Source organism: Aeromonas sp. R7-1 (genome assembly GCF_040908115.1).
In the GTDB taxonomy this organism is placed as follows: Bacteria; Pseudomonadota; Gammaproteobacteria; order Enterobacterales; family Aeromonadaceae; genus Aeromonas; species Aeromonas caviae.
The window spans coordinates 1-55,032 of the sequence record NZ_JBFODD010000063.1 but is presented as its reverse complement, the minus strand read 5'-3'; the positions used below and the strand labels follow the sequence as shown (position 1 = coordinate 55,032).

The 55,032-nt window shown below is 63.2% G+C and carries 51 protein-coding genes and 3 pseudogenes; 21 read left to right on the top strand and 33 right to left on the bottom strand.

Annotated features, from left to right (window positions below):
• Positions 1-36: 36 nt before the first annotated feature.
• From AB5Y51_RS18710 to rpmE, 3 genes are all read right to left on the bottom strand, one after another.
• Positions 37-1,293, bottom strand: coding sequence for a malic enzyme-like NAD(P)-binding protein (locus tag AB5Y51_RS18710; protein ID WP_045522880.1), 1,257 nt, complete (start codon positions 1,291-1,293; stop codon positions 37-39).
• Positions 1,294-1,472: 179 nt separating this feature from the next.
• On the bottom strand, positions 1,473-2,906 hold the full coding sequence (locus AB5Y51_RS18705; protein ID WP_368178955.1) for a DUF2867 domain-containing protein: 1,434 nt from the start codon (positions 2,904-2,906) through the stop codon (positions 1,473-1,475).
• Between the two features lie 116 nt (positions 2,907-3,022).
• Positions 3,023-3,238, bottom strand: coding sequence for a 50S ribosomal protein L31 (gene rpmE, locus AB5Y51_RS18700; protein WP_010676078.1), 216 nt, complete (start codon positions 3,236-3,238; stop codon positions 3,023-3,025).
• A gap of 147 nt (positions 3,239-3,385) precedes the next feature.
• Here rpmE and priA point away from each other — a divergent pair, with 147 nt between their 5' ends.
• A complete protein-coding gene (gene priA / locus AB5Y51_RS18695; RefSeq protein WP_368178953.1) occupies positions 3,386-5,593 on the top strand; it encodes a primosomal protein N' in 2,208 nt (735 codons plus the stop codon).
• Here the strand turns inward: priA and AB5Y51_RS18690 are convergent.
• On the bottom strand, positions 5,590-6,129 hold the full coding sequence (locus AB5Y51_RS18690) for a TetR/AcrR family transcriptional regulator (RefSeq protein ID WP_042016434.1): 540 nt from the start codon (positions 6,127-6,129) through the stop codon (positions 5,590-5,592). The two genes, priA and AB5Y51_RS18690, sit on opposite strands and share 4 nt — an antisense overlap.
• 150 nt (positions 6,130-6,279) lie before the next feature.
• Here AB5Y51_RS18690 and AB5Y51_RS18685 point away from each other — a divergent pair, with 150 nt between their 5' ends.
• On the top strand, positions 6,280-6,675 hold the full coding sequence (locus AB5Y51_RS18685) for an HPP family protein (protein ID WP_176698571.1): 396 nt from the start codon (positions 6,280-6,282) through the stop codon (positions 6,673-6,675).
• 52 nt (positions 6,676-6,727) lie between these two features.
• Here the strand turns inward: AB5Y51_RS18685 and ompA are convergent, their stop codons facing one another.
• The 6 genes from ompA to ilvG form a co-directional block, all read right to left on the bottom strand.
• Positions 6,728-7,858 (bottom strand): porin OmpA, encoded by a 1,131-nt coding sequence (gene ompA / locus AB5Y51_RS18680; protein WP_048209598.1) that lies wholly within the window; start codon positions 7,856-7,858, stop codon positions 6,728-6,730.
• Between the two features lie 240 nt (positions 7,859-8,098).
• Positions 8,099-9,631: a threonine ammonia-lyase, biosynthetic gene (gene ilvA / locus AB5Y51_RS18675; RefSeq protein ID WP_010676083.1), complete on the bottom strand. Its 1,533-nt coding sequence runs from the start codon at positions 9,629-9,631 to the stop codon at positions 8,099-8,101.
• Positions 9,632-9,695: 64 nt separating this feature from the next.
• Positions 9,696-11,537, bottom strand: a complete 1,842-nt coding sequence (gene ilvD / locus AB5Y51_RS18670) for a dihydroxy-acid dehydratase (RefSeq protein ID WP_043153414.1) — start codon at positions 11,535-11,537, stop codon at positions 9,696-9,698.
• Between the two features lie 146 nt (positions 11,538-11,683).
• The gene (locus tag AB5Y51_RS18665) at positions 11,684-12,616 is read right to left on the bottom strand and encodes a branched-chain amino acid transaminase (protein WP_368178952.1); all 933 of its coding nucleotides are present in this window, start codon (positions 12,614-12,616) and stop codon (positions 11,684-11,686) included.
• A 12-nt stretch (positions 12,617-12,628) separates the two neighbouring features.
• A complete protein-coding gene (ilvM, locus tag AB5Y51_RS18660) occupies positions 12,629-12,886 on the bottom strand; it encodes an acetolactate synthase 2 small subunit (protein ID WP_010676086.1) in 258 nt (85 codons plus the stop codon).
• Positions 12,883-14,529, bottom strand: a complete 1,647-nt coding sequence (gene ilvG, locus AB5Y51_RS18655; RefSeq protein ID WP_368178951.1) for an acetolactate synthase 2 catalytic subunit — start codon at positions 14,527-14,529, stop codon at positions 12,883-12,885. The genes ilvM and ilvG overlap by 4 nt, the downstream gene beginning before the upstream one ends.
• A 384-nt stretch (positions 14,530-14,913) precedes the next feature.
• Between ilvG and AB5Y51_RS18650 the strand changes: the two genes are divergently transcribed.
• The 3 genes from AB5Y51_RS18650 (at position 14,914) to AB5Y51_RS18640 (ending at position 18,427) form a co-directional block, all read left to right on the top strand.
• Complete coding sequence (locus AB5Y51_RS18650) at positions 14,914-16,431, top strand: YifB family Mg chelatase-like AAA ATPase (protein WP_052815775.1); 1,518 nt, start codon at positions 14,914-14,916, stop codon at positions 16,429-16,431.
• 132 nt (positions 16,432-16,563) lie between these two features.
• On the top strand, positions 16,564-17,463 hold the full coding sequence (locus AB5Y51_RS18645; RefSeq protein WP_039039683.1) for an acyltransferase: 900 nt from the start codon (positions 16,564-16,566) through the stop codon (positions 17,461-17,463).
• 7 nt (positions 17,464-17,470) lie between these two features.
• A complete protein-coding gene (locus tag AB5Y51_RS18640; protein WP_221366026.1) occupies positions 17,471-18,427 on the top strand; it encodes an acyltransferase in 957 nt (318 codons plus the stop codon).
• Here the strand turns inward: AB5Y51_RS18640 and AB5Y51_RS18635 are convergent.
• The gene (locus AB5Y51_RS18635) at positions 18,373-18,858 is read right to left on the bottom strand and encodes a DUF523 domain-containing protein (RefSeq protein WP_029314879.1); all 486 of its coding nucleotides are present in this window, start codon (positions 18,856-18,858) and stop codon (positions 18,373-18,375) included. The genes AB5Y51_RS18640 and AB5Y51_RS18635 overlap by 55 nt on opposite strands.
• A 76-nt stretch (positions 18,859-18,934) precedes the next feature.
• Positions 18,935-19,585, bottom strand: coding sequence for a DNA mismatch repair protein MutT (locus tag AB5Y51_RS18630; RefSeq protein ID WP_029314880.1), 651 nt, complete (start codon positions 19,583-19,585; stop codon positions 18,935-18,937).
• Positions 19,586-19,659: 74 nt separating this feature from the next.
• Between AB5Y51_RS18630 and AB5Y51_RS18625 the strand changes: the two genes are divergently transcribed.
• Both AB5Y51_RS18625 and pncB read left to right on the top strand, forming a co-directional pair.
• On the top strand, positions 19,660-20,295 hold the full coding sequence (locus AB5Y51_RS18625; protein ID WP_368178949.1) for a nicotinamidase: 636 nt from the start codon (positions 19,660-19,662) through the stop codon (positions 20,293-20,295).
• A gap of 101 nt (positions 20,296-20,396) precedes the next feature.
• Positions 20,397-21,575 carry a nicotinate phosphoribosyltransferase gene (gene pncB, locus AB5Y51_RS18620; protein WP_010676094.1) on the top strand — a complete coding sequence of 393 codons (1,179 nt, stop codon included), beginning with the start codon at positions 20,397-20,399 and terminating at the stop codon, positions 21,573-21,575.
• Between the two features lie 73 nt (positions 21,576-21,648).
• On the opposite strand, the gene AB5Y51_RS18615 is transcribed toward pncB, so the two are convergent.
• The 9 genes from AB5Y51_RS18615 to rph all read right to left on the bottom strand — a co-directional run bounded on the left by AB5Y51_RS18615 (position 21,649) and on the right by rph (position 31,219).
• The gene (locus AB5Y51_RS18615) at positions 21,649-22,257 is read right to left on the bottom strand and encodes a thiol:disulfide interchange protein DsbA/DsbL (RefSeq protein WP_010676095.1); all 609 of its coding nucleotides are present in this window, start codon (positions 22,255-22,257) and stop codon (positions 21,649-21,651) included.
• A 209-nt stretch (positions 22,258-22,466) separates the two neighbouring features.
• The gene (locus tag AB5Y51_RS18610; protein ID WP_039039688.1) at positions 22,467-23,456 is read right to left on the bottom strand and encodes a serine/threonine protein kinase; all 990 of its coding nucleotides are present in this window, start codon (positions 23,454-23,456) and stop codon (positions 22,467-22,469) included.
• A gap of 74 nt (positions 23,457-23,530) precedes the next feature.
• Positions 23,531-24,979: a cytochrome c oxidase accessory protein CcoG gene (gene ccoG, locus AB5Y51_RS18605; protein WP_010676097.1), complete on the bottom strand. Its 1,449-nt coding sequence runs from the start codon at positions 24,977-24,979 to the stop codon at positions 23,531-23,533.
• A gap of 197 nt (positions 24,980-25,176) precedes the next feature.
• Complete coding sequence (locus AB5Y51_RS18600; protein ID WP_010676098.1) at positions 25,177-25,440, bottom strand: YihD family protein; 264 nt, start codon at positions 25,438-25,440, stop codon at positions 25,177-25,179.
• Positions 25,441-25,470: 30 nt separating this feature from the next.
• Entirely contained in the window at positions 25,471-26,625 is a 1,155-nt protein-coding gene (locus AB5Y51_RS18595) for a diguanylate cyclase (RefSeq protein WP_039039690.1), read from the bottom strand.
• Between the two features lie 153 nt (positions 26,626-26,778).
• On the bottom strand, positions 26,779-27,168 hold the full coding sequence (cueR, locus tag AB5Y51_RS18590; protein ID WP_010676100.1) for a Cu(I)-responsive transcriptional regulator: 390 nt from the start codon (positions 27,166-27,168) through the stop codon (positions 26,779-26,781).
• Positions 27,165-29,594: a heavy metal translocating P-type ATPase gene (locus tag AB5Y51_RS18585; protein ID WP_368178947.1), complete on the bottom strand. Its 2,430-nt coding sequence runs from the start codon at positions 29,592-29,594 to the stop codon at positions 27,165-27,167. Before AB5Y51_RS18585 ends, cueR begins: the two co-directional genes overlap by 4 nt.
• A 179-nt stretch (positions 29,595-29,773) precedes the next feature.
• Positions 29,774-30,427: an orotate phosphoribosyltransferase gene (gene pyrE, locus AB5Y51_RS18580; RefSeq protein ID WP_368178945.1), complete on the bottom strand. Its 654-nt coding sequence runs from the start codon at positions 30,425-30,427 to the stop codon at positions 29,774-29,776.
• 75 nt (positions 30,428-30,502) lie between these two features.
• A complete protein-coding gene (rph, locus tag AB5Y51_RS18575) occupies positions 30,503-31,219 on the bottom strand; it encodes a ribonuclease PH (RefSeq protein ID WP_010676103.1) in 717 nt (238 codons plus the stop codon).
• 146 nt (positions 31,220-31,365) lie between these two features.
• On the opposite strand from rph, the gene AB5Y51_RS18570 reads away from it, so the two are divergent.
• Entirely contained in the window at positions 31,366-32,229 is an 864-nt protein-coding gene (locus tag AB5Y51_RS18570; RefSeq protein WP_368178943.1) for a YicC/YloC family endoribonuclease, read from the top strand.
• Between the two features lie 183 nt (positions 32,230-32,412).
• On the opposite strand, the gene AB5Y51_RS18565 is transcribed toward AB5Y51_RS18570, so the two are convergent.
• The 3 genes from AB5Y51_RS18565 to waaF all read right to left on the bottom strand — a co-directional run bounded on the left by AB5Y51_RS18565 (position 32,413) and on the right by waaF (position 35,770).
• The gene (locus AB5Y51_RS18565; protein WP_049636086.1) at positions 32,413-33,291 is read right to left on the bottom strand and encodes a DMT family transporter; all 879 of its coding nucleotides are present in this window, start codon (positions 33,289-33,291) and stop codon (positions 32,413-32,415) included.
• Positions 33,292-33,402: 111 nt separating this feature from the next.
• A complete protein-coding gene (gene waaA, locus AB5Y51_RS18560; RefSeq protein ID WP_368178942.1) occupies positions 33,403-34,671 on the bottom strand; it encodes a lipid IV(A) 3-deoxy-D-manno-octulosonic acid transferase in 1,269 nt (422 codons plus the stop codon).
• Between the two features lies 1 nt (position 34,672).
• Positions 34,673-35,770, bottom strand: a complete 1,098-nt coding sequence (gene waaF, locus AB5Y51_RS18555) for a lipopolysaccharide heptosyltransferase II (protein WP_010676107.1) — start codon at positions 35,768-35,770, stop codon at positions 34,673-34,675.
• A 339-nt stretch (positions 35,771-36,109) separates the two neighbouring features.
• Here waaF and AB5Y51_RS18550 point away from each other — a divergent pair, with 339 nt between their 5' ends.
• The gene (locus AB5Y51_RS18550; RefSeq protein ID WP_223955976.1) at positions 36,110-36,886 is read left to right on the top strand and encodes a glycosyltransferase family 2 protein; all 777 of its coding nucleotides are present in this window, start codon (positions 36,110-36,112) and stop codon (positions 36,884-36,886) included.
• A 339-nt stretch (positions 36,887-37,225) separates the two neighbouring features.
• On the opposite strand, the gene AB5Y51_RS18545 is transcribed toward AB5Y51_RS18550, so the two are convergent.
• Positions 37,226-38,269: a glycosyltransferase family 9 protein gene (locus tag AB5Y51_RS18545; RefSeq protein WP_041214218.1), complete on the bottom strand. Its 1,044-nt coding sequence runs from the start codon at positions 38,267-38,269 to the stop codon at positions 37,226-37,228.
• A gap of 221 nt (positions 38,270-38,490) precedes the next feature.
• Between AB5Y51_RS18545 and coaD the strand changes: the two genes are divergently transcribed.
• Complete coding sequence (gene coaD, locus AB5Y51_RS18540; protein WP_010676110.1) at positions 38,491-38,973, top strand: pantetheine-phosphate adenylyltransferase; 483 nt, start codon at positions 38,491-38,493, stop codon at positions 38,971-38,973.
• Positions 38,974-39,047: 74 nt separating this feature from the next.
• On the opposite strand, the gene AB5Y51_RS18535 is transcribed toward coaD, so the two are convergent.
• The 6 genes from AB5Y51_RS18535 to radC form a co-directional block, all read right to left on the bottom strand.
• Positions 39,048-39,920: a VirK/YbjX family protein gene (locus AB5Y51_RS18535; RefSeq protein ID WP_368178957.1), complete on the bottom strand. Its 873-nt coding sequence runs from the start codon at positions 39,918-39,920 to the stop codon at positions 39,048-39,050.
• Between the two features lie 176 nt (positions 39,921-40,096).
• Positions 40,097-40,909, bottom strand: a complete 813-nt coding sequence (gene mutM, locus AB5Y51_RS18530) for a bifunctional DNA-formamidopyrimidine glycosylase/DNA-(apurinic or apyrimidinic site) lyase (protein ID WP_010676112.1) — start codon at positions 40,907-40,909, stop codon at positions 40,097-40,099.
• A 20-nt stretch (positions 40,910-40,929) separates the two neighbouring features.
• Positions 40,930-41,385: a hypothetical protein gene (locus AB5Y51_RS18525; RefSeq protein WP_042016396.1), complete on the bottom strand. Its 456-nt coding sequence runs from the start codon at positions 41,383-41,385 to the stop codon at positions 40,930-40,932.
• 90 nt (positions 41,386-41,475) lie between these two features.
• On the bottom strand, positions 41,476-41,643 hold the full coding sequence (rpmG, locus tag AB5Y51_RS18520) for a 50S ribosomal protein L33 (protein ID WP_005323752.1): 168 nt from the start codon (positions 41,641-41,643) through the stop codon (positions 41,476-41,478).
• A gap of 11 nt (positions 41,644-41,654) precedes the next feature.
• Positions 41,655-41,891 (bottom strand): 50S ribosomal protein L28, encoded by a 237-nt coding sequence (rpmB, locus tag AB5Y51_RS18515; RefSeq protein WP_005307492.1) that lies wholly within the window; start codon positions 41,889-41,891, stop codon positions 41,655-41,657.
• Between the two features lie 136 nt (positions 41,892-42,027).
• Positions 42,028-42,702 carry a DNA repair protein RadC gene (gene radC / locus AB5Y51_RS18510; protein ID WP_039040991.1) on the bottom strand — a complete coding sequence of 225 codons (675 nt, stop codon included), beginning with the start codon at positions 42,700-42,702 and terminating at the stop codon, positions 42,028-42,030.
• Positions 42,703-42,849: 147 nt separating this feature from the next.
• Between radC and coaBC the strand changes: the two genes are divergently transcribed.
• The 7 genes and pseudogenes from coaBC (at position 42,850) to AB5Y51_RS18475 (ending at position 46,820) form a co-directional block, all read left to right on the top strand.
• Positions 42,850-44,052, top strand: a complete 1,203-nt coding sequence (gene coaBC, locus AB5Y51_RS18505) for a bifunctional phosphopantothenoylcysteine decarboxylase/phosphopantothenate--cysteine ligase CoaBC (protein WP_368178940.1) — start codon at positions 42,850-42,852, stop codon at positions 44,050-44,052.
• Between the two features lie 76 nt (positions 44,053-44,128).
• A complete protein-coding gene (dut, locus tag AB5Y51_RS18500; RefSeq protein ID WP_010676116.1) occupies positions 44,129-44,587 on the top strand; it encodes a dUTP diphosphatase in 459 nt (152 codons plus the stop codon).
• 70 nt (positions 44,588-44,657) lie between these two features.
• Entirely contained in the window at positions 44,658-45,254 is a 597-nt protein-coding gene (gene slmA, locus AB5Y51_RS18495) for a nucleoid occlusion factor SlmA (RefSeq protein ID WP_010676117.1), read from the top strand.
• A 10-nt stretch (positions 45,255-45,264) separates the two neighbouring features.
• Positions 45,265-45,366: pseudogene (locus tag AB5Y51_RS18490) on the top strand (nucleoid occlusion factor SlmA); the annotation flags it as partial.
• A 138-nt stretch (positions 45,367-45,504) separates the two neighbouring features.
• Positions 45,505-45,588, top strand: a pseudogene (locus AB5Y51_RS18485) (nucleoid occlusion factor SlmA); the annotation flags it as partial.
• Positions 45,589-45,726: 138 nt separating this feature from the next.
• A pseudogene (locus tag AB5Y51_RS18480) lies at positions 45,727-45,810 on the top strand (nucleoid occlusion factor SlmA); the annotation flags it as partial.
• A gap of 173 nt (positions 45,811-45,983) precedes the next feature.
• Entirely contained in the window at positions 45,984-46,820 is an 837-nt protein-coding gene (locus AB5Y51_RS18475; RefSeq protein WP_039040993.1) for a mechanosensitive ion channel domain-containing protein, read from the top strand.
• A 117-nt stretch (positions 46,821-46,937) separates the two neighbouring features.
• Here AB5Y51_RS18475 and AB5Y51_RS18470 read toward each other — a convergent pair whose 3' ends face one another.
• Positions 46,938-47,126 (bottom strand): hypothetical protein, encoded by a 189-nt coding sequence (locus AB5Y51_RS18470; protein WP_029314882.1) that lies wholly within the window; start codon positions 47,124-47,126, stop codon positions 46,938-46,940.
• A 421-nt stretch (positions 47,127-47,547) separates the two neighbouring features.
• Between AB5Y51_RS18470 and pgi the strand changes: the two genes are divergently transcribed.
• Positions 47,548-49,197, top strand: a complete 1,650-nt coding sequence (gene pgi / locus AB5Y51_RS18465; RefSeq protein WP_039040994.1) for a glucose-6-phosphate isomerase — start codon at positions 47,548-47,550, stop codon at positions 49,195-49,197.
• 163 nt (positions 49,198-49,360) lie between these two features.
• Here the strand turns inward: pgi and ilvC are convergent, their stop codons facing one another.
• Positions 49,361-50,842, bottom strand: a complete 1,482-nt coding sequence (gene ilvC, locus AB5Y51_RS18460) for a ketol-acid reductoisomerase (protein ID WP_041214215.1) — start codon at positions 50,840-50,842, stop codon at positions 49,361-49,363.
• Between the two features lie 193 nt (positions 50,843-51,035).
• Here ilvC and ilvY point away from each other — a divergent pair, with 193 nt between their 5' ends.
• The 3 genes from ilvY (at position 51,036) to AB5Y51_RS18445 (ending at position 54,892) form a co-directional block, all read left to right on the top strand.
• A complete protein-coding gene (gene ilvY / locus AB5Y51_RS18455; RefSeq protein WP_368178938.1) occupies positions 51,036-51,929 on the top strand; it encodes an HTH-type transcriptional activator IlvY in 894 nt (297 codons plus the stop codon).
• Positions 51,930-52,036: 107 nt separating this feature from the next.
• A complete protein-coding gene (locus tag AB5Y51_RS18450) occupies positions 52,037-52,228 on the top strand; it encodes a hypothetical protein (RefSeq protein WP_010676124.1) in 192 nt (63 codons plus the stop codon).
• A 90-nt stretch (positions 52,229-52,318) separates the two neighbouring features.
• A complete protein-coding gene (locus AB5Y51_RS18445; protein WP_368178936.1) occupies positions 52,319-54,892 on the top strand; it encodes a GNAT family N-acetyltransferase in 2,574 nt (857 codons plus the stop codon).
• Positions 54,893-55,032 lie beyond the last annotated feature (140 nt).

The following is a 55,032-nucleotide window of genomic DNA, read 5'->3' as shown; positions in this document are numbered from 1 at the left end:
GGGGGCCCCTTCTGTTTTTTACGCGCTTGCCGTGACTCAACCCAGCATGTAATCCCCTGGCAGTTCGATGCGGGCCACCCCGGAGGCAACCGCCGCCAGTGCCACGGCACGGGCAACCCGCGGCAGCAGGCGGGCGTCCATGGGCTTGGGAATGACGTAATCCTTGCCGAAGGCGAGTTCACTCACGCCAGCGGCGGTCAGCACCTCGGCGGGCACCGGCTCCTTGGCCAGAGCCCGGATAGCCTCCACTGCCGCGATCTTCATGGCATCGTTGATGCGGCTGGCACGGGCGTCGAGGGCGCCGCGGAAGATGAAGGGGAAGCAGAGCACGTTGTTGATCTGGTTCGGGTAGTCCGAGCGGCCGGTTCCCATGATGAGATCCCCGCGCACTCCGTGAGCCAGGGCAGGCTTGATCTCGGGGTCCGGGTTGGAACAGGCGAAGATCACCGGGTTGGGGGCCATCAGGGCCACCGCCTCGGCGGGCAGTACGTCCGGGCCGGAGACGCCGACGAAGACGTCAGCCCCGTCGATGACATCCATCAGGGTACGCAGGGGGGTGTCGTTGGCGAAACGCTGCTTGTACTGGTTGAGATCGGTGCGGCCACTGTGGATCACACCCTGGCGGTCCAGCATGAAGATGTTGTGCGGCGCAGCCCCGCACTTGATCAGCAGATCCATGCAGGCGGTGGCGGCGGCACCGGCGCCCATGCAGACGATGCGGCTGGTGCCAATCTCCTTGCCCTGTACTTCCAGCGCGTTGAGCAGCCCGGCGGCGGTGACGATGGCGGTACCGTGCTGGTCATCGTGGAACACCGGGATGTCGCAGCGGGCGATCAGCGCCTCTTCAATCTCGAAGCACTCGGGGGCCTTGATGTCTTCCAGGTTGATGCCGCCAAAGGTGTCGGCGATGGCGGCCACCGTATCGATGAACTGGGCGCTGGTCTCGTGCTTCACCTCGATGTCGATGGCGTCGATGCCGGCAAAGCGCTTGAACAGCAGGGCCTTGCCCTCCATCACCGGCTTGGAGGCCAGCGGGCCCAGATTGCCCAGCCCCAGGATGGCGGTGCCGTTGGAGATGACGGCCACCAGGTTGCCCTTGCCGGTGTAACGGTAGGCATCGGCCGGATTGGCGGCGATCTCGCGTACCGGTTCGGCTACGCCCGGGCTGTAGGCCAGCGCCAGATCGCGAGCGGTCTCGGCGGGCTTGGTGAGGGCGATGGCGATTTTGCCCGGAACGGGTTGGGCGTGGTAGTCGAGTGCCTGTTGGCGGAGATCGTGCTGCTGATCGGACATGGGGGACCCCGATACGGAAATGAATGAGTGATGCGTTGGCTCGCCAGCGGGCGAGGGCTGAGGATCATAAAGAAATCCCCCGCCCTTTCACAGCATAAAATATCGCTGGATAGCAATGACACGCTAGTCAGTAGCATGTCATGCCACCCATAATTACCCAATTAGTTATAGATTCGATTTCAATCCATGACTGGAATGCCGGCTTTTGCCTCTGCCTGCCGGGCGATGGCCTCCGTCATCCCCTGGAAGATGAAGAGGTGAAACGGCAGCATGGCAAGCCAGTAGGCCAGCCCCCAGGCCCCCTGCGGATGCCAGTGGGCCGTCACCCGCAGCCGGGTCAGGCCGGACTCCAGGGGCTGGATGTTGAACTCCAGCCGACCGACGCCGGGGGCCTTCATGTTGAACAACAGATCCAGCCTGCGTCCTTCATCCACCCCGAGGATCTGCCAGGAGTCCAGCATGTCCCCCTTCACGAAGCGATCCGGGTTGGTGCGTCCCCGGGTCCGGGCCGGGCCGCCGATCAGATGATCCATCCACTCGCGCACCACCCACAGCTCGTTCATGTAGAAGTAGCGCTGCTCACCCCCCAGCTGCTGCAACACCTGCCACACCACCTCGGGGGCGGCGAGGCAATCCGCCTCCCCGCTGGCGGTGCGGTCGTAGAAGCCATATTCGGGATGGCGCCAGCGCAGACCAAGGGGCGTCTCCTCCCCGTGCTGCTCGGCACCGAGCCTCTGCTCCAGCGCCAGGCTCTCCGCCAGCGCCTCATCGAAGCTGAGCAGATGCTGGGGCAGCAGGGCGCGCAAGGGGCCGTCATCCGCCGGGATGTCGTGCTTGAGCCCCCCCACCAGCGCCTTGGCGATGGGCTGGGGAACCGAGGTGGCGAACTGCAGCCACCAGGCGGAGAGCCGGGGGCTCAAAAAGGGGATCGGAATGATGGGGCAGCGTTTGCCGATGTGGGCGGCGAACGTCTGGAGCTGCTGCTGGTAGCTGAGCAGCTCGGGGCCGGCCGCATTGAAGATCTGGCCATCCACCCCGTCGGCTTCCACCAGCCCGCCCAGATAGTGCAAGAGGTTGGAGAGGGCGATGGGGGGCGTGCGGGAGCGCACCCACTTGGGCGTCACCATCATGGGCAGGTTGTACACCAGATCCCGCATCACCTCGAACGCCGCCGAGCCGGGGCCTATGATGATGCCGGCACGCAGCTCTACCGTGGGCACCCCTGCGCTGCGAAACAGCTCGCCACAGTAGCGCCGGGAGTTGAGGTGGCGACTGTTGCAGGGCTCGGGCTGGATGGCCCCGAGATAGACGATGCGGCGCACCCCGGCGGCACGGGCGGCAGCGGCGAAGTTCTTCACTCCCTGCTGCTCCAGCCGGTGAAAACCGGCCCCCGCCCCCATGGCGTGTACCAGATAGAAGACGGTGTCGACCCCCGCCAGCGCAGGGGGCAGGGTGGCAGGCTTGAGGCTGTCGGCGAGGCGAAACGCCACCCCCTCCGGCAGACGGCAGGGACGACGGGCCCCGGCGATGACCCTGTACCCCAGACCCTGCAGATGGGGCACCAGGTAGGATCCTATGTACCCGGCAGCTCCCATCACCAGACATGTACGCATCGGCTCTTCTCCCTTGGTTGAGCCAACACCATAGGGCAAAGCGGGGAATTACAGAATGGCGGCCAATAAAAAAGGCACCCGATGGGCGCCTTTTTCAGAATTCTTCAGAAGCAAGATTACTTCTTGGAGGTCAAGCCACCGAAACGCTTGTTGAACTTGTCTACGCGGCCGCCGCTAGAAACTTCTTTCTGCTTGCCGGTGTAGAACGGGTGGCACTCGGAGCACACGTCCAGGTTCAGATCTTTACCGATGGTAGAGAAGGTGTTGATGACGTTACCGCAAGAGCACTTGGCGGTGATGGCTACGTAGTCAGGATGGATACCAGCTTTCATGGACAACCTCAATTATCAGGCCGTGTCGCCATCCGATCTCTTGTCGGACACCACACGATTGTTGAACACAGTTTCAAAGGCTGCGAATAATATAGGAAACGCCTGAGATCAGGCAAGTGGCTTCGCAGAAAAAATAGGCAACCCCTGGTGAATTCTTCCCAAACGCTGGATCTGGTTCGTGTGGCTGTGCCGGTGCCGTTACGCCGTCATTTCGACTATCTCTCTCCCCTGCCCTTGCCTGCCCCCGGTTGCCGGGTCGAGATCCCGTTCGGCCCGCAGACCCTGGTCGGTCTGGTGGTGGATCACCCGACCGAGAGCCAGGTCCCCCGCAACAAATTAAAGCCCTTGAAGAGGGTGCTCGACAGCGCCCCCGTGCTGGGGCCCGACATCCTGGCGCTGATGGCCTGGAGCGCTGGTTACTACCAGCACCCGCTGGGGGAGGTGCTGCCCCACGCCCTGCCTGTGCTGGTGCGCAAGGGGGAGCCCGCCGCCTATCGGGAGCTGGAGTTCTGGTTTGCCACCGATGCGGGCATGGCCATCGACCTCAACGAGCTCAAGCGGGCGGCCAAGCAGCAACAGGCCCTCGCCTTGCTGCGCAAGGGGCCGCAGACCCCCTCCGCCCTCAAACAGGAGGAGATCCAGAGCACGGCCCTCACCGCGCTGGAGAAGAAGGGACTGCTGGAGAAGCGCTCGCTGGAGCCGAGCCATGATGGCGACTGGGCCACCCGCTTCGAGCCGGGTGAGGGGCTGCGCCTCAACGGCGAGCAGGCACTGGCGGTGGCCGCCGTCACCAGCCAGAGCAACAAGTTCGGTGCCTTCCTGCTGGACGGCATCACGGGCTCCGGCAAGACCGAGGTTTACCTCAGCATCCTCGAGCCCCTGCTCAAGGCGGGCAAGCAGGCGCTGGTGATGGTGCCGGAAATCGGCCTCACCCCCCAGACCATCAACCGCTTCCGGCGCCGCTTCAACGTGCCCGTGGTGGCGATGAACTCCGCCATGAACGACAGGGAGCGGCTCGATGCCTGGCTCGCCTGCCGCGACGGCGGTGCCGCCATTCTGATCGGCACCCGATCCGCGGTGTTCACGCCGTTCAAGGACCTCGGCATCATCATCATCGACGAGGAGCACGACGGCTCCTTCAAGCAACAGGACGGCTTTCGCTACCACGCCCGGGATCTGGCGGTGATGCGGGCCCATCGCGCCGGCATTCCTATCCTGCTTGGATCTGCCACCCCGTCGCTGGAGACGCTGCACAACGCCCGCAGCGGCAAGTATCACCACCTCAGCCTGACCCGGCGCGCCGGCAACGCCCAGACCGCTCGCCAGGTGATCCTCGACATCAAGAACGTGCGGCTGCAGGCCGGGCTCTCCCCCCAGCTGGAGCAGCTGATGGCCGAGCATCTGGCAGCGGGCAACCAGGTGATGCTGTTTCTCAACCGCCGGGGCTATGCGCCGGCACTCATCTGCCACCAGTGCGGCTGGAGTGCCGCCTGCGAGCGCTGTGACGCCTGGTACACCTGGCACCAGGCCGGTCGGCGGCTGCACTGCCACCACTGCGACAGCGTGCGCCCGCTGCCCCACCACTGCCCAGAGTGCGGCAGCAGCGAGCTCATCGGCTCCGGGGTCGGCACAGAGCAGCTGGAGCAGCTGCTTGGCACCGTTTTTCCCCAATATCCGGTGGTGCGCATCGACCGAGACAACACCCGCCGCAAGGGGGAGCTCGAAACCCACCTCGGCGACATCAAGGCGGGCAAGTACAAGATCCTGATCGGTACCCAGATGCTGGCCAAGGGCCACCACTTCCCGGATGTGACGTTGGTGGGGCTGCTGGATGTGGATGGCGCCCTGTTCAGCGCCGATTTTCGCGCCGCCGAGAAGCTGGCCCAGCTCTACACCCAGGTGGCGGGCCGGGCTGGTCGTGCCAGCAAACCCGGGCTGGTGGTGCTGCAGAGCCACCATCCCGAACACGCCCTGCTGCAGGATCTGACCCAGAACGGCTATGGCCACTTCGCCGACACGGCGCTGAAAGAGCGCCGCCTGCTGGGGCTGCCACCGTTCAGCTATCAGGGGCTGTTCCGGGCCGAGGCCAACGGCCGCGACGAGGTACAGCTGTTCCTCAGTCGTCTCGCCGATACCCTGCGCAGCGCCCGCTATCCCCAGGTGCAGGTGCTGGGGCCCATCAGCGGCTTCATGGAGCGCAAGGCGGGCAAGTTTCGCATGCAGCTGCTGGTGCAGGGGCCCAACCGAGCACCGCTGGCCCAGTTGCTCGACTGGGCGGTGAAGGAGCTGGAGGGGTGGCCCGAGAGCAAGCGGGTGCGCTGGAGTCTGGATATCGACCCCACGGAACTGAACTAGCGCGGCTCTGCCAGCACGGCCTCCGCCAACACCCTGGCCTGTTCCAGAGCCAGAGGCTGCTGATAGCTGTGGGCCATCACCACGGCCCCTTCCAGCAGCAGGCATAACCCGGTGGCCTGCACCTCGGTGCATTCGAGGGCCTCCCTGACCCAGTTCAGCAACGCACGCTTGTGGGCCACCACCAGCTTGCGCACCGGGTGGCGAGGATCGGAGAACTCGGCGCTCGCGTTGATGAAGTTGCAGCCGTAGAAGTCGCTGCGGCCAAACCAGTCCGCAAAGCCATCGAGCAGCGCCAGCAACCTGGCCTCCCGCCCCGACACCCCATCCATCCTGGCATCGAGCAGGGTAAAGAACTCCGCATCCCGTGCCATCAGCACCGCTTCGATCAAGGCATCCTTGGTGGGGAAGTGGCGATAGAGGGTACGTTTGGTACTGCCCGCCTCGGCCCAGATGCGATCGATGCCGGTGGCGTGAAAGCCGTGACGATTGAACAGCCGATAGGCTGTCGTCATCAGCTGTTGCCGTTTGTCGCTCATGATGACTTTCCTCTTGAAGTACACCGATCTGTCTACCTAATGTCGCAGGCTGGATCAAGTGATCCGGCACAGACAAGGAGACAGGAGATGGAAACAAGACGATGGCGAAGTGCCTGGCTGGCAGGGCTCGGTGCCTGCCTGGCCATAATGTTGCTCGGCTGGCTGGACATGAGCTGGCAGTCGACCCTGTTGATGGCACCGTTCGGGGCAAGCTGTGTGTTGCTCTTCTCCCTGCCGGACAGTCCGCTGGCCCGTCCGCAGAACGTGCTGGGAGGCCACCTGTTATCGGCCACCGTGGGGTTGGTGGTGCAATTGCTACCGCTACCGATGGAACTCAAGCTGGCGCTGGGTGTGGGCCTGTCCATTGCACTCATGCAGGGACTGGGGCTGATCCACCCCCCTGCCGGAGCCAATCCACTGTTGATCCTGCTCACCACCCAGTCCTGGCCTTTCCTCTGGCAAACCGTGCTGCCCGGCACCTTGCTGCTGATCATGGTGAGTCATTGCGCCAGGCGGCTGCAAACGTCACGACTCACACCCACATAAACAACGAGGGGGCCAAGGCCCCCTCGTTGTTTAATAGCAAGGCAAAGATGGCTTATTCGGCGACCTGGGAGACCCCGGTCAGGCGTACCTCGACCCGGCGATCCGGGGCCAGACAGGCGATCATCTGCGCCTTGGCGCCATCCGGGCAGCTGCCCCCGGTCACGGGCGAAGACTCTCCCCGCCCTTCGGCACGCACCTTGTCGGCAAACAATCCCTTGGCGATGAGATAATCCGCCACCGTGCGGGCACGCTGTTCGGAAAGGGACTGGTTGTAGGCCTCCGAGCCGATGCGGTCGGTATGACCGATCACCGTCGCCACCCCGTCTTTCGGATTGGCTGCCAGGATCTGGGCAAACAGGTTGTCGAGGGCCTGACTGGCGGCTGGCTTCAGGGTCGCCTTGTTGAACTCGAACAGCACATCGGAATCCAGGCTGAACTGCTTCTCCACCAGCACGGGGGCCGGGGCGGGCGCAGGTTCGGGCGCAGGCGTTGGTGCCACCGGCTCGTCGCCGATCTGGCCGAAGCGATAGAGCATGCCGACCGACAGCAGGCCGTTGTCCATCTCGATGCCTGACTCGTCGAGGGAAGTCTTCCCAAGGGGGGTGGTGTACTGGTATTCGAGGCGGGCGGCCCAATCCTTGTCGATGGCGTATTCGACCCCCAGCGCCCCGACAAAGGCGGCACCATGATATTTGTTGCCCTCATGGGATTCGGAGAGGCTGCTGGTGCCATCGCTGGCCCTGACGTTGAGTGAGCTCTCGGTCCAGGCATAGGCCCCCCCGAGACGGCCGTAGATATCCAGTGCCGAGGTTGCAGGCAGGATAATCTTCATGGTGGCCTGCACCATCTGGGCCTTGGCCTCGCCATCGAGTGCGAAATCAACCCCGTTGCCCGAGTAGTGCTTGTCCACCTGATACTTGCCGAGCCAGTCATAGCCGAGCTCAACCGCCACGTTTCTGTTCACCTGATAACCGGCAAACAGCCCCAGACCGAGATCATCGCTGTTCTCGTTCACCTTGGTCGCATCGAACAGCTCTTCGACCTGAGCGTTGTAATCCACCCCGTAATAATTTGACCAGCCGGCCTTGCCGCCGACATACCAGGTGTTGTCCTGGGCGGCAGCCTGCACCGTCCCTGTTGCCATCAAAGCGCCGATCAGGACGGCGAGCATAGATCTGTTCATGGATGAGCCCCTGCAATGAATTGTTATGACGCGGCTGCGTCTCTCTTCCCTGACGGGGCCCTGAACCCAAGCCCCGCATTCAGATTATCCCATCTGCAACCAGCCTCAAACGACCAGGGTCTCAGGAGTGTGATATTGGCGACATTATCAGCCACCGTGCCCCCATCATGGGGGCCGACGCGTTGCCCATAAAAAAACGAAGAGCCGGGCTCTTCGTTTTTCATCTGGCAAGGGGATGGCTCACTGGCTGCCCTGGCTCGCCAGGAACAGTCGGTAGGCGGGATCCTCGCTCACCTCTTTCCAGCCGTAGCCAATCTCGTGCAGGTAGTCGTGGAAAGCCGCCACGTCCTCGTCCGGCAGCTCGAAGGCGCAGAGCACCCGTCCGTAGTCGGCGCCGTGGTTGCGGTAGTGGAACAGGCTGATGTTCCAGCGACAGCCCAGGGTCTCGAGGAAGCGCATCAGGGCCCCCGGCTGCTCCGGGAACTTGAAGCTGTAGAGACGCTCACCGAGGGGCCGGGCCGGGCGGCCGCCAATCATGTAGCGCACGTGGTTCTTGGCCAGCTCGCTCTCGGTCATGTTGACCACCGGATAACCGTTGCCGCCGAGTTGATCGATGATCTGGCCCAGCTCCTCGTCACCGCCGGTGAGGCGCACCGAGACGAACAGCGACGCCTGCTCGGCATCGGCGTAGCGGTAGTTGAACTCGGTCACCATGCGCGGCCCCAGCTGACGGCAGAAGTCGAGGAAGGCCCCCTTGCGCTCGGGGATGGTCACCGCCAGCATGCCCTCGCGCTTCTCGCCGATCTCGCAACGCTCGGAGACGTAGCGCAGGCTGTGGAAGTTGACGTTAGCACCGGACAGAATGGCCGCCATCCGGCCCCCCTTGACCTGCTCCCGCTCGCTGTAGGCCTTGAGGCCGGCCAGCGACAAGGCCCCCGATGGCTCGGCGATGGCGCGGCAGTCGTCGAAGATGTCTTTGAGCGCGGCGCAGATCTGGTCATTGGAGACGGTCACCACCTCGTCCAGATACTGGTTGCACAGGCGGAAGGTCTCCTCGCCGATGCGCTTGACCGCCACCCCGTCCGCAAACAGGGAGACCCGGTCCAGATTGACCGGCTCGCCGGCCGCCAGCGCCGCCTTGAGGCAGGCGGACCCCTCCGCCTCCACCCCGATCACCTTCACATCCGGCAGCAGCTGCTTGATGTAGACCGCCACCCCGGCGGCCAGGCCGCCGCCGCCCACCGGCACGAAGACGTGGGTGAGGTGGGTATCCTGCTCCAGCAGCTCCTTGCCGATGGTGCCCTGGCCGGCGATCACCTCAACGTCGTCGAACGGCGGGATCAGGGTGTAGCCCTCCAACTCGGCGAGTCGGCGGCTCTCGCCGTAGGCCTCATCAAAGCTGTTGCCAAACAGCATGACGTTGCCGCCCTGACGGCGCACCGCGTCGATCTTGATGTCCGGCGTGGTCTTGGGCATCACGATGATCGCCTTGATGCCGAGCTTGGCGGCCGACAGGGCGACCCCCTGGGCGTGGTTGCCGGCGGAGGCGGCGATGACGCCGCGCTCTTTCTGCTCCTGGGTCAGGGTGGCGATCTTGTGGTAGGCGCCGCGCAGCTTGAAGGAGTGAACCGGTTGCAGATCCTCCCGCTTCAGGCTGACGTGATTGCCAAGCCGCTCGGAGAGTTTCTTCAGGGTTTGCAAAGGGGTGACCCTCGCCGCCTCGTAGACGGGGGAGAGCAGTACCTTGCGTAGATAATCCGCCGCAGAGACCATGGTTTATACCCCCGTCTCGTGGCGAAGGGCGCGCAATGCGCCCATATCATGACAGTTCATCCTCTCACTCCCCCAGCAGGGTGCGATCGCGCACCGCGCCCTTGTCGGCGCTGGTGGCGAACATGGCGTAGGCACGCAGGGCAAAGGAGACCTCGCGCTGACGATCGACCGGCTTCCAGCCACGGGCAGAGACGGCGGCGCGACGAGCAGCCAGCACGCTGTCGGCCACCTCCAGCACCATGCTGCGGGCCGGGATGTCGATGTTGATGATGTCGCCATCCTCCACCAGACCGATAGTGCCGCCAGAGGCCGCCTCCGGGGAGACATGACCGATGGAGAGACCCGAGGTACCGCCGGAGAAGCGACCGTCGGTGATGAGGGCACACGCCTTGCCCAATCCCATGGATTTCAGATAGGTGGTGGGGTAGAGCATCTCCTGCATGCCGGGGCCCCCTTTCGGGCCCTCGTAGCGGATCACCACCACTTCACCGGCTTTCACCGTTCCGTCCAGAATGCCGCTCACCGCGCTCTCCTGGCTCTCGAATACCCGGGCCGGGCCGCGGAAGGTGAGGTTCTCCTCGTCCACCCCGGCAGTCTTGACGATGGCCCCGTTGAGGGCGAGGTTGCCAGCGAGGACCGCCAGGCCACCTTCCTGGCTGTAGGCGTGATCGAAGGAGCGGATGCACCCCTCGGCGCGGTCCAGATCCAGCTCGGGCCAGCGGCAATCCTGACTGAACGCCTTGGTGGTACGGATGCCGGCAGGACCTGCACGGTAGAAGTCGTGAACCCCCTTGTCATTGCTGCGACTGACGTCATATTCGGCCAGCAGCTCCACCAGAGAAGTACCCAGCACGTTGCGGGTATCCCCGTGTACCAGGCCCGCTTTTTCCAGCTGACCCAGGATGGCGACCACGCCGCCGGCGCGGTGCACGTCTTCCATGTGGTACTTCTGGGTGGAGGGCGCCACCTTGCAAAGCTGGGGCACCTTGCGGGACATGCGGTCGATGTCGGCCATGGTGAAGTCGACGCCCGCCTCCTGGGCTGCCGCCAGCAGGTGCAGCACGGTATTGGTGGAGCCGCCCATGGCGATGTCGAGCGCCATGGCGTTCTCGAACGCCGCCTTGGTGGCGATGTTGCGCGGCAGTGCCGAGGCATCGTCCTGCTCATACCAGCGCTTGGCCAGAGTGACGATGCGCTGGCCCGCCAGCTTGAACAGCTGCTCGCGATCGGCGTGGGTCGCCAGCAGGGAGCCGTTGCCCGGCTGGGAGAGACCCAGTGCCTCGGTCAGGCAGTTCATGGAGTTGGCGGTGAACATGCCGGAGCAGGAGCCGCAGGTGGGGCAGGCGCTGCGCTCGATCTGATCGCTCTGGGCGTCGGAGACCTTGGGGTCGGCGCCCTGGATCATGGCGTCCACCAGATCCAGCTTGATGATCTGGTCGGAGAGCTTGGTCTTGCCCGCTTCCATGGGACCGCCGGAGACAAAAATGACCGGGATATTGATGCGCAGGGCAGCCATCAGCATCCCCGGGGTGATCTTGTCGCAGTTGGAGATGCAGACCATGGCGTCGGCACAGTGGGCGTTGACCATGTACTCCACCGAGTCGGCGATGAGTTCGCGGGACGGCAGGGAATAGAGCATGCCACCGTGGCCCATGGCGATGCCGTCATCCACGGCGATGGTGTTGAACTCCTTCGCGACCCCGCCAGCCGCCTCGATTTCGCGGGCGACCAGCTGGCCCAGATCCTTGAGGTGGACGTGGCCCGGCACGAACTGGGTGAAAGAGTTGACCACGGCGATGATGGGCTTGCCGAAATCCTGATCGGTCATGCCGGTGGCACGCCAGAGGGCGCGGGCCCCGGCCATGTTACGTCCGTGGGTGGTGGTGGCGGATCTCAACTTCGGCATTGTCTCTACTCCCTGAATGCCCCTGGGGCGCATTGTCTTTCAACATGAATGTGTGATTCGCGGATCGGGAATCGATCCTGGTGAAGGCACCTCGGGGAGCCTTCACCGGAAGCGACTCGGGGAGGCGTGACGCCTCCCCGCTCTCATCAGTCGTTGACCGGCGTCAGCCAGCCCCACTTCTCCTCGGTCTTGCCGTTGAACAGGCCGAAGAAGGCGTTCTGCAACTGCTCGGTCACCGGGCCACGGCAACCGGCGCCCACCTTCATCCGATCCACCGAGCGCACCGGGGTCACCTCGGCGGCGGTGCCGGTCATGAAGATTTCGTCTGCGACGTACAGCGCTTCACGGGGCAGCGCCTGCTCGCGTACCTCGTAACCCAAGTCGCGCGCCAGCGTCATGATGGTGTCGCGGGTGATGCCGGGTAGGATGGCGGCGGTGGCGGGCGGTGTGAACAGCACGCCGTTCTTCACCAGGAACAGGTTCTCCCCCGCCCCTTCGCTCAGATAGCCGTTCACATCCAGCGCCAGCCCCTCGGCGAAGCCGTTGCGCTTGGCCTCGCGGCTGATGAGCTGGGACGACAGATAGTTGCCACCGGCCTTGGCGCCGGTGGGGATAGTGTTCGGCGCGAGCCGGTTCCAGGAGGTGACGCACACATCCACCCCGTTCTTCAGCCCCTCTTCCCCCAGATAGGCGCCCCAGGGAACGGCGGCGATCATCAGATCGGCCTTGGCATCCAGCGGCGGATGCAGCCCCAGCCCCACGTTGCCGACAAAGGCCAGCGGGCGCAGGTAGCCGCTCTTCAGGCCGTTCTCGCGCACCACGGTGCGGCAGGCTTCATTCACTTCGGACTCGCTGTAGGGGACGTCCATCCAGTAGATCTTGGCGGAGTCGAACAGGCGGCGGGTGTGCTCCTGCAGGCGGAAGATGCAGGTCCCCTTGGGAGTGTCATAGGCCCGCACCCCCTCGAACACCGAGGATCCGTAGTGCAGGGCATGGCTCATGACGTGGACCTGGGCATCCTGCCAGGGCACCATCTTGCCGTTGAACCAGATGTATTGAGGGTGAGAAGGCTGTGACATTGGCTTGGCTCCTTAAGCTCTGATCCGGGGTTGCTGTTCCAGTGCATCGACCCGGGAGACATCCACCAGCTTCACCAGCTGGCTCCACAACTGCTGGATGGGACGTACCGATTCGACAGTAACCGTGATCCGCAGCTGTTGGCAATCCTGCTCCATGTTGAGGGCGCAGAGATTGAAACCGCGGTGACGGACCACCCGCAGCACCCGTTCCATCACTTCGGGTCTGGGTTGGGCATGGATTTCCAGGGTGCTGGTATTGAGCTGGTTCATGGGCGTTGCTCCATCATCTTGTGGTTGGCGACTCCTGGCGGAACCAGGGGCCAGACATTTTCTTCCTCTGAAATAGCCACATGCAGCAGATAGGCACTCTCGCTCGCCAGCAGGCGATCCAGTGCCGGACCTATCTCTTCTTTACATGTGATGGTCTCGCCGGGGATGCCGAAGGCGGCAGCCAGGGCGACGAAATCGGGGTTATCGGACAGATTGGTCTCGCTGTAGCGACCGTCGAAGAACAGCTCCTGCCATTGGCGCACCATGCCGAGGCGCTGGTTGTCCAGCAGCACCATCTTCACCTTGAGCCGGGCGCGGCGGATGGTGCCGAACTCCTGCACGTTCATCATGAAGGAGCCGTCACCGCTCACCAGCACCACCTCGTCATCGGGGCGCGACATCTTGGCGCCGATGGCGGCGGGCAGGCCGAAGCCCATGGTGCCGAGACCGGCACTGGACAGGTGGTTGCGCGGGCTGGTGAAACGCATGTGCTGGGCCACCCACATCTGGTGCTGACCCACGTCGCAGGCCACCACGCTGGTGTCAGGCAGCTGGCTTGAAAGCTCTTTGAGCAGGGCCGGGGCGTAGATGGCCTGACCCGGATGGTCGTAGCGGAAGGCGTATTCCCGAGCCATGGTGGCGCAGTGCTCGCGCCAGGGGTCGAGGGTCAGCGTCATCGCCAGGGCGGGCAGCACACGCTTGAGATCCGTGGTGATGCCCACATCGGCGGCGCGGCGCTTGCCGAACTCGGCGGCGTCCACATCCAGGTGGATCACCTTCGCCTCGGGGGCAAACTCTTCCAGCTTGCCGGTCACCCGATCATCGAAACGGGCGCCTACCACCACCAGCAGATCGCACTGCTGCACCGCCAGGTTGGCGGCCTTGGTACCGTGCATGCCGAGCATGCCCAGATAAACGGGGCTGTCGGGGTCGAGGGCACCTATCCCCTTGAGGGTGGTGACCGCCGGCATCCCCGTGGTGGCGGCAAAGTCGCGCAGCTGCTGCTCGGCATTGGCCATGCCCGCCCCGCCGCCAACGTAGAGTACCGGACGCTCGGCAGCGGCCAGCAGCGTGCGGGCGACCGTCAGTTCGGCCGGATTCAGGGGGTCGGGTTCCTCCACTGCAAACAGCGGGCTTTGAGAGGGAACGGCGGCCAGTTGCACATCCTTGGGCAGGTCGATGAGCACGGGGCCCGGACGCCCTTCGGTGGCGATGGCGAAGGCTTCGGCAATGACCCGTCCCAGATCCGCCGGGTCCGTCACCATGAAGGAGTGCTTGGTGCAGGAAAGGGACATGCCGAGCACGTCCACTTCCTGAAAGGCATCGGTACCGACGGCGGCGCAGGGCACCTGGCCGCTGATGGCCACCAGCGGTACCGAATCGAGCAGTGCCTCCGCGAGGCCGGTGACCAGGTTGGTGGCGCCGGGGCCAGAGGTGGCGATGCAGACCCCCACCTGACCGGAAGCGCGGGCATAACCCACCGCAGCCATGGCGGCACCCTGCTCGTGGCGGCAGAGCTGATGGGCCAGGCCACCGTCATACAGGGCGTCATAGACCGGCATGATGGCCCCGCCCGGGTAACCAAACACCTGGGTCACACCCTGTTTTTTGAGAGCCTGTACCAAAAACTGCGCGCCGTTCATGTGGAAAATCCTGTCCTTTGGTCGAAAAAAAACCCCCGGGCCGTGAGGCTCGGGGGTCGCTTGTTTCGTTCTGTCCGGTGGTGGGTCTATCCCTTGTTCCGTGCAGCCAAACGAGCCCCGAGCGGTGAGATAATAATCACCACTAGGACCACAATAATGCTGACGAAACGGGAGGCCATGTTCATAGTTACAACCGGAAATCCTGTGAAATGGGAGCGGAGCTTGCCGCGAATGGCTATTAGAACTAGCACGGTGATTTTTATTGGGCAAGCACTTTTTACCTGACAAGACTCTGATTTTAACTGCTCTGAAACCTGACGACTGGAACAAAAAACTAATAAAAAACGGTTAACCAGCATATACATCAAACCAAGGACGGTATTTATGTCATTAGCTGTTGTTTATAGCCGTGCCAGCTTGGGGATAGCGGCGCCGCAAGTCACGGTGGAGGTGCACCTCTCCAACGGCCTGCCCGCCTTCAACATGGTGGGGTTGCCGGAAACCTCGGTGAAAGAGTCGCGGGATCGGGTGCGCAGCGCCCTGCTCAACGGCAATTTCGAATTTCCGGCCAAGCACATCACGGTCAACTTGGCCCCTGCGGATCTGCCCAAAGAGGGGGGCCGCTTCGACCTGGCCATCGCTATCGGCATTCTCGCCGCATCCAAGCAGATACCGGCAAAATACCTGCTAGATCACGAATTTTTAGGGGAATTGGCCCTGACGGGCGAGATCCGCCCCGTGCTTGGGGTGCTCCCCTCGGTGCTCGCCTGCCGCGACGCGGGGCGCACCCTGCTGGTCCCACGGGAGAACGGTCCGGAGGCTTCCCTCATACAGGATGCCGAGGTGCGCACCGCCCACCAGCTGCTGGCGGTCACCGCCTGGCTGGCGGGCCAGTACGAACTGCCGCTGCCGGAACCCCAGAGCGCGGAGACCCTGCCCGACGTGCCGGATCTGCAGGATGTGATCGGTCAGTCCCAGGCGAAGCGGGCGCTGGAGATCGCCGCAGCTGGCAGCCACAACCTGCTGTTCATCGGCCCCCCCGGCACCGGCAAGAGCATGTTGGCCAGCCGTCTGCCCGGCATTCTGCCACCGCTGAGCGAACAGGAGGCGCAGCAGACCGCAGCCATCCACTCCATCGGCGGCCTCACCCCCCGCGCCGGCCACTGGCACCACAGGCCGTATCGTACGCCCCATCACAGCGCCTCGGCAGTGGCGCTGGTGGGCGGGGGTACCCATCCCAGGCCTGGCGAAATTTCCCTCGCCCACAACGGGGTCCTGTTTCTGGATGAACTGCCGGAGTTCGAGCGCAAGGTGCTCGACTCCCTTCGCGAGCCGCTGGAGACCGGGCACATCACCATCAGTCGTGCCGCCCGCCAGGTGGATTTTCCCGCCCGCTTCCAGCTGGTGGGTGCCATGAATCCCAGCCCCTGCGGCCATTATGGCGACGGCCAGACCCGCTCCAGCCCGGATCAGATCCTGCGCTATCTGGGCAAGCTCTCCGGCCCCTTTCTCGATCGGTTCGATCTGACGGTAGAGGTCCCGCTCTTGCCCAGGGGGAGCCTGACCGGCAAGGCGGAGCGGGGGGAATCAAGCCAGCAGATACGCGAACGGGTGCTGGGGGCGCGAGAGCGCATGCTGAGTCGCAGCGGAAAACTCAATAACCTGCTGGATAGTCGTGAAATCGAAGATGTTTGCAGATTATCGCCACAGGATGCCGAGTTTCTGGAAGGTGCCATCCAGAAGCTGGGGCTCAGCATCCGGGCCTGGCACCGCATCCTGCGGGTATCGCGCACCATCGCCGATCTGGCGGGGCACGCCACCATCGAGAGAGCGCATCTGATCGAAGCCCTGGGCTATCGTGCCATGGACAGGCTGTTGTCGCGGCTGCGCGGGGGCCAGTGAGCGGGGGAACGACAGCAGCCACCACCCGACCCGGAAAGGGCGCCACCATGGTCTAGTCGTGGGCCGGCTGATATTATGGCAACAGATCTGACCACTTGGTTGCCATCCACCGATACGAAGACGGATTCCACCATGCCCAACAAGCTGATAGAGCGACTGCGCGGCAGCCTCTCGACCCTGCTCTATTTCATCAACACCCTGTTCTGGTTTGTCCCCGTCCTGCTGCTTGGCCTCATCAAGCTGCTGCTGCCCTTCAAGGGGGCGCGACGTCTCTGCAACACCCTCCTGGACGGCTGCGCCACCCACTGGATAGGTTTTAACAATCTGATCCAGAAAACCATCATCAACACCCCTTTCGATGTGGTCGGAGTGGACAAAGGGCGCCGGAATGAGTGGTATATGGTGATTGCCAACCACCAATCCTGGGTCGACATACTGGTATTGCAGCGGATTTTTAATCAAAAAATCCCCTTCCTGAAGTTTTTCCTCAAGAAAGAACTGATTTGGGTACCTTTTCTCGGTCTGGCCTGGTGGGCGCTGGATTTCCCATTCATGCGGCGTTATTCCCGAAAATTTCTGGAAAAGCACCCGCATCTGAGGGGAAAAGACATAGAAACCACGCGCAAGGCGTGCGCCCGTTTCCGCCATATGCCGGTGAGTGTGATGAACTTCGTGGAAGGGACCCGCTTCACCGTCGGCAAGCACGACAGGCAAGGGGCACCCTATCGTCATCTGCTGCACCCGAGAGCAGGGGGCATCGCCTTCACCCTGGCGGCCATGGGGGATCAACTGCACAAGCTGGTGGATGTGACCATCGCCTATCCCGGCGGCGTCCCCAGCTACTGGGACTTCATGTGCGGTCGGGTCAAGGAGATCAAGGTTCGGGTCCGCTTTCTGCCGATCGAACGCAATCTGGTGGGGGATTACTTCAATGACCCCGAGTTCCAACAAGAGTTTCAACAGTGGTTGAACGGGATCTGGCACGAGAAGGACCAGACCCTGGATAAGCTGCTGGCGGACAAGACGCAGTAAGACACTCATGCCAAACCTGCTCCCGGGCCCCCTGGTGCTGTTCATCAGCGCCGGCCTGACCATACTGTTTACCGCCCTGTGTGCCAGCCTGATCCTGCTGGTTTCTCTGGCCAAACTGCTGCTGCCCGTGCCGGCCTTTGGTCGCGCCTGCAGCCGGCTCAACAATCGCTTCATGGGCCTGTGGCTCGGTTGCAACGCCCTGGTGATCCGCCTCACTACCCGCATAGACTGGCAGATTGAGGACAATACCCGGCTGCGCAAGGATGGCTGGTATCTCATTATCAGCAACCACATGAGCTGGACCGATATCGTGGTGCTCGGCCACCTGTTTCGCAATCGTCTGCCGGTGCCCAAGTTCTTCATGAAGCACGAGCTCATTTACATCCCGCTGCTGGGGCTCGCGTGCTGGGGGCTGGACATGCCCTTTATGCGCCGCTATTCGAGAGAGTTTCTGTTAAGAAATCCGCATCTGCGAGGCAAGGATATCGAGACCACCCGCAGCGCCTGCGAGAAGTTTCGCCACATTCCCACCACCGTCATCAACTTCGTGGAGGGGACCCGTTTCACCGATCAGAAGCGCGAGGCCGCCCGCTCCCGCTATCGCCATCTCATGCCCCCCAAGGCGGCAGGACTCGCCTTTACCCTGGCAGCCATGGGCGATCAGTTCGACAGCCTGATCAACGTCACCATCAGCTACCCGGACAACCCCGACACCCCCTTCAAGGATTTCCTGATGGGGAAGATGAAGCGCATCCGGGTGCGGATCGAGGAGCTGCCGGTGGACGAGCAACTGGTGGGGGACTACTTCAACGACAAGCAGTTCAAACGCGGTTTCCAGGAGTGGCTGAACACACGCTGGAAGGAAAAAGACGACGTGCTGGCGCAGTGGCAGGCGGCCGATGCGGCGGCTCAGACCGATCCGCAGGCAGCCAAGGCGAGCGCCGAGGCCAGTTCGGGCAGCTGATCCTCGCTGAACACCGCGATGCCATGGCGGCGCAGCAAAGCCGTGGTCTTGCCCTCTCCCGCCAGTGAAACCCCTTCGAAGCGGCCATTGTAGATGCGGCCGCTGCCGCAGGAGGGGCTCCCCTCCTTCAGAAGGGCGAAGCGAATGTCCTGCTGCTGACAGAGGGCCAGCGCAAGGGCGGCGCCCCGGTCGAACTCGGCAGTCACATCCAGCCCGCTTTCGGTGACCACCCGCTCCCCCTGGCGCTCGGCAGGGGGGCGTGGCGTCGGCAGGCCACCCGCCACTTCGGGGCAGAAGGCCAGTGCCCGCCCCTCGGCTCCCAGCGCCTGCAGCCAGTCGCTGACAATCCCCTTGCTCTGGCCGTCGTAACGCACCGGCTGACCCAGCAGGCAGGCGCTCACCAGCACCTTGTGCATTCCCGTCTCTCCCATGTTTGCACTTCCTGTGTGAGGTGCCAGTGCACCAGACCCGCTATGGGGCGACAATCCGGCTTTCGCAGACATCGGTTTATGCTTCCGCACCGTGCATCACCTGATCGAACATGACGCAACAGGGGGTCTCCAGCCGATAGAGGATGGCGGGACGTTGCTTGCCGGTGCGCTTGCGCCCTGTATCCACCAGGATGTCGGCACGGTGGAGCCGTTTGCGAAATGCGGCCGTGTTCATGGGGGTCTGCAGGACGATCTCGAACGCCCGCTGCACCTCGGAGAGGGTGAATTCCGCCCCCAGCAGATGCAGCGGCAGAGTGCTGTAACGGCTCTTGATCCGCAGCCTCTCCAGCCCCATGGCGACCAACTTGCCGTGATCGAAGGCGAGTTGCAGGCCGGGCAGATCGTCCAGAGGATGCCAGCGACCGCGCACCGCCCCCCCATCGGGATCCGCCAGACAGAGATAGACGAGGGTGGTGGACCAACCGCGGGGATCCCGCTCCAGGTTGCCGAGGGTACAGACCTGCTCGCTGTAGCAGTGCTCCAGCCCCCATTCTGCCAGAAGGCGATGGCGAGCCGCGTCCAGATCCCGATCCCGGGTCTCGTCGATGCGCAGGGCCGGCAACTGCCAGCAGTGGGCAAAGGGGGGGCGATCCCGGGTCTCGAGAAGCAGCTCGAGCCGCTCCTCGCGCAACCGCAGCACCACCATATCCAGACTCATTCTCGGCATCCTGGTCGACCTGCTCGCCTTCTAATAATGTTTGGTAGATAATATCACAAGAATATTATGTGAAGGAGCCATCCATGGGAATCATCGCCAGCCTGGATATTGATGCGCAGAAGGGATTCACCCCCCTCTGCCCGAACGAGCTGCCCGTCGCTGGCGGGGATACCATAGTGGCGGCGCTCAATGCCCAGGCTGCCCTCGCCACCCTGCGAACCGGCAGCAAGGATGCCCACCCCGCGAACGCCCCCTGGGTGGTGACCGAACCCGGCGCCATGTTGCAACCCCTTGCTCTGGCGAATGCCGATCTCACCTGGCCGGCCCACTGCGTGCCCGGCACACCTGGGTTCGAGCTGCTCGACGGCCTGCCCGCCCCCATCGACTACGACTTCTTCGTCTGGAAGGGGGTCGAGCCGGACCTGCATCCCTATGGCGTCTGCTATCACGACCTGGCGGAGCGCCGCAGCACCGGGCTTATCGAGTTTCTGCACGCCCGCGGCGTCACTACCGTGCTGGTCGGCGGCCTCGCCACCGACTACTGCGTCAAGACCAGCGTGCTGCAACTGCGTCGCGCCGGTTTCCGGGTCATCGTCCACCTCGACGCCTGCCGCGGCATCGCCCCCGAGACAATCGACCAGGCCCGCACCCGGATGATCGAGGCCGGCGCCGAGCTGGCCCAGACCCTGGCCGACATTCAACGCCTGCTGGATGCCTGACATGCCTTCCATTTTCCACTGCCCACCCGACACCGGCGCCCACCCGTCACAGATGCAGCCAGAGTGCGTTGCCCGCGCAGCACTCATCACAGGAGCCTGATATGCCTCCCATCCTCCACAGCCTGCTCGACACCGATGCCTACAAGCTGCACATGCAGCAGGCGGTGTTCCATCGCTATCCGGATGCCGACGTCGTCGCCGAGTTCCACAGCCGCAACGAAGAAGACCTGCTGCCCATGATGGGCCAGATCGAGGAACAACTGCGCCTCGCCGGCTCCCTGCGCCTGACCCGGTCCGAACTCGACTTTCTGGCCGAACGCCCCTTCTTCACGCCTGACTACCTGGACCACCTGCGCCGCAAGCCGCTGGACGCCTCCCTGCTCAAGGTGTTCGAGCAGGATGGCCGCATCAATGTGCGGGTCGAAGGCCCCTGGCAGGACGTGATCCTGTGGGAGATCCCGGTGCTCGCCATCATCAGCGAGATGCGCAACCGCTTCCGCTATCCCCAGTTCGGCGTCAGCCAGGCACTGGAGCGGCTCGATCAGAAGATCGACAAGCTGGAACGGGAGCTGAGCCGGGAGGAGATGAGCGAGTTCAACCTCATCGACTTCGGCACCCGTCGCCGCTTCTCCCTCGCGGTACAAGACGCCGTGGTGGGTCGCCTCAAAGAGCGGCTGCCAGCGTTTCGCGGCACCAGCAACTACCTGCTGGCCCAGAAGTACCGGTTGCCCGCGGTGGGTACCCAGGCCCACGAGTGGTTCCAGGCCCACCAGCAGCTCGGCTTCCCGCTGGAGCTCAGCCAGCGCGCCGCCCTCACCAGCTGGCTGGACGAATTCACCAACCACCTCGGTATCGCGCTCACCGACTGCATCACCATGGATGCTTTCCTGCGTGACTTCGACTTCGAGCTGGCGAGCCGCTACCAGGGGCTGCGCCACGACTCCGGCGATCCCGTGGTATGGGGAGAGAAGGCCATCAGCCACTATCAGCGGCTCGGCATCGACCCTGCCGAGAAGACGCTGGTCTTCTCCGACGGGCTCAACCTCGACAAGGCCGTCGAGCTGCTGCGCCACTTCCGTGGCCGCATCAACACCAGCTTCGGCATCGGCACCAAGCTCACCTGCGATCTGCCCGGCGTCAGCCCGATGAACATCGTGTTCAAGCTGATGGAGTGCAACGGCGGCCCGGTCGCCAAGATCTCCGACAGCCCGGGCAAGACCCTCTGCCGGGATGCGGACTTCATTCGCAACCTCAAGCAGGCCTTCCACGTCGGGGTCTGAGTCAGGCCCGCGAGACGCCAAACAAAAAGCCCGCCGGTTTGCACCGGCGGGCTTTTTATCGACTCAGGAATGATCAGTCCTTCTTGGCCAGCAGGAATTTCACCAGCTGGTTGAACTGCTCCTGGGAAGTGATGGATTCAATCTTCACCATGTACTTGCCGTTGACCAGGAAGGCCGGCACACCGCGCACATTGTAGCTCTCGGTGTTGCGATCGAACTGGGAGACCATGCCGGAGACGGCGAAGCTGTCGACGGCACCGTCGAACTCCTCGGCCGGCACGCCATTGTCCACGAAGACCTGCTTCACGTCGGCGCGGCTCTGGGGGATCTGGCGCTGGGTGTGGATCTTGTCGAAGATGGCCGGGGTCAGCTTGCCTTCCACGTTCAGCAGATTGGCGACGGCGTAGGCACGCTGCATCTCGGGGCCCATTTCACGGCCCAGGAAGGCCACCGGGTTCTTCTTCATCGGCACGCCTTCCGGCAGGCTCTTCTTCAGATCCTCGGCAATCGGCTCGAACTTGGCGCAGTGCGGGCAGAAATAGGAGAAGAACTCCATCACTTCCGGCTGGGCGCTGCCGGTCTGGCTGACCACGTCATAGTTGACACCTTCCTTGAATTGCGGGGCGGCGTGAACCATGGGGATCATCAGCATGGCAGCGAGGAAAAATAGTACTTTTTTCATGACGTTTCCTGTTAAGGGATCACTGTGAGGCACGCCCGGCGAACCGAAGCAGTCCAAGCCTATTGCCTCACCCTCGTGCCGTCAATGGCAAAGGCAGACAGGCGGGACCGCCATCCCGCCTCCCACGGGCACCTTGCCGCTGTGGCAATGGTGCGGGCGACACCACCAGCGGACGCCCCGTGGCGTGGCGATCTGCCGGGTTCACGCCCCTACCACTGCGGCATCAGGCTGAGCGGCGGGGCCTTCAATGCCTCGAGCTGATCATGCAGGGTCGCAATCTGCTGGCGCCAGTAGTGTTCGGTGTTGAACCAGGAGAAGTGGCGGGGGAAGGCGGGATCTTCCCAGCGTCTTGCCAGCCAGGCCATGTAGTGGACGATGCGCATGGCGCGCAGCGGCTCGATGAGCGCCAGCTCCCGCGGGTCGAACTCCATGAACTCCTCATACCCCGCCAACAGGGTATCGAGCTGGATCTGCTGCTCATGACGCTCCCCGTTCAGCATCATCCAGAGATCCTGGATGGCGGGGCCGGTGCGGCAATCGTCGAGGTCGACAAACAGGGGGCCGTCACGCCACAGAATGTTGCCCGGGTGGCAGTCCCCATGCAGGGAGATGCGCGCCACATCCAGGGTCATGGCGTCGCATACGTGCCGGATCAGCTCATCCAGCACCCCGAAGAAGGACTTGGCCAGCCCGCTCGGCAACCACTCGCCTGCCGCCAGCAACTGACGCGGCTCGTGCAGCATGCTCTCCACATCCAGCGGAACCCGGTGATGAAAGGCGTGGCTGGCACCGACGCTGTGGATGCGACCGAGGTAACGCCCCACCCACTCCAGCTGGTCCAGGTTGTCCACCTCGAACTGACGCCCCCCAACGCTCTGCCAGATGGCAAACGGGTAGCCCTGATGCTCCAGCAGGGTCTCGCCGGCAAAGGCAATGGGAGCGGCGACCGGGATCTCAGCTTCACAGAGGCGAGCGGCAAACGCGTGCTCTTCCAGGATCTGGGCCCGGCTCCAGCGACCGGGGCGGTAGAACTTCACCACGTAGCGACGGCGATCCTCATCCTGGAACTGATAGACGCGGTTCTCGTAACTGTTGAGCTCGATAAGGCCGGAGTCGATGCGCAAGCCGCTGAGATCGATGGCATCCATGATGAGATCGGGATTGAGGTCGGAATAGTTGAAACGCATGTCATCCACCATAGAAAAGGGGCGCTGTTGCGCCCCATTCTATCACCACTGTCTGCCGTTGCCGTGCATGGCGGTGCGCCTTGCCGTCACAACCTGCTGATAAACTTGCTCGGTTGGCGCAAGGTCCCCTTGCTGTCGTCCGGCGCCGCGCCTTCCCGCTTGAGCACGAACTGGACGTCCAGAGTGGGGCGCTTCAGATTGAAGGGATCCACCGCCAGGCTCACCGGCAGGGTATAGATCTCGCCCGCCTTCAGGGTCACCTCGCGGGGTCCGAACCACTGGTACTCCGGCAGCCCTTCCACGTCCAGCCGGTAGGTCTGGGAGTTCAGGGTCTTGTTGAGGATCTTCAGGGTATAGGTGTTCTCGATGAGCCCTTCACTGTTTTCCCGGAACAGCTGGTTGCGATCCCGCAGGATGTCGAGCCCCATGGGCATGATGGACATGGCGTTATAGACGAAGACCCCCAGCATGACGACCATCACCAGGCCATAGCCAATCAGCTTGGGCCGCGCCACCTGGGTTTCACTGTGGGCCAGCTTGTGCTCGGTGGTGTAACTGATGAGCCCTTTCGGATACCCCATCCGCTCCATGGTCTGGTCGCAGGCGTCGACACAGGCGCCGCAGTTGATGCACTCGTACTGCAGACCGTCACGGATGTCGATACCGGTCGGGCAGACCTGCACGCAGAGGTCGCAGTCGATGCAGTCCCCCAGCCCCAGGGCCTTGGGATCGGCCTTGCGACCACGGGCGCCGCGGGTCTCGCCACGCTGGCTGTCATAGCCGACGATGTAGGTGTCCTTGTCGAACATGGCGGACTGGAAGCGGGCATAGGGGCACATGTGGATACACATGATGGCGCGCATCCAGCCGGCGTTGCCATAGGTGCAGGCGGCAAAGAACAGCACCCAGAAGATGACCCAGCCTCCCGCCTGCAGGGTGAAGAAATCGGGCACCAGGTGGAAGACATCCTGGAAGTAGGCGACGAAGGTCAGCCCCGTGCCCAGCGACAGCAGGATCCAGGCCAGGTGCTTGGCGCCCTTCCGGGCCAGCTTCTCGCCGCTCCAGGGCGCCGCATCCAGCTTGCGGCGCTTGTTGGCGGCCCCTTCCAGTTTCTCCTCGAACCAGATGAACAGGAAGGTCCACACCGTCTGGGGACAGAGATAGCCGCACCAGACCCGGCCCAGGAAGGTGGTCACGAAGAAGAGGGCGAAGGCCGCGATCATGAAGACCCAGGCCAGCAGGGTGAGATCCTGCGGCCAGATGGTGGCACCGAAGATGTGGAACTGCTGGTGCTCCAGATCGAACAGCACCGCCTGACGGCCGTCATAACGCAGCCAGGGCAGGAGGACAAAGAGCGCGACGAAGAACCAGCCCATGGCCTTGCGCACCCGCTGCCAGTAGCCGGTCTGGGAGCGGACATAGATGCGGTTGCCGGGGTTGAACCTGTCATCTCCCGCCTTGAAGGTGTTGGGATTGAAGGTCCCGGTGACGTCACCGGTCACATCCTTGATGTCGATCTTGTCCTTGTCGGCCATTGCAACACATCGCTCCACTCATACTGTTATGAAAGCGATTATATCTTAAACAACCTGCTAATTGTGTGGGTTAAATGTATCTATAGTTCGAGTCCCGTCGCAATTTCAGGCAACAAAAAAGGCCCATAGCCAGTTGACTATGCGCCTTTTCACAGATTCTCTTGAAGCCTTTCTCTGATGGCGATGTGACGGCCGGATTACTTGATGCCGCGTGCCTTGAGCAGGGCTTCCTTGAAGTCGGGCACGTGATCCTTGGCCAGCCCCGGGATCATCGCCTGCTTGTCGGATTCCCGCATCTTGAGGTGGTAGATCAGCATGTCGTCGGTCAGTGCGGACAGGGGACCGTCAAATCCCGCCTCCTCGGCCAGTTTGGCAACAAACTGCACCAGGCTGAGATCCTGCTCCTTGATCCAGGCAGGCTGCAGCAGTTCCAGCAGCTCTTCGATACGATGACATTGCATAGACGACCTCTTTAATCTGTCTTGTGAAACTCAGGCAACCTTACCCATCAAGGCTACTTCGATACGATCCCGGCCATTATGCTTGGCCTGATAGAGCGCCGCATCCGCTTTCTGGATAAGCTCGGCAATGGAGTGATGCTGATCCGGCACCAGGGTCGCCACCCCGAAGCTGCAACTGACCCGCCCCGAGACCCGGGATTTGTGGTGGGGAATGCCAAGGGCTCGCAACGAGGTACGCACCTGCTCGGCGATCTGCATGGCCCCCTGCAAGGTGGTGCAGGGCAGCAGCAGGGCGAACTCCTCTCCGCCGTAACGGGCAGCGAGATCGTCTTCCCGCCGCAGCACTTCGGCCAGCAGGCTCGCCACCTGTTGTAGGCACTGGTCCCCCACCTGATGACCATAGTGATCATTGAACTGCTTGAAGTAGTCCACATCCACCAGCACCAGAGAAAGAGGCGCCCTGGCACGGTGGCAGCGACGCCAGGCGCGCGCCAGGGAGTCGTCGAGATGGGCCCGGTTGGCGATGCCGGTCAGACCGTCGAGGCGGGACGTGAGCTTGAGGTGCTCGGAGACCGCCTTCAGCTCGGCCACCAGATCCGCATTGGAAAAACTGTGATAGAGAGAGGCCACCTGATCCCGCCGCAGGCGCCGCAGCAGGGTGGGCAGAAAGACGAACAGGTACCCCGCCAGCATGCAGGAGACGATACGCTCCTGGGTGTTGCCACCACTGAGCTCGAACAACATGGCAAACCCGAGGGGCAGCACGGCGCCATAGAGGGTACGACGGCTGCCGAACAGCATGATGGCGCTGCCGGTCAGGATCAGGCTGGAGAGCATCATCATGGCGGCACGATAGGTGTCGGGCAGCTTGTCCATATAGAGCAGCACGCCCAGTGCCCAGACGATGGAGGTGATGGTCACCCCGACAAAGAGTTCGCGCTCGAGCACCGGCAGCGGAAGCTCCGCCAGCCTGGGCTGGCGCCAGCGCAAATGCCACCAGCGCCCCAGCAACAGCAGCAGGACCAGACCGAGCCAGCCCAGCGACTCGCTGGCCGGCAGGTAATCGTGGAACAGCAGGCTCCAGCTGATCGCCAGCAGCCCCAGGCAAGGCAGGCTGAAGGAGGCATGGGTATAGAGCTGGACCATGATGGCCCGCCGCACCTGATATTTCACACTCTGTGTCAACTGGGTACTCCCTGTACAAGAGCCGCACAGTTTAACACTCCCCTTTCCTGCTCAACAATCAATCGACCGCTATTAAGCTGCCACTCAGCGCGTCCCCTCCCGCACAGGCCCCGACAGACCCTTTTCTGCAGGGTCGAATGGCGCAGCCCTCCCTCACCCTTTCTCCAGCTCGTCGAGGATGGGGCACTGGGGATTCGCATCTCCGTGACAGCAGCTCACCACCTCCTCGAGGGCGCTGAGCATGGCTTGCAAACCGGCGATGCGGGAGCGCAGATCGACAATTTTCTCCTGGGCCAGCTTCTTCACCTGGGCACTGGTTCTGTGCTCGTCCCGATAGAGCGCCAGCAGCTCCTGACACTCTTCCAGATTGAAGCCGGTCTCCCGCGCACGCTTGACGAAGCGCAGCTCCCGCAGGGAGGCATCCGTATAACTGCGATACCCGTTGTCGCTGCGCACTGGCGACGAGATGAGGCCGATGCTCTCGTAGTAGCGGATGGTCTTGGCGGTCAGGCCGGTGGCCTTGGCGACCTTGCTGATGTTCATGAATGACTCCTTTGGGATTCAGATGCACGCAGGCTGCCCGCCCGGGGCTGCCAGCGCTTCAATAACAGGGAATTGCTCAAGACGGTGATGCTGCTCAGGGCCATGGCCGCCCCCGCCAGTTCCGGGCTGAGGTAACCCAGCGCCGACAGCGGAATGCCGATGATGTTGAACACGAAGGCCCAGAACAGGTTCTGCTGGATGGTGCGCCAGGTGGCCGCCGAGATGTCGATGGCATCGGCCACCAGCCGCGGGTCAGATCGCATGAGGGTGATGGAGGCGGTCTCCATCGCCACGTCGGAGCCGGAGCCCATGGCGATACCCACATCCGCCGCCGCCAGCGCAGGAGCGTCGTTCACCCCGTCCCCCACCATGGCGACCAGCCCGCTGGTTTGCGCCCGCAGCGCCTCGACTTTTTCCACCTTGCCGGCTGGCAGCACGGAGTCAAAGGCCCCGTCCAGCCCCAGCTTGGCGGCGATATGGGCCACCGGCGCCGGCGCATCACCGCTCACCAGCCAGCTGGCGATGCCGCGCTGGCGCAGGGTGGCGATGGCATCCGGACTCTCCGGGCGCAGGGTATCGGCCAGCGCCGCAATGCCAGCCACCACGCCGTCGATGGCCACCCAGACCCGGGTCGCGCCGTCGGCAGGCTGCTTATCCTGCGCGGGCACCTCAATGCCGAGCTGGGCCAGCAAAGAGCCATTGCCGATGGCGGCCGTATGACCGGCGACCTGACCGACAATACCGGCACCGACCCGCACCTCCACCGCCTCCGGCTGGGGCAGCGTAACCTCCTTGCCGACCGCCTCGCGCATGGCCAGCGCCAGCGGGTGTTCGCTCGCCTGCTGCAGGGCGGCGGCCAGACGCAGCTGCTCGGCTGTGCCGCTCCAGCTCGCCAGCACGGGCCTGCCCTGAGTGAGCGTACCTGTCTTGTCGAAGATGAGCGCCTTGATGGCGTGGGCCTTTTGCAGGGTATCGACATCCTTGATCAGAATGCCGTGGCGCGCCGCCACCCCGGTACCGGTGACAATGGCCGCCGGCGTCGCCAGCCCCAGCGCACAGGGACAGGCGATCACCAGCACGGCCACCGCCGCCAGCAGCGCCTGACCGAAGTCGTTACTGATGGCGTACCACACCAGCAGGGTGAACAGGGCGATGGCCATCACCACCGGCACGAACACGGCGGAGACCTTGTCCACTAGCTGCTGCAGCGGCGCCTTGCCCATCTGGGCACTCTCCACCAGGGCGATGATCTTGCTGAGGCTGGAGTCCTCCCCCACCGTAGTGGCTTCAATTTCCAGCACACCGGAGCGGTTGATGGCACCGCCCAGCACCTTGTCGCCCTCACCGCGCGGCACCGGCAGGCTCTCACCGGTGAGGATCGACTCGTCCAGCTCGCTGGCGCCGCTCATGATTTTGCCATCCACCGGCACCCGCTCACCCACCAGTACCCGCAGCCTGTCGCCGCGCAGCACCTCGTCGATGGCGACGCTCTGCCAGCGCTCGCCGCGCCAGACGGTGGCGGTTTCCGGCCGCAGCGCCATCAACTCGCGAATGGCGGACTGGGTACTGCGTCTGGCCCGAGCCTCCAGCAGTTTTCCGAGGGAAATCAGGGTAATGATGATGGCGCTCGCCTCGAAATAGAGCTTGCCGCTGGCGGCCATCCCCAACGTCAGCAGCAGATAGAGGCTGTAGAAGTAGGCGGCACTGGTACCGGTGGCCACCAGCACATCCATGTTGGCGGAGCGGTTCTTGATGGCGAGCCAGGCGCCGCGATAGAAGCGGGCCCCGATCCAGAACTGCACCGGGGTGGCGAGCAGCAGCTCCAGCCAGGCGGGCAGATGCCAGGGGAACAACCCGGCCATGGCCAGCATCCCCACCAGCAGCGGCAACGTCAGCAGCGCCGAGACGATGACCCGGGTTTGCGCCTGACGGGCGCTGGCGGCCTCCTGCGCTTCCCGCTCCAGCAACTGCTGGCGGCGACCGCTGGCCGAGCCCTGCGCCAGTTGGGCGCCAAAGCCGAGGGCCTCGATCTGCTCGCGCAGGGCCGCGGGCGTCTGCATCCCGGGTACCAGCACGATACGAGCCTGCTCGATGGAGAAGTTGACGTCGGCGGAGATGACGCCGGGCAGCGCCGCCAGCGTCTTGTTCAGGCGGGCCGAGCAACCGGCACAGGTCATGCCGGTGATTTGAAACAGGATGGTCTCACTGCCGTAGTCATAACCCTGCGCCTTGATGCTCTCCAGTACCGCCGGCAGACGGTCGGGGCTGGTCAGCTCGATAGCCGCCTGCTCCAGCGCGAAGTTGACGGTGGCCGATACCCCGTCGAGCTTGTTGAGGGCGGTCGTGATGCGGCCGGCGCAGTTGGCGCAGCTCATGCCGCTCAGCGGCAACTGCAGATGAATGGGTGATTGAAGATGAGTGGTCATGTTGTTCCTCCCCGGAACCCGTCGGCACCACAAAACGCCGACTGGCAAACCCTAACCTTTACTGTAAGGGTAAGCTCAAGCCACATGATCCACTTTTTGCAGATGAAAAAACGGCGCCCGTTTGCTGCCAGAGAACAAACGGGCGCCGCCTTCAACTATTGCGCGGTATACGCGGCGACTCAGATACCGTACTGGGCGCGGTAAGCCTTCATGGCGGCCAGTTGCGCCGCCAGCTCCGGCTGTTCGGCCTGCTTCTCTTCCAGATACTGGATCAAGTCGCTCATCTGGATGATGGCGATGATGTGAGCGCCGTAGTCACGCTCCACTTCCTGAATGGCGGAGAGCTCGCCCTTGCCCTTCTCCTGACGGTCCAGCGCGATCAGCACGCCAGCCAGGGAGGCGCCGTTGGCCTGGATCAGATCCATGGATTCGCGGATGGCGGTGCCGGCAGTGATGACATCGTCCACCAGCATGATGCGCCCCTTGAGCGGGCTGCCCACCAGATTGCCACCCTCGCCGTGATCCTTGGCCTCCTTGCGGTTGAAGCACCAGGGCACGTCCACGTCGTGCTGCTCCACCAGCTGCACCGAGGTGGCGGAGGCGATGGGGATCCCCTTGTAGGCCGGGCCAAACAGCACGTCGAACTCGATGCCGGCATCCATCAGGGCGGCGGCGTAGAAGCGGCCGAGACGGGCCAGATCGCGGCCGCTGTTGAACAGGCCGGCGTTGAAGAAGTAGGGGCTTTTACGACCGGATTTCAGGGTAAATTCACCGAATTTGAGGACCTGCTTCTCCAGGGCGAACTCGATAAATTGACGCTGGTAGGCTTTCATTCTGGCTCCTTGCTTGGCTTGTCGTTGTCTTGTGTGGGGGTATAAAAAAACGCGGACAGTGCCGCGTTTTTAAAATCATGCAAGCGACTGCTTCTGCAGCGCAATGATGTCGGCGATGCCGCCCTTGGCGAGGGCCAGCATGGCCAGCAGCTCCTCGTGGGTGAAGGGTTCGGCCTCCGCGGTGCCCTGCACCTCGATGATGCGGCCATCTTCGGTCATCACCACGTTCATGTCGGTCTCGGCGGCGGAGTCTTCGATGTACTCCAGATCGCAGATTGCCTCCCCTTCGAACATGCCGACGGAGACGGCCGCGATCATCTGCTTGAGCGGGCTCTGTTTGATCAGCCCCTTCTCCACCATCCAGTTCAGCGCATCCACCAGCGCCACGCAGGCCCCGGTGATGGCGGCGGTACGGGTACCGCCGTCGGCTTGCAACACATCGCAGTCAACGGTAATGGTGTGCTCGCCCAGGGCGCTCAAGTCTACCGCCGCACGCAGGGAGCGGGCGATCAGGCGGGAGATCTCCAGGGTACGGCCGCTCTGCTTGCCGGAGGCCGCTTCGCGGTTCATCCGGGAGTGGGTGGAGCGCGGCAGCATGCCGTACTCGGCAGTGACCCACCCCTGCCCCTTGCCTTTGAGGAAGCGCGGCACGCTGGTGTCGACGCTGGCGGTGCAGAGCACGCGGGTGTGGCCGAATTCCACCAGCACGGACCCTTCAGCATGCTTGGTGAAGTGGCGGGTGATGGTTACCGGACGCACCTGGGCGGCGCTGCGATCGCTGGGACGGGACATGGGACTGACCTCTGGGCTGGCTGAATTGGCGCAGGAGTATAAGCGATCGCTACTCAAATATCAGCCGCTAAAACCACCTCGTCGGCTGACGGAGCAGGGCTGGCTGAGTATACTGGCCGCACACTTCATCAAGCCCGGAACAATCAATGATTCACAGCATGACCGCCTACGCCCGCAAGGAACTCAAGGGCGACTGGGGCACAGCCGTTTGGGAAATTCGTTCGGTCAACCAGCGCTATCTGGAGACCTACATTCGCCTGCCGGAACAACTGCGCAGCCTGGAGCCGGTTCTGCGCGAGCGCTTCCGCGCCAAGCTGCAGCGCGGCAAGGTGGAGTGCAACCTGCGCTTCGAGGCCGCCCAGGCCGCCGCCAGCCAGCTCCACATCAATGAAGAGCTGGCCAAACTCATCATCGAGAGCGCCAACTGGGTGATGAAAGAGGCGGGCCAAGGTCAGCTCAATCCGGTGGACGTGCTGCGCTGGCCGGGGGTCATGGCTGCCGCCGAGCAGGACATGGACGTGGTCGCCACCGAGCTGCTCGGCGGTTTCGATCTGACCATGGAAGATTTCCTCGCCTCCCGCGCCAGCGAAGGGGCCAACCTCAAGGCGCTGATCGAACAGCGCCTGGACGGCATCCAGGTGGAAGTGAAGAAGGTGCGCGTGCACCTGCCGCAGATCATCGAGTGGCAGCGCCAGAAGCTCGCCGACCGCCTGGCCGAAGCCAAGGTCGAGCTGGATCCGGCCCGCATCGAGCAGGAGATCGTGCTGCTGGCCCAGAAGATCGACGTGGCCGAAGAGCTGGATCGCCTGGAGATGCACATCAGCGAGACCATCAAGATCATGAAGAAGGGGGGCGCCTGCGGCCGCCGTCTCGACTTCATGATGCAGGAGTTCAACCGCGAGTCGAACACGCTGGGCTCCAAGTCGATCAACGCCGAGGTGACCCAGTCCGCCGTCGAGCTGAAGGTCCTCATCGAGCAGATGCGCGAGCAAATTCAAAACATCGAATGATCCCCCTCATCGATGCACCAGCCCCCGCCACCCGGGGGCTTTTTTATGCTCGTTTCCCGCAGCGCTCAGCCGCCTGACTGATGGCAGCCCCGAGCAAAGGGAGCCCGACATGTACCATCACGCAAAGAGGGTCTGCCATGCAGACCCTCTCCTTCTTTTCTATGCATCCCCCACCCGCGCAGGCTAGACCGGTGACTTCAGCCTTCGGCTGCGCAGCAGCAGGGGAAGCTGGTAGAGCACCAGAGCGCCCAGCACCAGGCCGGCACCAGCCAGCTTGGCGGGGCCCAGCGGTTCGTCATAGAAGAGGGTGCTCAGGATAAGAGTCCAGACCGGTTCGAGCAGCATCAGCAGGGCGGCATGGGCCGTGGTCATCCGGCTCAGGGCGTGGGTGAGCAGCCAGTAACGCAGAGTGGTGGCGATCAGGACGCTGGCCGCAAACCAGCCCCAGATACCAGTGCCGATGCTGGCGGGCCACTGCTCGGTCAGCAGGGAGAGCAGGGTGCCGAGCAGCCCGGTCACCGCCAACTGGATGCAGGTGAGCCAGGTAGGGGGAATGGACTGGGCGAAGTGGCGGTGCACCGCGAGCTGGACCCCCAGAGTGGCGGCCGCCGCCAGAAACCAGAACAGGGAGAGCGACACGCCCCAGTGGGTGCTGCTGGAGAGCAGCAGCAGACCCGCGACGGCCACGGGCAGAGTCAGCCAGTAGTGACGGCCGGGTCTGGCCTTGAAGGCGGCCCAGGCGGCAAGCGGCGCCATCAGGGTGGCCACGCTCATGATGAAGGCGCCACTGCCGAGCGCATCGCTCTGGCTGATGGCGGTAACCCAGAACAGCAGGCTGGCCCCGAGCAAGGTGCCGCACCCGGCGGCGCGCAGCAGTTGTGAGCCACTGGGGGGCGGCTCGCGCAACCAGGCGAGCGGCAACAGCAGCAGGGCGGCCAGCAGGAAGCGGCTGCCGATAAAGGCGGCGGTGGGCAGTTCGCGAATCGCCTCTTTCGAGAAGAGCCAGCCAGCGGCGGCCAGCAGGGTGACCAGTATCATCAACAGCAGGGGAGCGCGGTTCATCGGAGCATCACAGGGTCAGGGGCAAAGGGCAGAGCATAAAGGAAAGAGGCGCGGATTGTCTCCCGGGGTTTGGCAGACATGCTGGCGGGGCGGCCACCACGCCGCCCCGCCTCAGTCGTCACTTTCCAGGCTGGCGAGGCAATGGGAGAGGGTGCGCGCCAGCGCCCCCTGATTGCGCAGCACCACGGCGCGGGCCTGCTCCCCCATCTCGCGGCGAGCAGGTGCATCGCCGAGCAGGGTGCTCACCCGGTGGCCGAGCGCCTCGGCGTCCGCCACCACGGCCGCGCCCCCCTGGGCCACCAGCTGGCGGGTGATGTCGCTGAAGTTGAAATAGACGGGGCCGGTCAAGCAGGGTTTGCCCAGCGCCGCCGGTTCCAGCAGGTTGTGACCGCCCACGGGCACCAGGCTGCCACCGACAAAGGCGAGATCCGCCGCCGCCAGCATCAGCGGCAACTCGCCCATGGTGTCACCCAGGTAGATCTTGTCGCTCTCGCCGACCGCACTGCCCGCCGTACGCCGCACGCAACCGTAGGGGGCGCACAGCTCGGCCACCCGTTCGAAACGCTCGGGATGGCGCGGCACCAGGATCAGCAGGGCGGAGGGGTGGGCCTTGAGCACCCGATCGAAGGCGGCCAGCACCTGCTCGTCTTCCCCCTGGTGGGTACTGGCGGCGATCCATACAGGTCGTGCCTCCCCCAGTTGCTGGCGCAGGGCACGGCCCCTGGCCTGCACCTCGTCGCCAAACTGGATGTCGAACTTGATGGATCCGGTCACCGCCAGCCGGTTGCGCGCTATGCCCAGCCGATGGAAGCGATCCGCATCGTCCTGATGCTGGCACAGCAGGTGGGTCAGCGGGCGGCTCAGGGCATCGAAGGCACCCTGGAAGCGACCATAGCGCTGACAGGATCGCTCCGAGAGGCGGGCATTGAGGATGGTCACCGGCAGGTGGCGTGCCTCGCAGGCCGCCAGCCAGTTCGGCCATAGCTCGGTCTCCATCACCCAGAGGGCGCGGGGCTTGACGGTGCTCAGAAACGCCGAGACGGCCCAGGGATAGTCGAGAGGCGCATAGCGGTGCACCACCAGATCCCCGAGCTTGGCCGCCTGTTCGGCGCCGGTGCGGGTGGTGGTGGTGAGCAGGATGGGCAGCTCGGGGCGCTCGGCCTTGAGGGCGCGGATGAAGGGGGTGATGGCCAGGGTCTCCCCCACGCTCACCGCATGGATCCAGAGGGGAGCCTCCTGTCCGGTCGGCGGCAATCGTCCCAGATGCTCGGCCCAGCGCGCCCCGAAGCCGGGCTTGCCTTTTTTGGGCTTGTAGAGCGCCAGCAGCGCCAGGGGCAACCCCAGGTGGATCAGCAGGTTGTAGAGCAACCGGTAGATCATGCTAGCTATTACCTGGTTCAGCAGCAGAGGATTCCACCGGCTGCCGCACTATGGTCAGATCTGCCGTTTCACCACGCTCCAGCCGATTTCCCGCCTCGATGACCTGTTCCGGCATCAGCTCGATCAGGCACTTGAGGTGGCCGAACTTGCAGGTGCGCTTGAAGCAGGGGCGGCACTCGATGTCGGTGTGGACGATCTCGACCCTGTCCGCCAGCGGTGGGGTATAGAGGGGCGAGGTGGAACCGTAGACGCCGATCAGCGGCCGGTTGAGGGCGGCCGCCACGTGCATCAGGCCCGAGTCGTTGGCGATGACCCGACCGGCCAGCGCCATCAGGTCGATCGCCTCGTGCAGGCTGGTCTTGCCCGCCAGCACGTGGCAGTTGGGGCGTGACAGGGGGTTGATCCGATCGCGGATGGTGTTGGCCACGTCCACGTCCTTGCCCGAGCCGAAGATCCATACCTGCCATCCCTCGTCGAGGTGCTTTTGCGCCACCACGGCGTAGTGCCCCTCCGGCCAGCGTTTGGCCGGGCCGAACTCGGCCCCCGGACAGAGCACCAGCACAGGGCGGGCACGATTCAGGCCGAGCCGCTCCAGCGCCTTGCCCTGGTTGATGAGATCCACGTGCAGGGAGGGATGGGGAATAGCGGGAATGTCGTCCCGACTCTTCATCTGCCCCTTGGGATAGGCCAGAGCCACATAGCCTTCCACCATCAGCGGAAAGGCCTGCTTGTTGCTGCGCATGTCGTTGAGCAGACCGAAGCGGTGCTCTCCCTTCCAGCCGGTGCGCACCGGGATCCTGGCAAACCAGGGGATGAGGGCCGACTTCATGGAGTTGGGCTGGATGATGGCCTGATCGTACTGCTCGGCGGCCAGCTGCTTGCCAAGGCGGCGGCGTGCCCCCAGCTTGAAGTCACCGTGGCCAAGCGGCATGGGGATGGCCTTGTCCACCTCGGGCATGCGCTCCAGCAGCGCAACGCACCAGGCCGGCGCCATCACATGGAGCTCGCTGCCCGGGTGGTTGCTCTTGAGCGCCTTGTAGAGGCTCTGGGACATCACCATGTCGCCGACCCAGGAGGGGCCGATCACCAATATCTTCATCGCGCGTCTTCTCTCGGGACTGGCCCGGCTGTTGATCGTTACTGGGCGAGATTATGCCCCAAGAAAGGCCGAAGAAATAACAGAAGATACCCGTCTGCCCCCGCAAAACGCCTCCCTGGCAGGATCCGCTCCCCCGCGCATCCCTCCTGAGGCCCTCTTCCACCCGGACACGGCGTGCCCTGGGCCACCGACTGCCGGGTAGCAGAGATCCCCCTTCCCCCGCATTCAAAAGCGGGCCCACCGGGCCCTCGGGTCATGCCCCGCGCGGGGTTTTAGGCTAGAATGGGCGCCAATCCGAGCATGACCCGCCCGCCGGGTGCCAACAAGAGTCCCTTGCCTGTGAAAAAACCGACCCTGGCGGCCGTCCTGATCGTCAAGAACGAAGCCGACAACCTCCGTGCCTGCCTCGCCTCCCTCGAAGGCCTGGCGGATGAAATCGTCATTCTCGACTCCGGCAGTCAGGATGACACTCCGGCCATCGCCGCCGAATTTGGCGCCCGCTTCTTCGTCAACACCACCTGGCCCGGTTTCGGCCGTCAGCGCCGCCTCGCCCAGTCCCATGTCCAGTCGGAGTGGGTGCTGTGGCTGGACGCGGACGAGCGGCTCACCCCCGAACTCAGGGAAGCCATCCAGGGGGTCATGGCCAACCCGGCCAGCGACACCATCTACTCCATCCCGCGGCTCTCCTGGGTGTTCGGTCGCTTCATCCGCCACAGCGGCTGGTACCCGGATCGGGTGCTGCGCCTCTACCCCAAGGCGCTGACCGGCTACAACGAGGCGCTGGTACACGAGAAGGTGGAGGTGCGCGCCAACATGAAGATCGTCAACCTGCACGGCGACCTCCTCCACTACACCTACCGGGATCTGGAACACTACCTGGTCAAATCCGCCGGCTATGCCCGCGCCTGGGCCGATCAGCGCACCGCCCGCGGCAAGAAGGGATCCCTCGGCCAGGGGCTGGTCCACGCCGTCGGCTGCTTCCTCAAGATGTACCTGCTCAAGGCCGGTTTCCTCGACGGCAAGCAGGGCCTGCTGCTGGCCATCCTCTCCGCCCACTCCACCTTCGTCAAATACGCCGATCTCTGGGTTCGCCAGCAGCCCCAGCAGCCGAAATAGGGCATCGCCCCACAGATCTCATTCATGACTCACCCCTTGTTCCAGCGGGACAAGGGGTGAACCCCATTGCCATGGAGCGGGCGCAGCCCTCGCGGGGCCGCTCACGGCGCAAACCTGGGCGCCACGGACGAAAACTGGCCGCTATAAGCCGAATGCATGGATATTGGCAACATGACCCGACTCCGGCTTATACCGACAGGTTTCCCCTGCCCGGGGCCCGGGCAGGCCCGTCAAGGGGGCTGTCGGGAGCCACGCCCGGTAGGCCGGTCTGCCAGCAGGGCGCATCCCCATACAAGACAGGGCCCCGTGGGGCCCTGTCTGTATGTTCTGTGTGCACTCTCAGCGCTCGGCGCGCCAGAAGGGCGGCGCCCAGCGGGCGATCTCTGCCGCCATGGCCTTGGGATCGAGCTGGCTCATGTCCTCCGGGTGGTCGCTGTCTTCCGGCGGGCTGAAGGGCAGATGGCGCCCCTCGCCGTTGAGCGGCCGCCAGCGCAGCGGCGTCGCCGAACGGTGTGCCGGGAAGAAACCGACGGTCGGCACGTCCATGGCCGCGGCGATGTGCAGGGGCCCCGTGCTGCCCGCCACGAACAGGGCGGCGTTGGCCATCACCTGGCAGAACTTCGGCAACCCCTCGTCGGAACGATAGATCCAGCCGTTGCCCCCATGGGCCAGCAATTCGGCCGCCAACTGCTCCGCCTTCCCCTCCTCCCCCGGGCCTGCCGTCAGCACGCACTGCAACTCGGGACAGGCCTGGTTGAGCTTGATGATGAGGCGCGAGTACTGCTCGATGGAGAGGTTGTTGGCCGAGCCGCCGCTGCCCGCATGCACCATCAGCCAGGGGCGGCTGGCGTCGAGCCTGAGACGGGCGGCAACCTGCTCGCGCACCTGCAGCAGGCTCTCGGGGTCGAAGTCGAGGTAGGGGCCCTGTGGCTCTACCACGGTCTGATGCTGATCGGCGAGGAAGCGGCGCACCAGATCCAGGTTGTATTCGTACTCCGGCTTCTGGGAGCGGGAGCGGCGCTGCACCAGGCGCTGGTTGTAGAGTACCTGGGCCAGCTTGGTGGCGGGGGCCAGCCGGTAGGGAATGTGCGCCTTCCACACCAGCTTGGCATTGCGGGTGTTGGAGAAGAGGCAGATGGAGGCATCGAAGGCGGCCGCCTTGATGCGCGCCAGCAGGGCGCGTTGCTGCTCCTTGTCGGCCCGGGCACCCGGATCCAGGATGATCTCGTCGATCCAGGGGCAGAGGCGGGCCAGGGGCGCCGTGTAGGCGGGAACCAGGGCAGTCACATGACACTCCATGGAGCGCTTGAGCATGGCAAAGCTCGGCCACGCCAGCATGAAGTCACCAATCTTGTCATTGCGGACTACCAGAATACGTTTCATAAAAAATCCCTATGCTCCCTGTCACCAGCGAAGGAGGCTTGATGCGCGATGCGGGTATTCTTGCCTGATGCAGGGCGATTCTCAAGCGAAGACGCCACGGGGCTCCGATTTGTGCGACCCCGGCCGCCGATCAGCGCCAGAAATCCGCGCCATCCCGGTCGCGACAAACCGGCAACAGCCCCTATAATGCGACCAGTTTTCCGGTTTCAGGAGTCAGCAGCATGACCAACAAGGTAATCTATCCCGGCACCTTCGATCCCATCACCAACGGCCATACCGATCTCATTGGCCGCGCCGCCAGACTGTTCGACGAGGTGGTGGTCGGGGTGGCCAACAGCCCGAGCAAACGGCCGCTGTTCGATCTCGAGGAGCGCGTTCAGCTGGCTAGGCAGGTGACGGCTCACCTGCCCAACGTCAAGGTGGTGGGCTTCTCCGGCCTGCTGGTGGATTTTGCCAGGGAGCAGCAGGCCAACGTGCTGATCCGCGGCCTGCGCGCCGTCTCCGACTTCGAATACGAGTTCCAGCTCGCCAACATGAACCGTCGCCTGATGCCTACCCTGGAGAGCGTCTTCCTTACCCCGGCGGAGGAGAACTCCTTCATCTCCTCCACCCTGGTGAAGGAGGTGGCGCTGCACGGAGGTGACATCCACCAGTTCGTCGACCCCCTGGTGGCCCAGGCCATTGCCGCCAGACAGCAGCGCTAATCCCCTCCCCTGATGGGCAGAAACGAACAAGGGCTACCCCCGGGTAGCCCTTGTTGCATCAACGCACTGCACGCCTAGCTGCGGGCAAACTGCTGGCGGATCGCTAGCACCAGCTGATCGAGCCACTCGTAACGGCGCCGGTACATGGCCCGCTTCTTGGCGGCCACCTCCTCCAGCGGCTTGCGCACTACGGGTTGCAGCCGCACGAAGTTGGCGTCCTGATCGAGGGCGCCAAACTCCTGCCACAGCTCGTCGTAGTCCGCCTGCAGGCAGGCTTTCTTCTTCTTGCTATACCGTCTTGCCTGGAAGATGTGGGCCTTCATGCGCACCGCACAGACCCGGTGGGCCCCCATGGCCCCGGCCAGCGCCATCACCAGCATCACCACCAGCGACTTGGGTCTCAGACCCTGACCCGCCCGGGTCAATGCCCGCACCTGCTCCTGGGGCTGCTCGACACAGGGCTCTGGCCCCTGCACCGACCCGATCACCAGGGCCAGCTCCTGTTCGTTGCCCGCCAGGGAGAAGGCACAGCTGTAGAGTCGCTCCCCCCGCGCGTTGACGATGGAGAGGGCCAGCTCCGCCTCCCTGCGGAAGGTGCCGTCGTGACGCAGCACGATGCGCCAGCCGCCATCGGGATAATGGCCCAGCACTATCCCCTCCCCCAGATAGAGCGGGTCGATGAGCTCGGGGTACAGGCCCAGCAGCAGGCGGTAGTGATCCTCCACCATCTTGACCCGCTGGTTCACCGTCGAGCAGGCGAAGCGATAGGGGCGCATCGGCTTGTCGAGCAGCTCGGGGTGGCGGGCGGGAAGCGCCCGCAGGGGGGCGCTCTGGAACAGCTCGAACACCCGGTTCAACTGCGCACGGTAGAGCAGACTGCGCAGCAAAAACTTGCCGCGATTGAAGGTCTTGCGGGCGCTGTCTTCGGGATAGAGGAAGCGGGCCATATCGTGGGCACAATAGTGCCCCTGCCGGGATAAATGTTCCCAGTCTATTGATTTAGCTGTCATTTTATTACCTCGCAGCCTGAACTGGCGAGATAGTAGTCATGGGCTGACGCCGCTTCAACAGACCGGAAATACTCTCTTACAACTTGGCCGGTTCCGGCTCAAAAATCCCGCTTTCAGCGTTGGCAGTGGGAGCAGAACACCGTGGTTCGCTGGCCCATCTTCACCTCGGTGAGCAGGGTGTGGCAGTGGAAACAGGGCTGGCCGCCACGGCCGTAAACCTGCAGCTGCTGGACGAAATAGCCCGGCTTGCCGTCGGCGCTGGTGAAATCCTTGAGGGTGGTGCCCCCCTGGCGAATGGCCTCGGCCAACACCCGCTTGATCTCGCTCACCAGGGTGCCCAGCCGCTCGGCGCTGATGTTGCCCGCCGCCCGCCTGGGATGAATGCCGGCGGCATAGAGCGCCTCGTTGGCGTAGATGTTGCCTACCCCGACCACCACGTGGTTGTCCATCAGGAACTGCTTGATGGCGGTGCTGCGCCCCTTCGCCCGCTCCCGCAGGTAATCGGCATGGAAGGCGTCGGTGAGGGGTTCCGGCCCCAGCTTGGCGAGCAGGGCATGGGCCTCGGCCGGTTCGCGGGTCCACAGCAGGGCGCCAAAACGGCGCGGATCGTTGAGCCGCAGCAGCTTGCCGTTGGCCAGCTCGATATCCACATGATCGTGCTTCTCGGCCGGGGTGCCGATGTCCAGCACCCGCAGGCTGCCGGACATCCCGAGATGCAGGATGGCGGTGCCGAAGTCGGTCTCCAGCAACAGGTATTTGGCGCGGCGGCTGACGCGGTGGATGACGAGATCCACCAGCTCCTGGATCTCGCCGGGCACGGGCCAACGCAGGCGGCCGTCCCGCACCACCACGCGGGTCACCTTGATGCCGGTAAGCCAGGGGGAGATGCCCTGGCGGCTGACTTCGACTTCCGGTAATTCAGGCATGGGCGATCTCTCGTTCTCGTTCAGGGAATGGGACGCATCAGGTCACGGTATTGCGCCTGACTCAGGCTGAGCCAGGTCGAGGAGGGCAGCAGAGCGGCAAACTTGCCGTCGTCCTGATAGAGCCCGACTTCCACCGGATCACTCTGTCCGGCGATCCAGATCTTGAGGGTCACCGGGGTGCCGCGCACGGGCTCGCCGGGGGGCAGCAGCCAGCCTTGCCACATCTCGATGCGGGCCGCCAGCTGGGCGCTGCCAAGCCCCAGATCCGGCGCGCTGCGCCAGCCCTGGCCGATACGCTCTATCTGCCAGCTCGGCCCCTGCCAGGTCAGCACCACGGCGCTCTCCGGCAACAGCGGACGCGCGCGTTTGGCACTGTTCTCCTGCTGGGCCTGCTCCAGTCGGTGCAACAGGGTAATGACGATCAACACGACCACGATGATCACGTTGTTCCAGCCTTTGCGGCTCAGTTTGAACATGGCTAGCCTCCCTTCGAATCGGCAGTGTACTGAATTCCAGCCATAAAAAAACCCGGCACGAGGCCGGGTTTTTGCAGCGAAACCAAGTAATTACTTGATTTTGCCTTCTTTGTAGATCACATGCTGACGAATCACGGGATCAAATTTCTTGATCTCCATTTTTTCGGGCATGGTGCGCTTGTTCTTGGTAGTGGTATAGAAGTGACCAGTACCGGCGCTGGAGTTCAGGCGAATCTTATCGCGAATACCTTTAGCCATGATCTAATTCCTTATACCTTAACGCCGCTGGCACGCAGTTCAGCCAGAACCACTTCAACGCCGCGCTTGTCGATGATACGCATGCCTTTTGCGGATACGCGCAGGCTCACGAAGCGTTTTTCACTCTCAACCCAGAAACGGTGAGTGTGCAGGTTCGGCAGGAAACGACGCTTGGTAGCGTTGTTAGCGTGCGAACGGTTGTTACCAACTGCCGGGCGCTTGCCGGTTACTTGGCATACTCTAGACATGTCAGTCTCTCCAAATCTTACTTCATTGCTCGAGCAAATATCTGCCCCGCTGGCCTTCGATTGCGGGGCAAACAGAAGGCGGCATTTTATACAGCATCCGTGATCAAAGATCAACTAATACAGTGCCAGAGCCCAGTCACAACCAACCACGCTCTGCGAAAGAAACCGTGATGCCATCACCGATCACCAGGTGATCAAGCACTCTGATATCGACCAGGGCCAGGGCGGCCAGGATCCGATCCGTGATCTGGCGGTCCGCCCGACTGGGCTCGGCCACGCCGGACGGGTGATTATGCGCCAGAATCACGGCGGCTGCATTATGTTTGAGCGCGATCTGCACGATTTCTCTGGGCCAGACGCTCGCCGAGTCGAGGGTGCCGTAAAAAAGTTCGACAAACCGGATGACCCTATGCTGGTTGTCTAGCAGCAGCAGGGCGAACACCTCCCGCCCCCGATCCCGCAACTGGGCTTGCAGAAAGTCACGGGTAAGCCCGGGCGAGGTGAGCGCCTCTCCCCGTTGCAACTGTTCGGCCAGATGGCGCCGCCCCATCTCCAGCACCGCCTGCAACTGGGCATACTTGGCAGGTCCCAGCCCGTGAGCGCCACAAAAATCCTGCTGCTCGGCTCCCAGCAGTGCCCGCAGGGAACCAAACTGCTGCAACAACTGGCGAGAGAGATCCACCGCACTCAACCCGCTGACCCCGGTGCGCAGGAAGATGGCCAGCAGTTCGGCATCGGAGAGCGTCGCCGCCCCTCGGCGCAGCAGCTTTTCCCTCGGGCGCTCCTCTTCCGGCCACTCCTTGATGCTCATTTGTCTCTCCCTCATAACTATTGAGAGAAAACATAGCAAAGAATCCCGCGAGCCCGACCACAACTCCCCCATGTCAGCCTCTGTCGCCACCCATTGCCTGTGCTATCTTAGCCGACCAGTCAGAGTGAGCCGGAAGAGAAGCAGCAGATGAGATTGGCCGATAAACGCATCCTGTTGGGTGTCAGTGGTGGGATCGCCGCCTACAAGAGTGCCGAACTGGTACGTCGCCTGAAAGATCAGGGGGCCGAGGTGCGAGTGGTGATGACCAGCTCCGCCAAGGAGTTCATCACCCCGCTGACCCTGCAAGCCGTCTCAGGCCACCCGGTGGCCGACAGTCTGCTCGACCCGGCTGCCGAGGCGGGCATGGGCCACATCGAGCTGGCCAAGTGGGCCGATCTGGTGCTGATCGCCCCCGCCAGCGCCAACCTGATGGCCCGCATGGCCGCCGGCATGGCGGACGAGCTGCTCACCACCCTCTGCCTTGCCACCCCGGCGACTATCGCCCTGGCGCCAGCCATGAACCAGCAGATGTACCGCAACGCCGCCACCCAGGCCAACCTCCAGACCCTCGCCGAGCGCGGCATTCAGCTGTGGGGGCCAGACTCCGGCAGCCAGGCCTGCGGCGATGTAGGCCCGGGCCGGATGCTGGATCCCCTGGAACTGGTGGAACGCTGCTGCCAGCAGCTCGCCGCCGAACCGCTCCTGACCGGCGTCAGGTTGCTGCTCACCGCCGGGCCGACCCGGGAGGCGCTGGATCCGGTGCGCTATATCAGCAACCACAGCTCCGGCAAGATGGGCTACGCCATCGCCCGCGCCGCGCGCGAAGCGGGCGCGGAGGTGACCCTGGTGAGCGGCCCGGTGGCACTGGCCACCCCGGCCGGCGTTACCCGCATCGATGTGGAGAGTGCCCTGCAGATGCACGAAGCGGTGATGAGCCGGGTCGGTGAGTGCGACCTCTTTATCGGCTGCGCTGCCGTCGCCGACTACCGTCCCGCCCAGGTGGCCGAGCAAAAGATCAAGAAGACCGGCGACAACGACCAGATGCAGCTGACCCTGGTCAAAAACCCCGACATCATCGCCGATGTGGGGGCGTTGTCAGACAAACCCTTCACCGTCGGATTTGCCGCCGAAACCGTGGATGTGGAACAATACGCCCTCGACAAACTTCGACGTAAGCGGCTGGACATGATCGCCGCCAACGATGTGTCCCGTGCAGGCCAGGGCTTCAATGCCGATGACAACGCCCTGACCGTCTTCTGGCAAGGGGGTCAAGCCGCCCTGCCCTTGGCCGATAAGCTGACGCTCGCCCGTCATCTTGTCGCCCTGATTGCACGCCATTATCGACCCTGAGCCCATTGCACATGCCGGGAGCCCCAGGCTCCTGCAGTACCACCCGATCGCCAGGCGATCCAATTGAAAAAGATTCATGACGACACAAATTGAACTGAAAATCCTGGATGCCCGCATCGGCACCGACTTCCCGCTGCCCGCTTACGCCACACCGGGCTCCGCTGGCATGGACTTGCGCGCCCTGCTGGATGCCCCGCTGACCCTGGCCCCAGGCGACACCACGCTGGTGCCGACCGGGCTGGCCATTCACATCCAGGATCCGGGTCTGTGCGCCACCATCCTGCCCCGCTCCGGCCTCGGCCATAAGCACGGCATCGTGCTGGGCAACCTGGTCGGCCTCATCGACTCCGACTACCAGGGTCAGTTGATGGTCTCGGTCTGGAACCGTGGCAACGACAGCTTCACCATGCAGCCTGGCGAGCGCATCGCCCAGCTGGTGATCCTGCCGGTGGTACAGGCCAGCTTCCAGCTGGTCGACGAATTCAATCAGAGTGAACGGGGTGAAGGCGGGTTTGGTTCTTCTGGTCGCCAATAACAAGACCACACGGCCCCCTGGGGCACGTGCCAAATAATAGAATCAAGCCATTGTTTTTTTAGGGGAATCCATGGCAAGCAGTAACCAGAAACAGAGTCGGCGCGATCAGATCCTGCAGGCACTCGCCCACATGCTGGAAACCAGCCCGGGCCAGCGCATCACCACGGCACGCCTCGCGGCCGAGGTGGGCGTGTCCGAGGCGGCCCTCTACCGGCATTTTCCCAGCAAGGCGAGGATGTTCGAAGGGCTGATCGACTTTATCGAGGATTCCCTGCTGTCACGGGTCAACCTGATCATGGCCGAAGAGAAGGACACCATGGCCCGCTGCCATCACATACTGCAGCTGCTGCTGGTGTTCGCCGAGCGCAACCCCGGCATCACCCGCATTCTCAATGGCGATGCCCTGCTGGGCGAACACGATCGGCTGCGGGATCGCATCAGCATCCTGTTCGACAAGCTGGAGACCCAGATCAAGCAGGTACTGCGCGAGAAACGGCTGCGGGAAGGCCAGGGCTTCCAGCTCGACGAGACCATGCTGGCCAACCTGCTGCTGGCCTATACCGAGGGCCGCATCAGCCAGTTCGTCCGCTCGGAGTTCAAAATCAAGCCCACTGCCGGCTTTGAAGATCAGTGGCAGTTTATCCGCAGCCAGCTGCTGCAAAGCTGAGCCAGCAGACCGCATCAACCAATGCACGTCCCGCTCCGAGTTCACAATCAAGCCCACTGCCGGGTTTGAAGATCAGTGGCAGTTTATCCGCAGCCAGCTGCTGCAAAGCTGAGCCAGCAGACCGCATCAACCAATGCACGTCCGCTCCGAGCTCACAATCAAACCCACCGCCGGGTTTGAAGATCAGTGGCAGTTCATCCGCAGCCAGCTGCTGCAAAGCTGAGCCAGCAGACCGCATCAACCAATGCACGTCCGCTCCGAGCTCACAATCAAACCCACTGCCGGGTTTGAAGATCAGTGGCAGTTTATCCGCAGCCAGCTGCTGCAAAGCTGAGCCAGCAGACCGCATCAACCACTGCACGTCCGCTCCGAGCTCACAATCAAGCCCACTGCCGGGTTTGAAGATCAGTGGCAGTTTATCCGCAGCCAGCTGCTGCAAAGCTGAGCCAGCAGACCGCATCAACCAATGCACGTCCGCTCCGAGTTCACAGTCAAACCCACCGCCGGGTTTGAAGATCAGTGGCAGTTCATCCGCAGCCAGCAGCTGCAAAGCTGAGTGCGTACATGCCCAGCGTCCCTGCGCCAGCAGGGTTGTGACAAAACGGGAGGCCTTGGCCTCCCTTGCTTTTTGTGGCACAAAAGAAGAGACAAGCACCAGATGCGACCCAGCTTGTCGCGCTCAAGTGTTAGATTCATCTGCCATAAATCTTCACACCAACAGGACATCCTATGGAACCCGAGATCATTACCGAAGCACAGACCTGGCTGACCAACAACCAGGGGCTGATCATCGAGTATGCGGTCAACATCGCCGCCGCCCTGATCACCCTGCTGGTCGGTTACATTGCAGCCAACCTTCTCAGCGGTGGCGTGGTCAAGGTGATGCAGACCCGCAAGCTGGACACCACCGTCACCCACTTCGTCGGCAGCATCCTCAAATACACCATCCTGGTGTTCGTGGTGATCGCCGCCCTGGGCCGGGTCGGGGTGCAGACCGCCTCCTTCGTCGCCATTATCGGTGCCGCCGGTCTGGCCATCGGTCTGGCGCTGCAGGGCTCTCTCTCCAACTTTGCCGCCGGTTTCCTGCTCATCATCTTCCGCCCCATCAAGGCAGGGGAATTTATCGAGGTGGCAGGCACCAATGGCGTTGTGCAATCGGTCCAGCTCTTCACCACCACCCTCACCTCCGGTGACAACAAGATGGTGGTAGTGCCGAACTCCGCCATCCTCAACGGCACCATCGTCAACTACTCGCGCATGGATACCCGCCGCGTCGACATGACCTTCGGCATCGGCTACGGCTCCGACCTGCGCAAGGCCAAACAGATCCTGGAGCGGCTGGTGAGCGAAGAGCCCCGCATCCTGAAGGAGCCGGCAGCCACCATTGCCGTTGCCGCGCTGGCCGACTCCTCAGTCAACATCGTGGTGCGTCCCTGGGTCAAGACCGGTGATTACTGGGGTGTCTGGTTCGACTTCCACGAGAAGGTGAAGCTCACCTTCGACGCCGAGGGCATTGAGATCCCCTTCCCCCAGCGTGTGGTCCACATGCAGAAGACGGCGGATTGATCCTCGGTGTGCGTTCTCCAGTGCCAGCCTTCGGGCTGGCACTGTCGTTTCTGCCTTGCTGTGACATGAAAAAAACCGGCCACAGGCCGGTCTTGCGCACCAGATAGCACCGCGTTCTCACCCCAGCCGACGTGCGACCCGGTTGAGCAGGGGCTGCATCAGCACATAGCCCCCCAGCACTGCACCGATCACCGCCAGCACGCGGATCTCCAGCGTCGGCGCCGCATTGGCCAGCGTCAGGGTCAGCAAACCGATGAGGCCGGTGGCGATCAGGCTCAGGGCAAACAGGGATAACAGGGCTTTCATCTCGATCTCCTCATTCCACACCATTGATTCCATACCTTGGCCATCCCTGGGAGATCTCGTCCATTCGGCTCATATGGTAGCCAGCGTCTGTTGCCCGCCATTTGCGCCTGCTCAAAAAACCGTCCGATGAGCGTCTGTTGAATACCCTTTTATCTGTCACGCCAGCTTTCCAGCGCCACGGCCGTGCTCCCCTTGAAATGAAAGCCTTTTCAACCCGAACAAGCATGCGCGAACGCAAGATCCCGGGGTACTGGGTGACTCATAATCGCACTGTTTTGGTTGTACACTCCCTCGTTGCAGACAATTGGTAATGCTCTGTTACACGGGGCGCACGGAGTGCCCGGTATAATGCTCGCATAATAAGGTTTGGCGGGAGCCTTGCCTGCAAGGTTCAAACACAACTTGGAAGACTGATAATCCTATGAAAAATATCAATCCAACCCGGACCCAGGCCTGGCAGGCACTGGAAGCCCATTTTGCAGCCAACAAGGAGATGCGTCTCAAGGATCTGTTCGCACAGGATCCCAAGCGTTTTGACAAGTTCTCCCTCACCTTCGGTGGCGACATCCTGGTCGACTACTCCAAGAACCTGATCACCGAAGAGACCCTCAAGCTGCTGGTGAACCTGGCTGGCGAGACCGATCTGCGCAGCGCCATCGACGCCATGTTCAACGGCGACAAGATCAACATGACCGAAGGGCGCGCCGTACTGCACACCGCCCTGCGCAACCGCTCCGACCGTCCCATCGAGGTTGACGGCAAGGACGTGATGCCGGAAGTGAACGCCGTACTGGCCAAGATGAAGGGCTTCTGCGAGAAGGTCATCGGTGGCGAGTGGAAGGGCTATACCGGCAAGGCCATCCAGCACGTGGTCAACATCGGCATTGGTGGCTCCGATCTGGGCCCCGTCATGATCACCGAGGCCCTGCGCCCCTACAAGAATCACCTGGAGATGCACTTCGTCTCCAACGTCGACGGCACCCACATCGCCGAGACGCTCAAGAAGATCGATCCGGAAACCACCCTGTTCCTGGTCGCCTCAAAGACCTTCACCACCCAGGAGACCATGACCAACGCCCTGACCGCCCGCGACTGGTTCCTCGGTCACGCCGGTGACAAGGCTCACGTGGCCAAGCACTTCGCCGCCCTGTCGACCAACGGCAAGGCCGTGGCCGAGTTTGGCATCGACACCGACAACATGTTCGAGTTCTGGGACTGGGTCGGCGGCCGCTACTCCTCCTGGTCCGCCATCGGCATGCCCATCGCCCTCTCCCTCGGCTTCGAGCACTTCGAGGCCCTGCTGCAAGGCGCCTTCGAGATGGACATGCACTTCGCCACTGCCGCCTATGAGCAGAACGTGCCCGTACTGCTGGCCCTGATCGGCCTGTGGTACAACAACTTCCATGGCGCCGAGTCCGAAGCCATCCTGCCGTACGATCAGTACATGCATCGCTTCCCTGCCTACTTCCAGCAAGGCAACATGGAGTCCAACGGCAAGTACGTGGATCGCGACGGCAATCCGGTTGACTACCAGACCGGTCCCATCATCTGGGGTGAGCCGGGTACCAACGGCCAGCACGCCTTCTACCAGCTGATCCATCAGGGCACCAAGCTGATCCCCTGCGACTTCCTGGCGCCGGCCATCAGCCATAACCCCATCGGTGACCACCATCCGAAGCTCCTGGCCAACTTCTTCGCCCAGACCGAGGCCCTGGCCTTCGGCAAGAGCAAGGAAGCGGTGGAGGCCGAGTTCCTGGCCGCCGGCAAGACGCTGGAGCAGGTCAAGGATCTGGTGCCGTTCAAGGTGTTCGAAGGCAACCGCCCGACCAACTCCATCCTGTTCAAGCAGCTGACCCCGAAAACCCTCGGCTCCCTGATCGCCATGTACGAGCACAAGATCTTCGTACAGGGCGCAATCTGGAACATCTTCTCCTTCGACCAGTGGGGTGTGGAGCTGGGCAAACAGCTGGCCAACAAGATCCTGCCGGAGCTGGGCACCGATGAGGCCGTCACCAGCCACGACGGCTCCACCAACGGCCTGATCAACACCTGGAAAGCCTGGAAGGCCTGATTGCTCCCGCCCTCCAGAATGCAAAAGCCCCGCTCGATGAGCGGGGCTTTTTTATAGGCTTCAATCTGTCTGTTTGCATCATCCGGACGACAGGCCAGGTGTCTAAGCCAGCCAGTAACGGGGATCGTCATCCCCGCCCCTTCCGATGCCGCTCAGCGAAGGCTTAACCGCCGACGGCAATACGCTTCATGTCCTTCATGTAACCACGCAGGGTCTGGCCGATCTTCTCGATCGGGTGGTTGCGGGTCGCTTCGTTGGCAGCCAGCAAGGCCAGGTTGTCCACCGCCTTGCTCTCGGCACGGGCACTGCCCAGGTCCCCTGCTTGCAGGGTCGGCATGAAGTGCTCGCGCAACAGCGGCACGGCGGCGTTGGCGAACAGGTAGTTGCCGTACTCCGCGGTATCGGAGATGACCACGTTCATCTCGTACAGACGCTTGCGGGCGACGGTGTTGGCGATCAGCGGCAGCTCGTGCAAAGACTCGTAGTAGGCGGACTCTTCATAGATGCCGGAGGCCACCATGGTTTCGAACGCCAGCTCGACACCCGCCTTGACCATGGCCACCATGACCACGCCATTGTCGAAGTACTCCTGCTCGGCGATCTTGCCGGCATAGGCAGGGGCATTCTCGAAGGCGGACTTGCCGGTCTCTTCGCGCCAGCCGAACAGCTTGGCATCGTCTTCGGCCCAGTCAGCCATCATGCCGCGGGAGAACTCGCCGGCGATGATGTCATCCATGTGCTTCTCGAACAGCGGACGCATCAGGGTGCGCAGTTGCTCGGAGAGCTCGAAGGCACGCAGCTTGGCCGGGTTGGAGAGACGGTCCATCATCAGGCTGATGCCACCCTGCTTCAGGGCCTCGGTGATGGTCTCCCAGCCGAACTGGATCAGCTTGCCGGCATAGGCCGGGTCGGTGCCCTCGGCAACCAGCTTGTCGTAGCAGAGCAGGGAACCGGCCTGCAGCATGCCGCACAGAATGGTCTGCTCGCCCATCAGGTCGGATTTCACTTCCGCGACGAAGGAGGATTCCAGCACGCCGGCACGGTCGCCACCGGTAGCAGAGGCCCACGCCTTGGCGATGGCCATGCCCTCACCCTGGGGATCATTCTCCGGGTGGACGGCGATCAGGGTCGGTACGCCGAAACCACGCTTGTACTCTTCACGCACTTCGGTGCCCGGGCATTTGGGTGCAACCATCACGACGGTGATGTCGGAACGGATCTGCTGACCCTCTTCCACCACGTTGAAGCCGTGGGAGTAGCCCAGAGCGGCGCCCTGCTTCATCAGCGGCATCACGGTTTTGACTACGTCGGAGTGCTGCTTGTCCGGAGTCAGGTTCAGCACCAGATCGGCGGTCGGGATCAGATCTTCATAGGTGCCGACCACGAAGCCGTTGTCGGTGGCCTTCTGCCAGGAGGCGCGCTTCTCGGTGATGGCGGCCTTGCGCAGGGCGTAGGAGATGTCCAGCCCGGAGTCGCGCATGTTCAGACCCTGGTTCAAGCCCTGGGCGCCACAGCCCACAATCACCACCTTCTTGCCCTTCAGCACGTTGCAGCCGTCCGCGAACTCTTCGCGCTGCATGAAACGACACTTGCCCAGTTGGGCCAACTGCTGACGCAGGTTCAAGGTGTTGAAATAGTTAGCCATGGTGATTGCTCCGTTCGATTGATTCCATGCCGGATAGCGGCGTTGTCGAAACCACTATAGCGCGGGACACTTATTGCCTGAACTGATATATTCGAAACAGTACGTTGCAGGAATTGAAATATGATTTCCCGCAATCTCCCGCCGCCGAGCCATCGTGCTACAGGGCGCCTGACAACGCCGCAGGAATAAAAAGATGGACCTTCGCAATCTCGAACTGTTTCTCCACCTCGCCGACTCCCTCCACTTCGGCAAAAGCGCCGATGCCATGGCGGTCAGCCCCTCCACCCTGAGCCGCGCCATCCAGCGACTGGAACAGGAGACCGGCTGCGTGCTGTTCGAGCGGGACAACCGCTCGGTGCGGCTCACCCCTGCTGGTGACAAGCTGCGGGAGTTTGGCGGTGCCTTGCTGCTGGAGTGGCGCCAACTCAAACAGGAGCTCAAGCGCAGCGACGAGCCGCTGCAAGGGCGGCTGCGGGTGTTCTGCTCGGTCACCGCCAGCTACTTTCTGCTGCCCGAGGTACTGGAACGCTTTCGTCGCCGTTATCCCCAGCTGGAGATCAAGCTGGAGACCGGCGACCCGGCACTGGCAGTGGATAAGATCCTGGCTGACGAAGCCGATCTCGCCATCGCAGCGAGGCCGGATGCGCTCTCGTCCAAGCTGGAATTCGCCAGCCTGCAACAAGTCCCTCTGGTGTTCATCGCCCCCCGCAATGCCCCCCAGCAGGGTCAGTGGTTCCCCCAGGGCGAACCTGACTGGGAGCGCCTGCCGCTGATCCTCTCCGAACAGGGGCTGGCCCGAAAGCGCTGTGATCAATGGTTTCGCAACAAGGGGATAGCTCCCAACATTTATGCAGAAGTGGCGGGCAACGAGGGCATCGTCGCCATGGTGGCCCTCGGCTTCGGTGTAGGTGTCGTGCCTGCCGCCGTCATCGATCACAGCCCCATGGGGGACAAGGTGCGTGTGGTCGAGCCCAAACCGGCGCTCAAGGCGTTCGACGTCGGTATCGCCGTGCTCAAGAAGCGGCTGGAAGAGCCGCTGATCCGCGCCTTCTGGGATACTGCACGCGGCCAGGGAGGCCTTCGCTGATCCGGCAGGCGTCAGAGCCACAGTGAGTGTCAAATGTATCAGTATGAAAGTGGGGGAGAAGAGGGGACACTGGCCGGCACCATCCAGCCACCATCAAGGAATAGAGCGTGAGCCAGCATCTTGTCGAAATCCGCAGTGCCATCCTGTTCGCAGAATATCTGCAAAGCCTCGGGGTCCAGCGCCATGAACTCGATCGGGAGCAGGAGATCTATCTCCAGGACAGGCACCTCGCCACGGTGCAATGCATTCAGGGGGAGCTGCGCTTTTATCTGCGCGCCAGCGCACTGGCCAGATCGTGATCCGCAATCGGTCACAGAACCCGCACGCAAAGCGTATTAGACTGGCACCATCCGTCCCCCTCGCCCCGGGGGCCACCACGAGGAGTGCCCATGAAACAAAGCGGCCTGGATCGGCTCTTCAAACCTCACTCGATCGCCGTCATCGGCGCCTCCAGTGATCCGCAGAAGGCAGGCCATGTGGTCATCCGGCACCTGCTGGCGGGTCAGTTCCAGGGCCCTATACTACCCGTAGCCCCCCGCAGCCAGGCCGTCGCTGGCGTGCTCGCCTATCCGGACATAGAGAGCCTTCCCCTCTCCCCCGATCTCGCCATCGTCTGTACCCGGCGCGAACGGGTACTGCCGCTCATCGAGGAGCTCGGCAAGAAAGGAACCGGAGCCGCCATCATACTGGCCGCCCAGTTCTCCACTGACGAGCGCCTGCGGCTCAAGCATCTGTGCCAGCAATACGGCATCCGGCTGCTCGGCCCCAACAGCATGGGCATGCTGCTCCCCGGGCAGGGTATCAACGCCAGCTTTTCCCCCATTGCAGCGACTCCGGGACAGGTGGCGTTTCTCTCCCAGTCGGCAGCGGTCAGCACCACCATCCTGGATTGGGCCAAGCAGCGCGAAATCGGCTTCTCGGCCTTCATCTCCCTGGGCGATCATTGCGACATCGACTTTGGCCAACTGCTGGATCAGCTCTCCCGGGACGGGACGACCCGCGCCATCCTGATCTACATGGACAAGCTGCACGATGCCAGGCACTTTCTCTCCGCCGCCCGTGCCGCCTCGCGCAACAAACCCATCCTGATCCTCAAGAGCGGTCGGCACGACCCGGCCAACGGTCTCGACAATGTCTATGATGCCGCCATCCGCCGGGCTGGCATGCTGCGCGTCCGGGATACCCACGAACTGTTTGCTACTGTCGAGACCCTGAGCCACTCCCTGACCCTCAAGGGGGAGCGGCTCGCCATCCTCTCCAACGGGCGCGGCCTCGCCAACATGGCCGCAGACGTACTGCTGTCTCGGGGAGGCAAGCTGGCGATGCCACCCCTCGACATCGGCAGCGATGCAGATATCGAGGCCTACAAGAGTACACTCGAGACGCTGCTCCAAGGGGACAGTGCCGATGCCATCCTGCTGATCCATGCACCGTCCCTCACCGCCCGAGGTGTCACCCTCGCCAGCAGCCTGATCGACTTCATCAAGCAGCATCCCAGGGCCAGACGATTCAACATCCTGACCAACTGGGCAGGCGAATACTCCGCCCAGGAGGGGAGACGCCTGTTCAACGAGGCGGGCATCCCGACCTATCGCACCCCGGAAAGCGCCGTCACGGCCTTCATGCACATGGTGGAATATCGCCGCAACCAGAAGCAGTTGATGGAAACACCAGCCTCCCTGCAGGGCGACAGGCTCGATGTCGAGCGCTGCCAGCAGCTCCTTGGGCAAGCGCTGGACCGTCAGCAGCGGGTACTGGATACCCACCTGGCCCACCCCATCTTGCAGGCAGCCGGGCTATCCACCCTCGCGACCTGGATCGTTTCCGATGCCATCGAGGCCGCACTGACTGCAGAACAGATCGGCTACCCCGTAGCGATGAAGCTGCGATCTCCCGACATCGCCCACAAATCCGATGTACACGGTGTCATGCTGAACCTGCGCACCTCGGCGGAAGTCGCCCAGGCGGCGGATGCCATTCTGGACAGGGTACGTCAGCACGATCCTGGCGCCCGCATAGAAGGGCTTCTGGTACAACGCATGGCACGCCGCAGTGGGGGTCTGGAGCTGCGGATCCGCTTGCAACAGGATCCGGTCTTCGGCCCCGTCATCCTGCTCGGGGAATCCGGTGCCGAGCCCCGCGAGATGGTCGCGGCACTCCCTCCCCTCAACCAGGCACTGGCTCGCTACCAGATCATTGGTGCCCTCAAGGATGGCAAGATCCGCGAGCAGGCCAGTCCGGTACGGCTCGATATCGACGCCCTCGGCCAGGTGCTGTGCCAGCTCTCCGAGCTGCTGCTGGCCTTCCCCGAGATACAAGAACTGGATCTGCACCCGCTGCAAGCCTGTGGCGAAGAGATGGTGATCCTGGATGCCCGGCTCGTCTTGGCAGAGCGAGGACAACAAGTGCTGCCACTGGCCATTCGCCCCTATCCCACCGAGCTGGAAGAGGGTGCCTGGCTGAAAGATCAGAGTCATGTGCTGCTGCGCCCCATCCGCCCCGAAGACGAGCCGGCCCACAAGCAGTTCGTGCGGCAGGTGTCTGATGAAGACAGGTACAAACGCTTTTTCGCCGACGTGGGGGAGCTGGGACATGAGGAGCTGGCCCGCATGACCCAGATCGATTATGACCGGGAAATGGCCTTCGTCGCCGTGGGTCAGGACGGCCCTTTCAGCCAGCAGATCCTGGGAGTGGTGCGAGCCATTGCCAGCCCGGATCAATCGGATGCGGAGTTTGCCATCCTGGTCCGCTCGGACTTGAAAGGGCTCGGACTCGGCAAGTTGATGATGGAAAAGATCGTGCGCTATGCCAGAGAGCGTGGCATAGGCCAGCTCTCTGGCATGACCATGCCCAGCAATCGCGGCATGATCAATCTGGCCAAACGGCTCGGTTTCAAGATCGATATTCAGCTGGAAGATGGGATAGTCAATATGGAGCTGCCCTGTGCTGATCAGGTTGTATAACGATACAATTGTGGTGGTAAATCAACCAGATATGGATGGATAACGTGAATTTCAGGCAATAAAAAACCCCGCTCGAGTGAGCGGGGTTCTTCGTGTTGGGTGCCTGGCAGTGTCCTACTCTCGCATGGCGAATGCCACAC

What these genes read in the sequence shown, in the direction of transcription:
- rpmE (WP_010676078.1), bottom strand. Translation starts at nt 3,238, where the DNA reads ATGAAAGCTGGTATCCATCCTGACTACGTAGCCATCACCGCCAAGTGC.
- cueR (WP_010676100.1), bottom strand. Translation starts at nt 27,168, where the DNA reads ATGAACATCAGCAAGGTCGCCAAGGCCACCGGCCTGACCGCCAAGACC.
- AB5Y51_RS18535 (WP_368178957.1), bottom strand. Translation starts at nt 39,920, where the DNA reads ATGGCCCGCTTCCTCTATCCCGAAGACAGCGCCCGCAAGACCTTCAAT.
- coaBC (WP_368178940.1), top strand. Translation starts at nt 42,850, where the DNA reads ATGAGATTGGCCGATAAACGCATCCTGTTGGGTGTCAGTGGTGGGATC.
- AB5Y51_RS18525 (WP_042016396.1), bottom strand. Translation starts at nt 41,385, where the DNA reads ATGTTCAAACTGAGCCGCAAAGGCTGGAACAACGTGATCATCGTGGTC.
- AB5Y51_RS18545 (WP_041214218.1), bottom strand. Translation starts at nt 38,269, where the DNA reads ATGAAACGTATTCTGGTAGTCCGCAATGACAAGATTGGTGACTTCATG.
- AB5Y51_RS18645 (WP_039039683.1), top strand. Translation starts at nt 16,564, where the DNA reads ATGCCCAACAAGCTGATAGAGCGACTGCGCGGCAGCCTCTCGACCCTG.
- AB5Y51_RS18630 (WP_029314880.1), bottom strand. Translation starts at nt 19,585, where the DNA reads ATGCCGAGAATGAGTCTGGATATGGTGGTGCTGCGGTTGCGCGAGGAG.
- ccoG (WP_010676097.1), bottom strand. Translation starts at nt 24,979, where the DNA reads ATGGCCGACAAGGACAAGATCGACATCAAGGATGTGACCGGTGACGTC.
- ilvM (WP_010676086.1), bottom strand. Translation starts at nt 12,886, where the DNA reads ATGAACCAGCTCAATACCAGCACCCTGGAAATCCATGCCCAACCCAGA.
- pyrE (WP_368178945.1), bottom strand. Translation starts at nt 30,427, where the DNA reads ATGAAAGCCTACCAGCGTCAATTTATCGAGTTCGCCCTGGAGAAGCAG.
- AB5Y51_RS18705 (WP_368178955.1), bottom strand. Translation starts at nt 2,906, where the DNA reads ATGCGTACATGTCTGGTGATGGGAGCTGCCGGGTACATAGGATCCTAC.
- ilvD (WP_043153414.1), bottom strand. Translation starts at nt 11,537, where the DNA reads ATGCCGAAGTTGAGATCCGCCACCACCACCCACGGACGTAACATGGCC.
- waaF (WP_010676107.1), bottom strand. Translation starts at nt 35,770, where the DNA reads ATGAAGATATTGGTGATCGGCCCCTCCTGGGTCGGCGACATGGTGATG.
- rpmG (WP_005323752.1), bottom strand. Translation starts at nt 41,643, where the DNA reads ATGGCTAAAGGTATTCGCGATAAGATTCGCCTGAACTCCAGCGCCGGT.
- AB5Y51_RS18710 (WP_045522880.1), bottom strand. Translation starts at nt 1,293, where the DNA reads ATGTCCGATCAGCAGCACGATCTCCGCCAACAGGCACTCGACTACCAC.
- AB5Y51_RS18445 (WP_368178936.1), top strand. Translation starts at nt 52,319, where the DNA reads ATGAAACAAAGCGGCCTGGATCGGCTCTTCAAACCTCACTCGATCGCC.
- slmA (WP_010676117.1), top strand. Translation starts at nt 44,658, where the DNA reads ATGGCAAGCAGTAACCAGAAACAGAGTCGGCGCGATCAGATCCTGCAG.
- ilvY (WP_368178938.1), top strand. Translation starts at nt 51,036, where the DNA reads ATGGACCTTCGCAATCTCGAACTGTTTCTCCACCTCGCCGACTCCCTC.
- dut (WP_010676116.1), top strand. Translation starts at nt 44,129, where the DNA reads ATGACGACACAAATTGAACTGAAAATCCTGGATGCCCGCATCGGCACC.
- AB5Y51_RS18640 (WP_221366026.1), top strand. Translation starts at nt 17,471, where the DNA reads ATGCCAAACCTGCTCCCGGGCCCCCTGGTGCTGTTCATCAGCGCCGGC.
- AB5Y51_RS18635 (WP_029314879.1), bottom strand. Translation starts at nt 18,858, where the DNA reads ATGGGAGAGACGGGAATGCACAAGGTGCTGGTGAGCGCCTGCCTGCTG.
- ilvG (WP_368178951.1), bottom strand. Translation starts at nt 14,529, where the DNA reads ATGAACGGCGCGCAGTTTTTGGTACAGGCTCTCAAAAAACAGGGTGTG.
- AB5Y51_RS18650 (WP_052815775.1), top strand. Translation starts at nt 14,914, where the DNA reads ATGTCATTAGCTGTTGTTTATAGCCGTGCCAGCTTGGGGATAGCGGCG.
- pncB (WP_010676094.1), top strand. Translation starts at nt 20,397, where the DNA reads ATGCCTCCCATCCTCCACAGCCTGCTCGACACCGATGCCTACAAGCTG.
- coaD (WP_010676110.1), top strand. Translation starts at nt 38,491, where the DNA reads ATGACCAACAAGGTAATCTATCCCGGCACCTTCGATCCCATCACCAAC.
- AB5Y51_RS18470 (WP_029314882.1), bottom strand. Translation starts at nt 47,126, where the DNA reads ATGAAAGCCCTGTTATCCCTGTTTGCCCTGAGCCTGATCGCCACCGGC.
- ilvA (WP_010676083.1), bottom strand. Translation starts at nt 9,631, where the DNA reads ATGGTCTCTGCGGCGGATTATCTACGCAAGGTACTGCTCTCCCCCGTC.
- AB5Y51_RS18625 (WP_368178949.1), top strand. Translation starts at nt 19,660, where the DNA reads ATGGGAATCATCGCCAGCCTGGATATTGATGCGCAGAAGGGATTCACC.
- AB5Y51_RS18690 (WP_042016434.1), bottom strand. Translation starts at nt 6,129, where the DNA reads ATGAGCGACAAACGGCAACAGCTGATGACGACAGCCTATCGGCTGTTC.
- pgi (WP_039040994.1), top strand. Translation starts at nt 47,548, where the DNA reads ATGAAAAATATCAATCCAACCCGGACCCAGGCCTGGCAGGCACTGGAA.
- ilvC (WP_041214215.1), bottom strand. Translation starts at nt 50,842, where the DNA reads ATGGCTAACTATTTCAACACCTTGAACCTGCGTCAGCAGTTGGCCCAA.
- AB5Y51_RS18585 (WP_368178947.1), bottom strand. Translation starts at nt 29,594, where the DNA reads ATGACCACTCATCTTCAATCACCCATTCATCTGCAGTTGCCGCTGAGC.
- AB5Y51_RS18570 (WP_368178943.1), top strand. Translation starts at nt 31,366, where the DNA reads ATGATTCACAGCATGACCGCCTACGCCCGCAAGGAACTCAAGGGCGAC.
- ompA (WP_048209598.1), bottom strand. Translation starts at nt 7,858, where the DNA reads ATGAACAGATCTATGCTCGCCGTCCTGATCGGCGCTTTGATGGCAACA.
- rpmB (WP_005307492.1), bottom strand. Translation starts at nt 41,891, where the DNA reads ATGTCTAGAGTATGCCAAGTAACCGGCAAGCGCCCGGCAGTTGGTAAC.
- AB5Y51_RS18475 (WP_039040993.1), top strand. Translation starts at nt 45,984, where the DNA reads ATGGAACCCGAGATCATTACCGAAGCACAGACCTGGCTGACCAACAAC.
- AB5Y51_RS18565 (WP_049636086.1), bottom strand. Translation starts at nt 33,291, where the DNA reads ATGAACCGCGCTCCCCTGCTGTTGATGATACTGGTCACCCTGCTGGCC.
- radC (WP_039040991.1), bottom strand. Translation starts at nt 42,702, where the DNA reads ATGAGCATCAAGGAGTGGCCGGAAGAGGAGCGCCCGAGGGAAAAGCTG.
- AB5Y51_RS18665 (WP_368178952.1), bottom strand. Translation starts at nt 12,616, where the DNA reads ATGTCACAGCCTTCTCACCCTCAATACATCTGGTTCAACGGCAAGATG.
- mutM (WP_010676112.1), bottom strand. Translation starts at nt 40,909, where the DNA reads ATGCCTGAATTACCGGAAGTCGAAGTCAGCCGCCAGGGCATCTCCCCC.
- AB5Y51_RS18615 (WP_010676095.1), bottom strand. Translation starts at nt 22,257, where the DNA reads ATGAAAAAAGTACTATTTTTCCTCGCTGCCATGCTGATGATCCCCATG.
- rph (WP_010676103.1), bottom strand. Translation starts at nt 31,219, where the DNA reads ATGTCCCGTCCCAGCGATCGCAGCGCCGCCCAGGTGCGTCCGGTAACC.
- AB5Y51_RS18600 (WP_010676098.1), bottom strand. Translation starts at nt 25,440, where the DNA reads ATGCAATGTCATCGTATCGAAGAGCTGCTGGAACTGCTGCAGCCTGCC.
- AB5Y51_RS18610 (WP_039039688.1), bottom strand. Translation starts at nt 23,456, where the DNA reads ATGGTGGATGACATGCGTTTCAACTATTCCGACCTCAATCCCGATCTC.
- waaA (WP_368178942.1), bottom strand. Translation starts at nt 34,671, where the DNA reads ATGATCTACCGGTTGCTCTACAACCTGCTGATCCACCTGGGGTTGCCC.